52 protein-coding genes and 1 tRNA gene (1 of these 53 running past the window's edge) are annotated in these 56792 nt (G+C 67.2%); 33 read left to right on the plus strand and 20 right to left on the minus strand.

Annotated elements, in window-relative coordinates:
* The first annotated feature begins 319 nt into the window (after positions 1–319).
* From R2601_RS05435 to R2601_RS05485, 11 genes are all read left to right on the plus strand, one after another.
* Complete coding sequence (locus R2601_RS05435; RefSeq protein ID WP_040545169.1) at positions 320–817, plus strand: MarR family winged helix-turn-helix transcriptional regulator; 498 nt, start codon at positions 320–322, stop codon at positions 815–817.
* A 189-nt stretch (positions 818–1006) separates the two neighbouring features.
* The gene (locus R2601_RS05440) at positions 1007–1483 is read left to right on the plus strand and encodes a MarR family winged helix-turn-helix transcriptional regulator (RefSeq protein ID WP_007794771.1); all 477 of its coding nucleotides are present in this window, start codon (positions 1007–1009) and stop codon (positions 1481–1483) included.
* A 48-nt stretch (positions 1484–1531) separates the two neighbouring features.
* Positions 1532–2635: a C4-dicarboxylate TRAP transporter substrate-binding protein gene (locus tag R2601_RS05445; RefSeq protein ID WP_007794774.1), complete on the plus strand. Its 1104-nt coding sequence runs from the start codon at positions 1532–1534 to the stop codon at positions 2633–2635.
* A gap of 77 nt (positions 2636–2712) precedes the next feature.
* Positions 2713–3252: a TRAP transporter small permease gene (locus R2601_RS05450; protein WP_007794778.1), complete on the plus strand. Its 540-nt coding sequence runs from the start codon at positions 2713–2715 to the stop codon at positions 3250–3252.
* On the plus strand, positions 3252–4532 hold the full coding sequence (locus R2601_RS05455) for a TRAP transporter large permease (RefSeq protein ID WP_007794781.1): 1281 nt from the start codon (positions 3252–3254) through the stop codon (positions 4530–4532). The genes R2601_RS05450 and R2601_RS05455 overlap by 1 nt, the downstream gene beginning before the upstream one ends.
* Positions 4533–4543: 11 nt before the next feature.
* Entirely contained in the window at positions 4544–5311 is a 768-nt protein-coding gene (locus R2601_RS05460) for an SDR family NAD(P)-dependent oxidoreductase (RefSeq protein WP_007794785.1), read from the plus strand.
* 23 nt (positions 5312–5334) lie between these two features.
* Complete coding sequence (locus tag R2601_RS05465; RefSeq protein ID WP_007794788.1) at positions 5335–6102, plus strand: crotonase/enoyl-CoA hydratase family protein; 768 nt, start codon at positions 5335–5337, stop codon at positions 6100–6102.
* Positions 6103–6123: 21 nt separating this feature from the next.
* Positions 6124–7998 (plus strand): feruloyl-CoA synthase, encoded by a 1875-nt coding sequence (locus tag R2601_RS05470; protein WP_007794791.1) that lies wholly within the window; start codon positions 6124–6126, stop codon positions 7996–7998.
* Positions 7999–8010: 12 nt separating this feature from the next.
* Positions 8011–8883, plus strand: a complete 873-nt coding sequence (locus R2601_RS05475; protein ID WP_007794793.1) for a 4-hydroxyphenyl-beta-ketoacyl-CoA hydrolase — start codon at positions 8011–8013, stop codon at positions 8881–8883.
* Between the two features lies 1 nt (position 8884).
* A complete protein-coding gene (locus tag R2601_RS05480; RefSeq protein ID WP_007794794.1) occupies positions 8885–10456 on the plus strand; it encodes an acyl-CoA dehydrogenase family protein in 1572 nt (523 codons plus the stop codon).
* Positions 10457–10691: 235 nt separating this feature from the next.
* Positions 10692–11066, plus strand: a complete 375-nt coding sequence (locus tag R2601_RS05485) for a DUF983 domain-containing protein (RefSeq protein ID WP_007794796.1) — start codon at positions 10692–10694, stop codon at positions 11064–11066.
* 31 nt (positions 11067–11097) lie between these two features.
* Here R2601_RS05485 and R2601_RS05490 read toward each other — a convergent pair whose 3' ends face one another.
* Positions 11098–12465: an aminotransferase-like domain-containing protein gene (locus tag R2601_RS05490; protein ID WP_007794798.1), complete on the minus strand. Its 1368-nt coding sequence runs from the start codon at positions 12463–12465 to the stop codon at positions 11098–11100.
* Positions 12466–12779: 314 nt separating this feature from the next.
* Positions 12780–12863, minus strand: a tRNA-Leu gene (locus tag R2601_RS05495).
* Between the two features lie 135 nt (positions 12864–12998).
* Here R2601_RS05495 and R2601_RS05500 point away from each other — a divergent pair.
* A complete protein-coding gene (locus tag R2601_RS05500) occupies positions 12999–13508 on the plus strand; it encodes a Hint domain-containing protein (protein ID WP_007794800.1) in 510 nt (169 codons plus the stop codon).
* Between the two features lie 82 nt (positions 13509–13590).
* Here R2601_RS05500 and R2601_RS05505 read toward each other — a convergent pair whose 3' ends face one another.
* The 4 genes from R2601_RS05505 to R2601_RS05520 all read right to left on the minus strand — a co-directional run bounded on the left by R2601_RS05505 (position 13591) and on the right by R2601_RS05520 (position 16476).
* A complete protein-coding gene (locus tag R2601_RS05505) occupies positions 13591–14502 on the minus strand; it encodes a DMT family transporter (protein WP_007794801.1) in 912 nt (303 codons plus the stop codon).
* Positions 14503–14604: 102 nt separating this feature from the next.
* On the minus strand, positions 14605–14979 hold the full coding sequence (locus tag R2601_RS05510; RefSeq protein ID WP_007794803.1) for a hypothetical protein: 375 nt from the start codon (positions 14977–14979) through the stop codon (positions 14605–14607).
* A gap of 12 nt (positions 14980–14991) precedes the next feature.
* A complete protein-coding gene (locus tag R2601_RS05515) occupies positions 14992–15765 on the minus strand; it encodes a DUF6478 family protein (RefSeq protein WP_007794805.1) in 774 nt (257 codons plus the stop codon).
* 117 nt (positions 15766–15882) lie between these two features.
* On the minus strand, positions 15883–16476 hold the full coding sequence (locus tag R2601_RS05520) for a hypothetical protein (protein ID WP_040544386.1): 594 nt from the start codon (positions 16474–16476) through the stop codon (positions 15883–15885).
* 195 nt (positions 16477–16671) lie between these two features.
* On the opposite strand from R2601_RS05520, the gene R2601_RS05525 reads away from it, so the two are divergent.
* The 3 genes from R2601_RS05525 (at position 16672) to R2601_RS05535 (ending at position 19819) form a co-directional block, all read left to right on the plus strand.
* Positions 16672–17559 carry a CPBP family intramembrane glutamic endopeptidase gene (locus R2601_RS05525; RefSeq protein WP_007794807.1) on the plus strand — a complete coding sequence of 296 codons (888 nt, stop codon included), beginning with the start codon at positions 16672–16674 and terminating at the stop codon, positions 17557–17559.
* Between the two features lie 68 nt (positions 17560–17627).
* A complete protein-coding gene (gene accD / locus R2601_RS05530; protein ID WP_007794809.1) occupies positions 17628–18545 on the plus strand; it encodes an acetyl-CoA carboxylase, carboxyltransferase subunit beta in 918 nt (305 codons plus the stop codon).
* Positions 18542–19819, plus strand: a complete 1278-nt coding sequence (locus R2601_RS05535; RefSeq protein ID WP_007794810.1) for a bifunctional folylpolyglutamate synthase/dihydrofolate synthase — start codon at positions 18542–18544, stop codon at positions 19817–19819. Before accD ends, R2601_RS05535 begins: the two co-directional genes overlap by 4 nt.
* 606 nt (positions 19820–20425) lie before the next feature.
* Here the strand turns inward: R2601_RS05535 and zapE are convergent.
* Positions 20426–21502, minus strand: a complete 1077-nt coding sequence (gene zapE, locus R2601_RS05540; protein WP_007794811.1) for a cell division protein ZapE — start codon at positions 21500–21502, stop codon at positions 20426–20428.
* A 143-nt stretch (positions 21503–21645) separates the two neighbouring features.
* On the opposite strand from zapE, the gene R2601_RS05545 reads away from it, so the two are divergent.
* Both R2601_RS05545 and R2601_RS05550 read left to right on the plus strand, forming a co-directional pair.
* A complete protein-coding gene (locus R2601_RS05545; RefSeq protein WP_007794813.1) occupies positions 21646–22884 on the plus strand; it encodes an MFS transporter in 1239 nt (412 codons plus the stop codon).
* Positions 22885–23119: 235 nt separating this feature from the next.
* Positions 23120–23494 carry a rhodanese-like domain-containing protein gene (locus tag R2601_RS05550; protein WP_007794817.1) on the plus strand — a complete coding sequence of 125 codons (375 nt, stop codon included), beginning with the start codon at positions 23120–23122 and terminating at the stop codon, positions 23492–23494.
* A gap of 111 nt (positions 23495–23605) precedes the next feature.
* Here the strand turns inward: R2601_RS05550 and R2601_RS05555 are convergent, their stop codons facing one another.
* Together R2601_RS05555 and R2601_RS05560 are read right to left on the minus strand one after the other, a co-directional pair.
* Positions 23606–25006: an aspartate aminotransferase family protein gene (locus R2601_RS05555; protein ID WP_007794818.1), complete on the minus strand. Its 1401-nt coding sequence runs from the start codon at positions 25004–25006 to the stop codon at positions 23606–23608.
* A 263-nt stretch (positions 25007–25269) separates the two neighbouring features.
* Positions 25270–25929 carry a GntR family transcriptional regulator gene (locus R2601_RS05560; protein WP_007794821.1) on the minus strand — a complete coding sequence of 220 codons (660 nt, stop codon included), beginning with the start codon at positions 25927–25929 and terminating at the stop codon, positions 25270–25272.
* A 151-nt stretch (positions 25930–26080) separates the two neighbouring features.
* Here R2601_RS05560 and R2601_RS05565 point away from each other — a divergent pair, with 151 nt between their 5' ends.
* The 5 genes from R2601_RS05565 to R2601_RS05585 all read left to right on the plus strand — a co-directional run bounded on the left by R2601_RS05565 (position 26081) and on the right by R2601_RS05585 (position 31698).
* Positions 26081–27166, plus strand: a complete 1086-nt coding sequence (locus tag R2601_RS05565; protein ID WP_040545172.1) for a polyamine ABC transporter substrate-binding protein — start codon at positions 26081–26083, stop codon at positions 27164–27166.
* 67 nt (positions 27167–27233) lie between these two features.
* On the plus strand, positions 27234–28673 hold the full coding sequence (locus tag R2601_RS27750) for an ABC transporter ATP-binding protein (protein WP_007794825.1): 1440 nt from the start codon (positions 27234–27236) through the stop codon (positions 28671–28673).
* 3 nt (positions 28674–28676) lie between these two features.
* Positions 28677–29567 carry an ABC transporter permease subunit gene (locus R2601_RS05575; protein ID WP_007794830.1) on the plus strand — a complete coding sequence of 297 codons (891 nt, stop codon included), beginning with the start codon at positions 28677–28679 and terminating at the stop codon, positions 29565–29567.
* Positions 29564–30382 (plus strand): ABC transporter permease, encoded by an 819-nt coding sequence (locus R2601_RS05580; RefSeq protein ID WP_007794832.1) that lies wholly within the window; start codon positions 29564–29566, stop codon positions 30380–30382. Before R2601_RS05575 ends, R2601_RS05580 begins: the two co-directional genes overlap by 4 nt.
* Positions 30379–31698: an NAD(P)/FAD-dependent oxidoreductase gene (locus R2601_RS05585; RefSeq protein WP_007794835.1), complete on the plus strand. Its 1320-nt coding sequence runs from the start codon at positions 30379–30381 to the stop codon at positions 31696–31698. The genes R2601_RS05580 and R2601_RS05585 overlap by 4 nt, the downstream gene beginning before the upstream one ends.
* A 341-nt stretch (positions 31699–32039) precedes the next feature.
* Here R2601_RS05585 and R2601_RS05590 read toward each other — a convergent pair whose 3' ends face one another.
* Both R2601_RS05590 and ggt read right to left on the minus strand, forming a co-directional pair.
* Positions 32040–32774: an SDR family NAD(P)-dependent oxidoreductase gene (locus tag R2601_RS05590; RefSeq protein WP_007794836.1), complete on the minus strand. Its 735-nt coding sequence runs from the start codon at positions 32772–32774 to the stop codon at positions 32040–32042.
* A 32-nt stretch (positions 32775–32806) separates the two neighbouring features.
* Complete coding sequence (gene ggt, locus R2601_RS05595; RefSeq protein ID WP_007794839.1) at positions 32807–34474, minus strand: gamma-glutamyltransferase; 1668 nt, start codon at positions 34472–34474, stop codon at positions 32807–32809.
* A gap of 455 nt (positions 34475–34929) precedes the next feature.
* Here ggt and R2601_RS05600 point away from each other — a divergent pair, with 455 nt between their 5' ends.
* The 3 genes from R2601_RS05600 to R2601_RS05610 all read left to right on the plus strand — a co-directional run bounded on the left by R2601_RS05600 (position 34930) and on the right by R2601_RS05610 (position 37790).
* Entirely contained in the window at positions 34930–35931 is a 1002-nt protein-coding gene (locus tag R2601_RS05600) for a DctP family TRAP transporter solute-binding subunit (protein ID WP_007794842.1), read from the plus strand.
* A gap of 65 nt (positions 35932–35996) precedes the next feature.
* The gene (locus R2601_RS05605; protein ID WP_007794846.1) at positions 35997–36506 is read left to right on the plus strand and encodes a TRAP transporter small permease; all 510 of its coding nucleotides are present in this window, start codon (positions 35997–35999) and stop codon (positions 36504–36506) included.
* Between the two features lie 6 nt (positions 36507–36512).
* A complete protein-coding gene (locus R2601_RS05610; RefSeq protein ID WP_007794850.1) occupies positions 36513–37790 on the plus strand; it encodes a TRAP transporter large permease in 1278 nt (425 codons plus the stop codon).
* Between the two features lie 356 nt (positions 37791–38146).
* Here the strand turns inward: R2601_RS05610 and R2601_RS05615 are convergent, their stop codons facing one another.
* The 8 genes from R2601_RS05615 to R2601_RS05650 all read right to left on the minus strand — a co-directional run bounded on the left by R2601_RS05615 (position 38147) and on the right by R2601_RS05650 (position 47946).
* Positions 38147–39538 (minus strand): glycerol kinase, encoded by a 1392-nt coding sequence (locus R2601_RS05615; RefSeq protein WP_007794853.1) that lies wholly within the window; start codon positions 39536–39538, stop codon positions 38147–38149.
* A 3-nt stretch (positions 39539–39541) separates the two neighbouring features.
* Positions 39542–40759, minus strand: coding sequence for an NAD(P)/FAD-dependent oxidoreductase (locus tag R2601_RS05620; RefSeq protein WP_007794855.1), 1218 nt, complete (start codon positions 40757–40759; stop codon positions 39542–39544).
* Positions 40756–42150 (minus strand): NAD(P)/FAD-dependent oxidoreductase, encoded by a 1395-nt coding sequence (locus R2601_RS05625; protein ID WP_254656035.1) that lies wholly within the window; start codon positions 42148–42150, stop codon positions 40756–40758. Before R2601_RS05625 ends, R2601_RS05620 begins: the two co-directional genes overlap by 4 nt.
* Before the next feature lie 289 nt (positions 42151–42439).
* Positions 42440–43213 carry a DeoR/GlpR family DNA-binding transcription regulator gene (locus R2601_RS05630; protein WP_007794862.1) on the minus strand — a complete coding sequence of 258 codons (774 nt, stop codon included), beginning with the start codon at positions 43211–43213 and terminating at the stop codon, positions 42440–42442.
* Between the two features lie 157 nt (positions 43214–43370).
* Positions 43371–44165 (minus strand): ethanolamine ammonia-lyase subunit EutC, encoded by a 795-nt coding sequence (gene eutC, locus R2601_RS05635; RefSeq protein WP_007794864.1) that lies wholly within the window; start codon positions 44163–44165, stop codon positions 43371–43373.
* Positions 44162–45553 (minus strand): ethanolamine ammonia-lyase subunit EutB, encoded by a 1392-nt coding sequence (locus R2601_RS05640; RefSeq protein WP_007794865.1) that lies wholly within the window; start codon positions 45551–45553, stop codon positions 44162–44164. Before R2601_RS05640 ends, eutC begins: the two co-directional genes overlap by 4 nt.
* A gap of 216 nt (positions 45554–45769) precedes the next feature.
* A complete protein-coding gene (locus tag R2601_RS05645; RefSeq protein WP_007794868.1) occupies positions 45770–47212 on the minus strand; it encodes a sensor histidine kinase in 1443 nt (480 codons plus the stop codon).
* On the minus strand, positions 47209–47946 hold the full coding sequence (locus R2601_RS05650) for a response regulator transcription factor (RefSeq protein ID WP_040544390.1): 738 nt from the start codon (positions 47944–47946) through the stop codon (positions 47209–47211). The genes R2601_RS05645 and R2601_RS05650 overlap by 4 nt, the downstream gene beginning before the upstream one ends.
* A 211-nt stretch (positions 47947–48157) precedes the next feature.
* On the opposite strand from R2601_RS05650, the gene R2601_RS05655 reads away from it, so the two are divergent.
* The 4 genes from R2601_RS05655 (at position 48158) to R2601_RS05670 (ending at position 52361) form a co-directional block, all read left to right on the plus strand.
* Positions 48158–49402 (plus strand): ABC transporter substrate-binding protein, encoded by a 1245-nt coding sequence (locus R2601_RS05655; protein ID WP_007794874.1) that lies wholly within the window; start codon positions 48158–48160, stop codon positions 49400–49402.
* A 76-nt stretch (positions 49403–49478) separates the two neighbouring features.
* Complete coding sequence (locus R2601_RS05660) at positions 49479–50351, plus strand: carbohydrate ABC transporter permease (RefSeq protein ID WP_007794877.1); 873 nt, start codon at positions 49479–49481, stop codon at positions 50349–50351.
* Positions 50344–51258: a carbohydrate ABC transporter permease gene (locus R2601_RS05665; protein WP_007794878.1), complete on the plus strand. Its 915-nt coding sequence runs from the start codon at positions 50344–50346 to the stop codon at positions 51256–51258. The genes R2601_RS05660 and R2601_RS05665 overlap by 8 nt, the downstream gene beginning before the upstream one ends.
* A 5-nt stretch (positions 51259–51263) precedes the next feature.
* Complete coding sequence (locus tag R2601_RS05670) at positions 51264–52361, plus strand: ABC transporter ATP-binding protein (RefSeq protein ID WP_007794881.1); 1098 nt, start codon at positions 51264–51266, stop codon at positions 52359–52361.
* Between the two features lie 31 nt (positions 52362–52392).
* Here R2601_RS05670 and R2601_RS05675 read toward each other — a convergent pair whose 3' ends face one another.
* Positions 52393–53616: a Zn-dependent hydrolase gene (locus R2601_RS05675; protein ID WP_007794884.1), complete on the minus strand. Its 1224-nt coding sequence runs from the start codon at positions 53614–53616 to the stop codon at positions 52393–52395.
* A gap of 191 nt (positions 53617–53807) precedes the next feature.
* On the opposite strand from R2601_RS05675, the gene R2601_RS05680 reads away from it, so the two are divergent.
* The 4 genes from R2601_RS05680 to R2601_RS05695 form a co-directional block, all read left to right on the plus strand.
* Entirely contained in the window at positions 53808–54770 is a 963-nt protein-coding gene (locus R2601_RS05680; protein ID WP_007794887.1) for a phosphotransferase family protein, read from the plus strand.
* Positions 54767–55717, plus strand: a complete 951-nt coding sequence (locus R2601_RS05685; protein WP_007794890.1) for a choline/ethanolamine kinase family protein — start codon at positions 54767–54769, stop codon at positions 55715–55717. Before R2601_RS05680 ends, R2601_RS05685 begins: the two co-directional genes overlap by 4 nt.
* A 98-nt stretch (positions 55718–55815) precedes the next feature.
* Complete coding sequence (locus R2601_RS05690; RefSeq protein WP_007794892.1) at positions 55816–56655, plus strand: DeoR/GlpR family DNA-binding transcription regulator; 840 nt, start codon at positions 55816–55818, stop codon at positions 56653–56655.
* Positions 56656–56683: 28 nt separating this feature from the next.
* Positions 56684–56792: the 5' end (the start) of a helix-turn-helix domain-containing protein gene (locus R2601_RS05695; protein WP_007794895.1), read on the plus strand. Its footprint extends 758 nt past the window's final position; the window shows 109 of its 867 coding nt (coding positions 1–109); its start codon is at positions 56684–56686; the stop codon falls past the right edge of the window.

Consider the following 56792-nt stretch of genomic DNA (forward strand, 5'->3'; position numbering starts at 1 on the left):
CGGGGTGGTCGCCAGGAGGTGCAGGAAGGGCGGCTGGCCCGCCTGCCCTTTGACACCGCCATGTCGATCGGGCCGGTGGGGCTGGTCACCCGCCCCGAGACCACGCCGCCGCCCGCCGAAGAGATCTTCCGCCTCGCGGTAACTGCCGCCATCGAGACGCTCGGGATCTGAGCCCGCCCGGCACAGGCCCGCGCGCCGGAACGGCGACCTGTTGCGAGGCTGCTTCGGGCAAAAGGTAAGCATACTTATATCTTTACCCGCCTTGGCCTTGGGTGACATAGTGTCCAGACCCGTTCCGCAGCCGCTCCGGTGCCCCATGATGACAGACCTCTACGACCTGCCCGGCCACCTGATCCGCCGCATGCACCAGATCTCGGTCTCGGCCTTCGCCGCCGAGACCAAGGCCGCCGGCTTCGATCTGACACCGATGCAGTTCGCGGCGCTCTGCATGCTCGAGGAAAACCCCGGCATCGAACAGGCGACGCTGGCGGGGCTGGTTGCCATTGACCGCGCCACCATCGGCGGCGTCGTGGCGCGGCTGGAAGCCCGCGGGCTGCTCGAGCGCAGCGTCAGCCGCACCGACCGCCGGGCCCGGGTCCTGACCCTGACCGAGACCGGCGCGGCTCTTCTGCGCGATGTGCGCCCGGTGGTGCGCCGCGCCCAGGAGGTGATGCTGAAGCAGCTCGGCCCCGGCGAACGCGACACGCTGGTCACGTTGCTCTCGAAGGTCACCACCGCCGAGAACGATCTCAGCCGTGCCCCGCTACGCCCCGCCGAGGGCGCAGCCACGAGCGGAAAGCCCTCGCAGAACGGCTGAGCACAAGACCTGCGGAGGTCACATCGCCGCGCCGCGGCATCCCAGAATTCAGCTCGAAGTCAGAAGCTTGGCCTATTTCACGTAGGCCGGATCACGGTCGCTTTCTGCATCGCAGCTAGTTATGTTGAATAATAGTTATTGACCATAACTACTTTTGTTCGCATCCTTGCAAGCAAGAGGAGATTCGACATGCCGCCCAGCAAGCCCAGCACCACCAACGCCACGACAGCGCCTGTTGACGAAGGCGCGGTGCGCGGCCTGATGGGCTACAATGTCAAGCGCGCCTACATCGTGCTGCACTCCGCCGCGCAGCAGGCTGCGGCCGCGTTCGACCTGCGCATTCCCACTTTCAGCTGCCTGTCGGTGATCGTGCGAAACCCGGGCATCACCCCCTCGGCACTGGCCGAGCTTCTGAAGATCGAGCGCTCCAACCTCGTCGTCATGGTCGATGAGCTCGAGACCCGCGAGCTGGTCAGCCGCACCCAGATGAAGACCGATCGCCGCCGCTTCGAGCTGAAGGCGACGGTGCGCGGGCGCCGCCTTCACGACAAGGCCGCCGAGGCCATCGCCGCCGCCGAGGCCGCGTGCCTGACCGCATTGCAAGACGACGAACAGCAGCTGCTGCTGGCGCTGCTGAACCGCATCGAAGGTTCAATGGCCGACTAGGCCGGACATTCCGCCCGGAGGGATTGGGCGGATTCAAGGGAGGAAGACATGACCATCAGAATGACCGCACTGGCCGTTGCCGGTGCCCTCATGGCGAGCACCACGCTGGCGCAGGCCGACACCATCCGCGCCACCAGCGGCTTCGGCCCGGCGCACGTGCTGGCCACCGTGGTGTATCCCGAAATCGGCACCCGCCTCGAAGAGTTTACCGATGGCGGCTGGGACCTGCAGGACACCCCCTCGGGCCTCGTGGCGCCCAACGAGATGAGCTCGGGCCTGCGCGACGGCGTCACCGAGATGGGCACGCTCTTGATGCCCTATTTCCCGGCGGAGTTCCCCGACGCGGCACTGCCGTCGGAGCTGTCTATCCTCGGCTCCAACAACCTGGTGATCTCGTCTGCCGTGACCGAGTACATCGCCACCTGCGACGACTGCCAGGCCGAGTTCACCCAGAACGGCCAGGTCTATCTCGGCACCGACGCGACCCCGCCCTACAACCTGCTCACCACCTCGCCGGTGCGCAGCACCGAGGACCTGCAGGGCATGCGCATCCGTACCGGTGCGCCGCTCTATGCGGGGTTCGTGCAGGCGATGGGCGGCGAGCCGACCCAGCTGCCGTCGTCGGAGCTGTTCGAGGGCCTGAGCCAGGGCGTCATCGACGGCACCTTCAGCGCCAACCACGAGATCATCGCCAACCGTCTCGGCGACGTCATCAGCTACGTGACCGAGATCGAGGAAGGTGTGTTCAACGGCGCCGCAGCCGGCGGCGTGAGCGGCCTGCTCTGGATGCGGATGTCTGGAGAGGATCGCCAGGCGCTGGCCCGCGCGACCCAGTACGGCATCGCCAAGGGCCTCGTCGGCTTCCTCGAAGATGCCGAGAAGGCCCGCGCGGTCGAGGGCATCGAGTTCATCGCCCCCGATGATACCCTGCTCGCCGCCAAGGAAGCCTATAACGAAGAGCGCCTCGCCGCCGCCGCCGACATCCTGACCGAGCGCGGCGTCGAGGACGCGCAGGCCAAGATCGACCGCTACAAGGCGCTGATCGAAAAGTGGGAAGGGCTCGTTTCCACCGACATGAGCTACGAGGATCTCGCCGAGCTGCGCTACGAAGAGATCTTCTCCAAGATCGACCTCAACAACTACGGCTCCTGACCGGGCTGGCGCGCCCTGCCCCGAGGCCGGGCGCGCACCTCATCACTCCCCCCACACATATTCCGTCGGAGAGGGTCATGTACCTCATCGAGAAATGGATCGGCCGGATCAGCGCCGTACTGGCGTCGCTCGTCCTGCTGGCAATGATGCTGCAGATCGTCATCGACGTCTTCATGCGCACCTTCCTGGGCTCGGGCTTCCCGGCCACCGCCGATCTCGTCAGCCGCTACTACATGGTCGCGATCAGTTTCCTGCCGCTCGCCATGACCGAAATCCGCCGCCGCCATATCGAGGCGACGATCTTCACCGACAATCTTACCGGCCGGCCGCGCCAGGTCATCGCCTTCCTGGGCTTCGCCATCGCGCTCGCCGCCTTCGTGCCGATGACCTGGGGCACGGCGCAGAACGCGCTGCGCCAGACCGACCGGGGCGCCTATGTCGAGGTCGGCACCACGGTGTTCCAGACCTGGCCCACATACTGGATCCTGCCGATCTCGTTCGGGCTGATGTCGCTGGTGCTGGTGCTGCGCCTCATCGAGGTCGCCACCGGCAAGTTCGAACTGCGCGCCCATGATCCGCTCGATGAGCTGCAGGCCACGCATAAGGAGACAAACTGATGGATCCGATCACCGTCGGCCTTCTGGCCCTCGTCGGGCTGCTGGGTCTCATCGCGCTGCGCGTGCCGATCGGCGTCAGCCTGATCTTCGTGTCGTTCCTCGGCATCTGCGGCATCGCCGGCCTGCGCCCCGCCATGAGCATGCTGTCCAACATTCCCTACACCTCCTCGGCAAGCTGGACGCTGAGCTCAATCCCGATGTTCCTGCTGATGGGCTACATCGCCTACCACTCGGGCCTCACCAAGGGCCTGTTCGAGGCCGCTAGGGTCTGGTGGAGCTGGCTGCCCGGCGGGCTCGCCATCGCCTCGCTGGCCGGCGCCAGCGGCTTCGCCGCGGTCTCCGGCTCGTCCGTCGCTTGCTCCGCCGCCATCGGCCGCATCGCCATCCCCGAAATGAAGCGCAACAATTACGACCTGCGCGTCGCCACCGGCTCGGTCGCCGCAGGCGGGACCATCGGCGCGCTGATCCCGCCCTCGATCATCCTGATCCTGTTCGGCATCCAGTCCAACAGCTCGATCAACGCGCTGTTCATGGGCGGCATCTTCCTCGGCCTCGCCTCGCTGCTGTTCTACATCATGGCGGTGCTCTTCGTCTGGTGGCGCAAGCCCGAGCGGCTGCCCATGGTCGAGCCCTACACGATGGGCGACCGTTGGAAGAAGACACTCGAGATCTGGCCGGTGCTGCTGCTGATCTGCGCCGTGCTCGGCGGTCTCTTCGGCGGCATCTTCACCGCCACCGAGGCCGGGGCCTTCGGCGCCTTCATGGCCCTGGCGCTGGGACTTCTGCGCCGCTCGCTGAGCTGGGCCGATTTCAAGGAAAGCCTCGTCGACACCATCCTCGCTTCGGGCGCGCTGTTCATCATCGCCATCGGTGCAGGGCTCTTCACCCGCCTCGTGGCGATGTCGGGGCTCTCGCGGGAAGTGGGGATGCTGGTCGAGGCGATGGGCCTTGGCACCACCGGGCTGCTGCTGATCATCGTGCTGATCTACATCGCGCTCGGCATGTTCCTCGAGCCGATCGGCGCGTTGCTGCTGACCCTGCCGCTGTTCCTGCCCCTGACCACCGCGCATGGCATCGACACCATCTGGTTCGGCCTGCTGGTCGCCAAGCTGCTCGAGATCGGGATGATCACGCCACCGGTCGGGCTCAACGTCTTCGTCATCCACTCTGTGGCGCGGGACTACGTAAAGCTCGAGCAGATCTTCGCCGGCATCCTGCCGTTTCTCGCCGCCGACATCGCGCTTGTCGCAGCCATGCTGCTGACCCGCGGCCTGTTCTGAGGAGCCTCCCAATGGACATCAACAACACCATCGCGCTGGTCACCGGCGGCGGCAGCGGCCTCGGCGCCGCCACTGCCCGGCGGCTGGCAAAGGCGGGGGCCCGCGTCGCCGTCATGGACCTGAGCCTCGAGGCCTCCAAGGCCGTCGCGGCCGAGACCGGCGGCATCGGCATCGCAGCCGACGTCTCCGACGCGACCTCGGTCGAGGCCGGCTTCGCCCGCTGCAAGGACGAGCTGGGCAGCGCACCGCGCATCGTGGTGAGCTGCGCCGGGATCGGCACCGCGTCGCGCATCCTCCCGCGCGACGGGGCGCTGACCGTCGACCTGTTCGAGCGCACCCTCCGGGTGAACCTGCTGGGCACCTACACGGTGCTCAACATCGCCGCCCGCGAGATGGCTGCGCTCGAACCGGTCGACGATGACGGCGCTCGCGGCGTCATCGTCAACACTGCCTCGGTGGCCTATCAGGACGGCCAGATCGGCCAGGCCGCTTATGCCGCATCCAAGGGCGGTGTGGCTTCACTGACCCTGCCGGCCGCGCGCGAGCTGGCGCGCTTCGGCATCCGGGTGATGACCGTCGCCCCGGGCCTCTTCGAGACCGCCATGAGCGCCGGGCTGCCGCCCGAGGCCAAGACCTCGCTCGAGGCCGGCCTGCCCTTCCCGTCGCGGATGGGCAAACCCGAAGAATACGCGATGCTGGTGCAGCAGATCGTCGAGAACCCCCTTCTGAACGGCGAGGTCATCCGCATCGACAGCGCCGTCCGCCTTGCCCCCAAATGAACGCCCAAGTGAGGACTGACACCATGAAAGGCACCTATACCGAAGCCTCCTACAACGGGCAGATCGCCGAGCTCGAACTGATCCGCGAGGACAAGCGCAACGCCATGTCCGACGGGCTGCTGGCCGAGATCGAGGAGTTCTACAACACCCTGCCGAAAGAGGTCCGCGTGGTCGTGCTGCACGGTCGCGGCGGGCACTACTGCTCCGGGCTCGATCTGGCCGAGCACGTGTCGCGCAGCGCCGAGGACGGCGTCTACCACTCGCGCAACTGGCACCGTGTGCTCGACATGATCCAGTATGGCGGCGTCATCACCGTCAGCGCCATGACCGGCGCGGTGATCGGCGGCGGGCTCGAGATGGCCACCGCCACCCATGTGCGCATTGCCGAGCCGTCGGTGATCTTCCAGCTGCCGGAAGGCCGTCGCGGCATCTTCGTGGGCGGTGGCGCCACGGTGCGCGTGGGCCGCATCCTCGGCCCCGACCGGATGGTCGAGATGATGCTCACGGGGCGCAAGTACAACGCCGACGAGGGCCTGCAGCTCGGCCTCACCCATTACAGTGTCGGCGAGGGCGAGGCCCTGCCGATGGCGCGCAAGCTGGCCGCCAAGATCGCCGCCAACGCGCCGATGTCGAACTACTTCATGGTCAACGCCCTGACCCGCATCGGCGACATGTCGCGCTCGGACGGGCTCTTTACCGAGAGCCTCGCCGCGGCGCTGGTGCAGACCACGCCGGACGCCGAGGAGGGCCTGCGCGCCTTCCTCGAAAAGCGCAACCCGGTCTTCCGCTGAGAACGCGGGGAGGAGGAGCCAATGAACACCCACGTCATCGAACGCGCCCCCAAGGACCCGACAGCCCGGGCCGACTGGGCCCGCCGCCACACCCTGACCCGCTTTGTTCCGCACAAGGTGATCCGCGAGGACCGCGCCGACGGCAGCATCCTGCTGCGGTCGGGCTACGACCTGCCCAAGCCGGTCGCCAATACCGGCGTCTGGCTGCATGAATGGGCCGAGAAGGCACCCTACCGGGTCGCCGTCTCAGAGCGCCCCGTCGAGGGGCCGGGCTGGCGCAACATCACCTATCTCGAGCTGCTGCAGCAGGTCCGGGCCATCGCCTCGGCGCTGCTGGCCCGCGGCCTTGGCGAGGGCGACACCATCGCCATGATGTCGGGCAACGGGCTCGACCACCTGCTGCTGTCCCTCGCGGCGCAGTATATCGGCGTGCCGGTGGTGCCGCTGGCCGAGCAGTACTCGCTGATCACCGAGGCCCATGGCCGGCTGATCTACGTGCTCGACAAGGTGACCCCCAAGATGGCCTTCGTCGATGACGCCACCCGTTACGCCGCCGCGCTGGCGCTGCCGCAGCTTGCCGATGTGGAGATCGTCGCCGCGCGTGGCGAGGCCGGGCGCCCGGTCACCCCCATGTCCGCACTGGTGCATACCGAGGAGAGCCCCGAGCTCGACGCCGCCCATGCCAAGGTCGGCCCGGACACGCTGGCCAAGATCCTCTTCACCTCCGGCTCGAGCTCGGACCCCAAGGGCGTTCTCACCACGCACCGGATGATGTGCGTGAACCAGGTGCAGATGGAGGTGGCCCTGCCCTTCCTGAAGGACCACGCACCGCGCATCACCGACTGGCTGCCGTGGAACCACGTGTTCGGAGGCTCGCACAACGTCAACATGATGCTGAGCCACGGCGGCACGCTGACCATCGACAGCGGCAAGCCCACCGGGCGCGGCTTTGCCACCACGCTGAAGAACCGAACCGACCGCCCCGGCACGCTGGCCTTCAACGTGCCGGTGGGCTGGAACATGCTGGTCGACGCCATCAAGGACGATCCTGCCACGCAGGAGCACCTGTTCAAGGACCAGCAGCTGCTGTTCTACGCCGGCGCCTCGCTGCCGCAGGACGTCTGGGAGGCGCTCGAGCAGTTCTGCCTGCGCGCCCGTGGCGGCCTGCCGATGATGATTTCGAGCTGGGGCCTGACCGAGACCGCGCCGGCCTGCGTCATGGTGCACGAGCCCATCGGACGCTCGGGCGTCATCGGCGTGCCGCTGCCGGCGGTCGAACTCAAGCTGATCCCCGACGCCGACATGCGCTGCGAGATCCGGGTCAAGGGCCCCAACATCATGCCGGGCTATTACGGCGACCCCGAGAAGACCGCGCAAGCGTTCGACGAGGAGGGCTTCTTCATCACCGGCGACGCGGTGCGCTTCGTCGATCCCGAGGACGAGAACCGTGGCCTGGTCTTCGATGGCCGCGTGTCCGAGGACTTCAAGCTCGACACCGGCACCTGGGTGCAGGCGGGCAACCTGCGCATGACCGCGCTCAAGGAGCTGGCAGGGCTGGCGCAGGACGTGGTGATCTGCGGCCATGACCGCGGCGAGGTGGGGCTGTTCATCTTCCCCGCGCCCGGTGCGGCAGAGCCCGGAGAGGTCACCGAGGGCGCGGTCACCGACACCCATCTGATGACCCAGATCGAGGTCAAGCTGCGCGAGATGAACGCTCACGTCACCGGCTCGGCCAAGCGCATCACCCGAGCCATCGTTCTCGCCGAGCCGCCTTCGCTGGAGCACCACGAGATCACCGACAAGGGCTCTCTCAACATCAAGAAGATCCTGACCCGCCGGGCCGACCTGCTCGAGCGGCTCTACGACAACGAAGACCCGGCGCTGATCCGCGTCTGAGGAGGACTGACCATGATCGATTTCGAAAAGGTCCGCGCGATCGACTTCCACACCCATGCCGAGGAGGCCTGCGGCTGTCACACCGATGATGGCTACGACGAGCTTCAGTCGACGATGGCCAAGTATTTCGGCGCCCCCTGGGCGCATCCGCCGACCATCGACGAGACCGCCGCGCATTACCGCGAGAAGAACATCGCCGCGGTGATCTTCCCGGTCGATAGCGAACGCGAGACCGGCTACCGGCGCTACAACAACTACGAGGTCGCCGAGGCCTGCGCCAAGAACGCCGACATCCTGATCCCGTTTGCCTCGATCGACCCGGCCAAGGGCAAGCTCGGGGCCCGCGAGGCACGCGACCTGGTGGAAAACCACGGCATCAAGGGGTTCAAGTTCCACCCCACGATGCAGGGTTTCTACCCCAATGACCGCATGGCCTACCCGCTTTACGAGGCCATCGCCGAGGCCGGCGTGCCGGCGCTGTTCCACACCGGCCAGACCGGCGTCGGATCGGGGATGCGCGGCGGCAACGGCATGCGGCTCAAGTACTCGAACCCGATGTACATGGACGATCTCGCCGTCGACTTCCCCGACATGCCGATCATCCTCGCGCACCCCTCCTTCCCCTGGCAGGAAGAGGCGCTCTCGGTCGCGCAGCACAAGCCCAACGTCTATATCGACCTGAGCGGCTGGTCGCCGAAGTACTTCCCCAAGATCCTCGTGCAATACGCCAACACGATCCTGAAGAAGAAGATGCTCTTCGGCTCCGACTGGCCGATGATCGCGCCCGAGAAGTGGCTGAACGCCTTCGACAAGGCCGAGTTCCGCGACGAGGTCCGCCCGATGATCCTCAAGGACAACGCCATGCGGCTCCTGGGGGTGTCGTGACATGACCACGTTCCACGCCCCCACCGACGACATCCTGTTCTCGCTGCGCCACGTCGCCCGCGCCGACCGCCTGCCCGACTGGGACGACGAGCTGGCCAGCGAGATCACCGGCCATTTCGCCGCCTTCGCCGAGGGCCGCATCGCACCGCTCGACGCGCCCGGCGACGAACAGGGCTGCCGGCTCGAGAACGGCCGCGTCCGGATGCCCGACGGCTTTGCCGAGGTCTATGCCGAGCTCTCCGAGGGCGGCTGGCAGGGCATCGCGGCGCCCGAGGAGTTCGGCGGCATGGGGCTGGGCGGGCCGGTGCTGGCGGCGGTGAGCGAGATCTTCACCGGCGCCAACCATTCGCTGCAGATGGTCACCTCGCTGGCCCATGGCGCGATCTCGCTGCTGATGCGCTTCGGCTCCGAGGCGCAGAAAGAGGCGTATATCCCGAAACTCGCCTCGGGCGAGTGGCTCTCGACCATGTGCCTGACCGAGCCGGGCGCCGGCTCCGACCTGTCGGCGATCCGCACCAAGGCCACGCGCGACGGCGAGAGCTGGCGCATCGAGGGCGAGAAGATCTTCATCTCCGGCGGCGATCAGGACATGACCGACAACATCCTGCACCTCGTGCTCGCCCGCACCGGCGCGCCCGAGGACGGGATCCGCGGGCTCAGCCTCTTTGCCTGCCCGGCGATCCGCGAAGATGGGGTGCGCAACGCCGTCACCGTGACCCGGATCGAGGAAAAGCTCGGCCTGCACGCCTCGCCGACCTGCCAGCTCGCCTTCGACGGCGCGCAGGGGGAACTCGTTGGCGCCGAGGGCGCAGGGCTCAAGGCGATGTTCGCGATGATGAACCACGCCCGGCTCGACGTGGGCCTTCAGGGCGTCGCCCACGCCGCCCGCGCGGCGGACCTCGCCTTGCATTACGCCGCCGAGCGCAAGCAGGGCCGTGGCGCCGATGGGACCGTGGCGAGCATCGACCAGCACCCCGACGTGGCACGCATGATCGACGAATGCGACGCGCTGGCACTTGGTGGCCGGGCGCTCTGCCACATCACGCTGGTGGCGCAAGAGCTCGGCACCGAGCCCGATTTCGTCGAGTTCATGACCCCGGTGTGCAAGTATTTCTGCACCGAGGCCGGCAGCCGTGCCGCCGACCTCGCGATCCAGGTGATGGGCGGCTACGGCTACCTGCGCGAATATGGCGCCGAGCAGAACTGGCGCGACAACCGCATCTGCGCCATCTACGAAGGCACCAACGGCATCCACGCCCGCACCACCGCTACCCGCTCGCTGACGCTCAACGACGGGGCCGGGGCACGCGCCTTTGCCGCCTTCCTGCGCGACAGCGACCCCGCGCTCGAGGAGGGCGCAGGGCAGTGGGAGGCCGAAGCACAGCGCATCTCCGGCGGCGGCCATGCCGCACGCGATGCCCATCGCTTCATGGAACTGACCTGCGATCTCGCCTACCGCGCCGCATGGGGCCGGCTGAAGAGCGCTGCCGAGCAGGCCCCGGACAGCAGTCGGCTGCAGCGGCTTGCCGCAAGCGTCCTTGGCGAGCTCGGCGACCTGCGCGCTGCCGGCTGATCGTCGCGCCCAGAGCCCGGCCCACCCCGGCTCCGGGCGCGACTCAGGTCTTGGTCGGGTCAGTCGCGCGTCTCGGGGCGGATTGGCGCCGTGCACAGTACGCCTCGGTGCGCCATCTCGCACCGGCGATCGCGGATGTGCCGCTCTGATTGACTGCAATCAATTCAAGCATTGACGGCAGAATTGATTCCTGCGACCTGCTGTGCGGTCAAGTGGTCGAAATGGGACACAGGCAATGTGCGAGACGAAAGACACCAAGAGCGCCATGCTCAAGGGCGCGCGGTTGCGCTGCCCGCAATGCGGCGAGGGAAAGCTCTTCGACAGCTATCTCAAGGTCACCGCCTCCTGCAACGCCTGCGGCCTCGACCTTACGCCCCAGCGCGCCGATGACGGCCCGGCCTATATCGTGATCCTGCTGGTCTGCCACATCGTCGGCTTCGCCATGCACCTGATGTACAAGTCGTTCCTCGACGATCCGCTGATGCTTGCCCTGATCCTCGGCGGCGCGGCGCTCGCGCTGTCGCTCGCCCTTCTGCCGCCGGTCAAGGGCATGGTCGTCGCCATCCAATGGGCCAAGGGCATGCACGGCTTCGGCGCAAGGGCGGGCTGACCGAACCCGCTCAGCCCATGAACGAACCCGCTCAGCCCATGAAACTGTTCGGCGTGAGCGCGTTTGCGAGGGCATGCAGGTTCTCGCCCAGGGTCTCGCGCGTGGCGGGACCGCCGAGGCAGACGCGCAGCTGCTCGCCCGGGCGCCCCAGCACGGTGAACGCATCCGAGGGCATCAACCCGATCTGCCGCCGTGCCATCCGCGCAACGACATCGGCGCGCCCCACACCCTCAGGCAGGTCGAGCCAGATGTTAAAGGCGTTCTCCGCCCCGCGATAGCGCATATTGCTCAGCACTTCGCCCGCCAGCGCCTGCCGCGCCGCGCTTTCTGCGCGGACAAAGCGACGAATGCCGTCGGCGGTGCCGTCCTCGATCCATTGCGTGACAAGCGCCATCGACAGTGGCGAGGGCATCACCGAAAGCGCCCGGATCGCCTGCGCCAGATCATGCGCGCAGCGCGGTGTCGGCGCGATGGTGAAAGCCAGCCGCAGCCCGGCGCCGATGCATTTCGCCAACCCGCCGATATGCCAGGTCAGCTCCGGCGCCGAAAGCGCGATGGGCGGCGGCGTCCTGATCGGGATGAAGCCATAGGCGTCGTCCTCGATCAGCATCAACGCGTGCCGGCGCAGCACCGCCGCCACCTCGAGCCGCCGCGCCTCGGGCATGGTCAGCGTGGTCGGGTTCTGCAGCGTCGGATTGAGGTAGAGCGCCTTGGGCCCGTGTGCGCGGATCGCCGCCTCGAGCGCCTCGGGCAGGATGCCGTCCGCGTCCATCTCGATGCCGATGAGGTTGAGGCGGAACCTCCCCGCCACGTTGCGGATGCCGGGATAGGTGACCGCCTCGCAGAGCACCGTGTCGCCGGGCCGGGTGAGGATCGATAGGATCGCGGCCATCGTGGCGTGCGCCCCCGGCGTCACCGCGACGCACTCGAGCGCCGGCACCATGCCGCGCATGCTCAGCCAGCGCGAGGCGGCGAGCCGGTCGCGCTTGGAGCCGGTGGCGCCCTGGTAGCGCAGCAGGTCGATAAGGTTGGCCGAGACATGGCCCAGCCCCTCCTGCATCCGACGGCGCAGCTCGGGATCCTGCGGCTCGGGCGGCATGTTCATCGACAGGTCGGCCTCGGCGCCGCGCGAGGGATCGGGCCGGTCGGTCGCGACGCGCCCCTTCACGAAGGTGCCGCGCCCGACATGGCTCTCGACATGGCCACGCGCCTGCGCCTCGGCATAGGCCCGGCTGACGGTGGTGAAGTCGATGCCCAAGGCCGCTGCCAGCCGACGCTGGGGCGGCAAACGCATCCCGTCAGCAAGCCTGCCGCTGCGGATATCCCCGGCGATCGCATCGGCAATGGCCTGGTAGCGCGGCTTGCCGCTGTCGAGCGTATCGGGGGTCCAGTCGGTCATCTTGCCTGCTCTCGCGTTTCGGAAGGTCTACGCCGTCAGCGCGCAAGATTGAAGGGACAATTGTATGGCACGAGCGGAAACATTGACGGCATTTTCACCAGCAAGAACCGCCCTTCGAACAGCTCCGGGCACCGGAAGAAGGGCGCTCCGGGGCGACCATATGCGCGGGGCCCTGGATCGTCGGCCCCGGCCCGGCTTCCGCGTCGATCAAGGCCGACGCTCCTCGTCAAAGGCGGCGACAGCGTCACCGCACACGCGCCCGAAGGGCTGACATCCGGGGGCGGATCGCCCGACCCTAGTGTCTGAGGGTTGCGTGGTGCGGGTGAAGGGACTCGAACCCCCACGCCAAAGGCGCCAGAACCTAAATCTGGTGCGTCTACCAATTCCGCCACACCCGCTTAACGCCGCGCTGTCCTAGCAAAGCCACGCTTCCAAGGCGAGTGGAAAATGCGGCATTGAAAAGCCGCGACATTTACCGAATCTTGCCATACTCTCCCAGACAATAACGAGGCAGACACAGCAGGATTGCGCCCATGGAACCGAAAACGGTCCGGCGCGATGGCACGACCGGGGGCGCAACCGTCCCCGCCCGACATATCGTGACGTCGCAGACACTCAACGCACTGATTGCGGGCACCGTGGTGCTCACGCTCGAAGGCGCGATTCCGGTGGAATATCTCTCGCCCGGCGACCGGGTCATCACCCGGGACAGCGGCACCGCCACGCTTAGCGCGATCCACAGCCGCAAGCAGCGGATGAAGCTGGTGGCGATCCGCGCCGGTACGCTGGGCAACTCGCGCCCTGACAGTGACGCCGTGTTGCCGGCCACGCAGGAAATCCTTGTGCGCGACTGGCGGGCCAAGACCCTGTTTGGCGCAGAACGCGCGCTGGTCCCTGCGGAACGGCTCGCCGATGGTGAGTTCATTCGGGTGATCGGCACGCGCGAGGTTTCGGTGGTCGAGCTCTGCTTCGACGCGCCGCACATCCTCTACGCCGACGGGCTGGAGTTGGCCTCCGCCGTCGTGGAGCCGGTCACCGCCTGAAGCGACCGCCAGTCACCGCCCAACCGCCTCCCCCAACGCCCCCCTTAGGGAACCCGCACGCGACGCCAGCCGCCACCGGGTCTCAGCCCTGCGGGGTCATGTTCGGTCGGGCGCGGTTGCGCTGCAGCCCGAGGTAGCGCTCGCGCAGGATGATCGCCACCCCCGAGGAGATCACCACCGCCGAGCCAAGCAGCATCAGCGCCGTCGGCACTTCGGCAAAGACCACGTAGCCGATCAGGATCGCGAACAGGATCGAGGCATAGTCGAACGGTGCCAGCAGCCCCGCTTCTGCGCCACGATAGGCCGAAGTGATGCAGATCTGCGCCACACCCCCGATCAGCCCGGCTGCGATCAGCATCAGCGTCTCGGGTCCGCTCGGCATGACCCAGCCGAACGGGATGGTCAGCAGCGACAGCACCGTCGAGGTCATGGTGAAATAGAACACGATGGCCGAGGTCTGCTCGGTCTGCACCATGCGGCGGATGTGGATCTGCACCAATGCGCGCAGCACCGCCGAAGCCATCACGAAGCCGATGCCTAGCAGCACGGTGTCGTTCATTTCAGAGACGGTCAGCAGCGGCCACATCACCAGCCCGACACCGAAGATCCCCATCGCCACCGCCGAAAGGCGGAACAGGCGCACCTGCTCGCCAAGCAGGATGGCCCCGAAGATCACCGTCAGCAGCGGCGCGGCATAACCCAGCGCGGTGACCTCGGGCAAAGGCAGCAGGGTCAGCGCCGCGAAGTTGAACCCCATCGCCGAGACCCCGACGATGCCGCGCAGCACATGCAGGGAGGGTTTCTTCGCCCGCAGCCCGGTCGCCATATCCCCGCGCCAGAGCAGCCAGCCGATGATCACCGGCAGCGCAAAGAAGGACCGGAAGAAAACGGCCTCGCCGGTCGGGACGCTGTCCGCCGCCTTGATCAGGGACGACATGATCACGAACAGGATGACAGAGGTGATTTTCAGCGCAATGCCGCGCAGCGGGGTCATGAGGGCTCCGGGTGGTATACCATTGCCGCCACTGTGACCGCTCACACGCCCGTGTGCAATGCATCGCGGGTGCAATACCGCTATTCGTGTGCGAACGGTCGCCTACATGGTCTCGAGGCAATGGCGCCGGAAGGCGCGCTTGAGCATGTCGAGTTCGGCCCGCAACAGCGAGACCTCTGCACGCAGGTCATCGCCCAGCGCTTCGCCGGCGATCAGGGTGAAGCTGCCCAGCACCTCGTCGCTGGCGGCCTCGCGGATCGCGAAGGTCTGTACCCCGTCGCAGATCGCCTCCTGCGGCACCGGCACCTCGACCGCCCAGCGCCCCGGCTCGGTGGTTTCGGTCACCGTGACGCCGCGCACCGGGCGGCCATCGAAATCGACGGTGATCTCGGGCGTCGGCGCGCCGGAATCCGCGGCCAGAAGCCCCTCCCAGACCCCTTCCTTGAACCGTGTCTTGGTCAGCGAATAGGCGCTCATCGCGTGTCTCCGTTACATCTCGGCCCGCGGGCGGCGGCTGAAGGTGAGATCGCGCAGGATCACCTGGTTCATCTCGGGCCCCTCGAAGATCAGGTCGAGCCACATGCGGTCGACCCGCTTCTCGTTGAGCTTGGTGTAGGCAAGGTCGAACTCCACGCGGATCTCTTCCTCGTGCAGCGGCAGCTCGCGCACGATCTGCTCGGTGTTGGGTCCATGGCGGATATTGAGACGGGCGAAAATCTCGAGCGGCTTCTCCATCTCGACGATGGTGTCGATGCGGATCAGATGCTTGCGCTTGAGCCCGTCGCAGCTTGCCTCCGGCAGATCGATGGCGAGCGACAGGTACGAGCCGTCGAACTTGAACACGTCGAGCCTCAGGCCGTAGGCGGCGAGGTCGGCCTCGCGGGTGTTGCGCAGCTGGCGCAGGGTGATCTCGGAATGGGCGCAGTCGTGGAACAGCGTCACCTCGCGGCCGAGCCGCGATTGCGACTGCACCGACGACATGCCTGCCACCGCCAGCGGCCCGCACCAGAGCTCGGGGCGCCAGGCCCAATCGGCATCATGCGGGCGCGGAAAGGACTGGTTCCCGAGCACCGGCAAGGCCAGTCGCCCGTCCGCCACCTGGATCAAGCGGTCGAGCCGGTCCTTGAGGCGCCGCGCGACCGAGCGCTGGCGGCGTAGCTGGCGCAGGTCGGCGGTTTCGGCCATGCGCGCCGCCTCGCTCCAGCGCTTCAGCGCCAGCGCCGAGAACGCCCGGCTCATCCAACCATCGCCGATGCCCGCCATATACCTTGCCGTTGCCTCTCGTCTCCCGGCCACTCTCACCGCGGTGGCCCTTGCAACAGTTATGGCAAATCCTTTGCATCGAATAAACGGCCAAATCCCCGGCCGTGCCGGCCCGGCCTAGCTTGGCGCGGCAGCGCTGCTCGCCGATGCGAGCTCCGGGCTCAGTCGCATGATCTGCCGATGCACGCGGCTCAGCATCTCGGCACCATCCCTCCCGACAAGGCGACTGCCCTCCGGGGCGTAGAGTGCCAGCCCGATCAGATGGCCGTTCTCGACAAAGGCGCCGCGCCAGTAGCGCGGATCGCCGTCGTCAAGCACCTCGCCGCCACCGCCCGCCAGCAGCGCCGTGGTCAGGCCATCACGCGCGCTGCCCGAGACGAAGGGCTGCCCGGCCTCGGCGGCCAGCGCCTCGGGCGCGGGGATCGCCGGACTCTGCAAGCGCGGCCCCACGGTGATCGTCACCATCATCGGCTCGACAAAGATGCCCTCCTCGCCGCCCGACAGGATATTGCACGAGGCAAGCACCGCGAAACTGCGGCTGGTGCCGCGCGAGAGCGTCACCGGATCAATGCAGTAGCCCCTTGGCCCCGCCACCACGATCTCGCCTCCGGCGAGCGTGGCGCTCGGCAATGGCGCGCTGCCGGAGGTCGGCACGCAGCCCGCCAGCATCGCCAAGCCGGCGAGACCAACCAGAGCCCTGTTCCACGTCATGCGTTCTTGCTCCACTCCCGCCCCGACCCAATCGGGATAGCGAAGCGCCTGCGATGAAACAAGAAATGAATCCAGCCGCGCCTCATGTGCGGTCCAAGGGCCGGCCGAGGTGGTTGCCCGGCCCCGCCCTAGGCCCTATCTCAGCGTCATTCGAGGAGCGGCGCATTGCCCTCCCGCCGCGCCGGATCTGCCGCCATGTCCTACCGCCCGTTCCTGCTGATGACCGGCACCGCCCGCCGCACCGAGCTCTGGCGGTTGATCATCGGGCTGTGCCTGATCGTGCTGGTGGCCTTCGCGCTGCCGCAGGGGATCTTCGCGGTGATCTCGATCCTCGTCCCTGCCGAAACCTCGCGGGCCTTTCTGACCGGGCTGCAGCAGGGCGACACGCCCGCCACGCTTCTGGTGCTGCTTCTGGCGATGGGGACGCTCGGGATCGGCACCATCGCCGCCACGCAACTGATCCACCATCGCCGCGCCCGCAGCCTCTTCGGGCCCTTGCCGATGGCGGTGCGCCAGTTCGTGAGGGTATTCCTCGCGGTGGGGCTGCTTTACCTCGTGATCGGCGCCCTGCCGCCGTGGGACATCGTACAAGATCTGCGACCGGGTCTGACGCTCGGGCCTTGGCTGGCGCTGCTGCCGCTGACGCTGGCGGCGTTGCTGATCCAGACCGGCAGCGAAGAGCTGCTGTTTCGCGGCTACCTGCAATCCCAGCTCGCCGCCCGCCTGCCCCACCCGGCGGTCTGGCTCATCGCCCCCTCGGCGCTCTTCGCTCTCGGGCACTGGACGCCCGCAACCTATGGCGGCAATGCCTGGCTGGTGGTGGCCTGGGCCTTCGCCTTTGGCCTCGCCGCCGCCGACCTGACCGCGCGGTCAGGTACACTGGGGCCGGCCATTGCCCTGCACATGCTCAACAACCTCGTGGCCATCGCGCTGATCTCGCCGCAGGGCACGATGTCGGGGCTGGCGCTCTATCAGTTGCCCTTCGGCGCCGGCGACGAAGAGGCGATCCGCGCGCTGCTGCCGCTCGACCTGGCCTCGATCGGGCTGAGCTGGCTGGCGGCACGGATTGCCCTGCGCGCCTGAGCCGCGATTGCATTTCCGTCGAAGCAGGCATAAGTGAGCCGCGACACGAAGTCGCGAAGGGCGCAGCCATGAACTGGATCACCAATTACGTTCGTCCCCGGATCAACTCGATCTTCTCGCGCCGCGAGATGCCCGAGAACCTCTGGACGAAATGTGACAGCTGCGGAACCATGCTGTTCCACCGCGAGGTGACCGACAATCTCGGCGTCTGCACGAACTGCACCCACCACATGAACATCACGCCGCGGGCGCGCTTCACCGCGCTGTTCGACGGCGGCATCTTCTCGGAGATCGACGTCCCCGAGCCGACGCAGGATCCGCTGCATTTCCGCGACCAGAAGAAATACCCCGACCGGATGCGCGCAGCACAGCGCACGACCGGCGAGAAAGAGGCGATGCTTGTCGCTGCTGGCGAGATCGGACGCACCCCGGTGGTCTGCGCCGCGCAGGATTTCTCGTTCATGGGCGGATCCATGGGCATGTATGTTGGCAACGCGATCATCAAGGCCGCGCAGGAGGCCAAGCGCCTGAAGCGTCCGCTGATCCTGTTCTCGGCCGCAGGCGGCGCGCGGATGCAGGAAGGCATCCTGTCGCTGATGCAGATGCCGCGCACCACCGTGGCGATCCAGATGCTGCGCGAGGCCGGGCTGCCCTACATCGTGGTGCTCACCCATCCGACCACCGGCGGCGTCACCGCCTCCTACGCGATGCTGGGCGACGTGCAGATCGCCGAGCCCAACGCGCTGATCTGCTTCGCCGGTCCCCGCGTCATCGAGCAGACCATCCGCGAGAAGCTGCCCGAAGGGTTCCAGCGCGCCGAGTACCTGCTCGAGCACGGCATGCTCGACCGGGTCACCGACCGCCGCAAGATGCGCGAGGAGCTGACCACCATCGTGCGCATGCTCACCGGCATGCCGCCCGCGGTCGCGGGCGACCTGCCGCCGCCCGAGCCCCTGCCCGACACTGCCGTCGCTGACGACAAATGACCGCGCAGCACGGGTCCGACGCCATCCTGCAGCGGATGATGTCGCTGCATCCCAAGATCATCGACCTGACCCTCGACCGGGTCTGGCGTCTGCTCGCGGCACTCGACCATCCGGAGCGCAAGCTGCCGCCGGTGATCCATGCCGCCGGCACCAACGGCAAGGGCTCGACGCTGGCGATGATCCGCGCGGGCTACGAGGGCGCGGGCAAGCGCGTCCACGCCTATACCTCGCCGCACCTGGCCCGCTTCCACGAGCGCATCCGCCTCGCCGGAGAGCTGATCCCGGAGGCGGAGCTGTCGCAGGTGCTCGACGAGTGCTGGGACGCCAATGGCGGCGAGAGCATCACCTATTTCGAGATCACCACCTGCGCGGCCTTCCTCGCCTTCTCGCGCACGCAGGCCGACGTGACTCTGATGGAGACGGGCCTTGGCGGGCGGCTGGACGCCACCAACGTGTTCGAGCGTCCTGCGTTGACGGTGATCACGCCGATCTCGCTCGATCACCAGCAGTTCCTTGGCGAGACACTGGCAGAGATCGCCGGCGAGAAGGCCGGCATCCTGAAGCGCGGAGTTCCCTGTGTGGTCGGCCCGCAGCCCGAGGCGGCGATGGAGGTCATCGAGGCCCGCGCCGACCGGCTCGGGGCGCCGCTACTGGCCCATGGCCAGCACTGGCATGTCTGGGAAGAGCGCGGCCGGCTGGTGTTCCAGGACGAGACCGGGCTGCTCGACCTGCCGCTGCCGAACCTGCTCGGCGCACATCAGATCGAGAATGCCGGTGCCGCGCTGGCGGCGCTGCGCCACCTTGGCCTTGGCGCCGATGCCTGCGACGCCGCGGTGACCGAGGCGCAATGGCCGGCCCGGATGCAGCGCCTGCGCAGCGGCCCTCTGCTCGAGGCCGCGCCGGGTGTCGAGCTCTGGCTCGACGGCGGTCACAACCCGGCGGCGGGGATCGCGCTGGCGCGCCATCTCGGCACCCTGCCGAAGCGTCCAACGCACCTGATCTGCGGCATGCTCAACACCAAGGACATCAGCGGCTACCTGCGCCCGATGGCCGGCGCCGTCTCAAGACTCACCGCGGTCTCGATCCCGGGCGAGGCCAACACCCTGCCGGCAGACGAGACCGCGCGCATCGCGGCGTCCGTCGGGATGCAGGCCGGGACCGCAGGCTCGGTGGCTGAAGCGCTGGAAGGCATCGCCGCCAAGGACCCGCACGCCCGCGTGCTGATCTGCGGCTCGCTCTACCTCGCGGGGGCGGTGCTGCGCGAGAACGGCTGAGCGGCGCTCTTGCGTCACGCGCCCTGGCGCGTCGCCGCTTTCACTTGACTGGGTGATTCGCCCTCTCCTATATCTGGAACATCACCCGCGCGCCTCGAGCGCTAACGGTGTCGCTGCCAGTTCGCCCAAGCTTGGCGTGGCAAAATCGCCTCATTGATAAGCGTTTCCGGCCACAACCTCTTGGGGTTGTCCAATAACTCAAACATACTTCTTGGCCGCGACACAAAATGTTGACGGTTCTCCGTAAAATCACCTATGCTGATGAAACAAGCAGCGTGTGGCGCAAGATCACACGCAAGCCTGAGGGACAGGGACATGGGGACACAATTCGCCCCTGCGCGGCATCGCCTCGCAGACGGGACCGGAGTACAGTCATGCAATGGGCGCAGACGCCCGGCACCGGCGCGCTCCGTGGCGAATGCCCCGGCGAACTCAACCACTCACAGAACTTTCGGAAGCCAGCGTCGCGCAATTTCAGCGTCGATGTCAGCCACCGCGCCTGCCCTCCGAACCCATTACTAACAGGCAATAATAATCAATCGAGCAGCCTGAGAGGGTCCTTCGGGACCCTCTTTTTTATGGCGCGCGGCGGCAATGCCGGTGGCCTCAGTGGCCGTGGCCCCAATCGGCGGCCTGCATCTCGCGCAGGCGGCTGGCGGTGCGCTCGAACTCGAAGGCCCCCGGCCCTTCGATATAGAGGCTCTCGGGCTCGTCCACAGCCGAGACGATGAGCTTTACCTTGGCCTCGTAGAGCGCGTCGATCAGCGTCACGAAGCGCTTGGCCTCGTTGAAGTTCGTCCGTCCCAGCCGCGGCAGGTTCTCGAGCACCAGCAGGCGCAGCGCGTCTGCTATGGCGAGGTAGTCGCCCGGTCCAAGCATCTGGCCGCAGAGATCGTAGAACGAGGCCCGCGCCACGCCGTTGTGGTAGCGCGGCAGCTCGAGCTTGCGGCCCTTGATGGTGAGCACAAGCGCCTCTTCGTTGCCGTGGGTCAGATCCTGCCAGACCCGGTCGATCTCGGCCCGCGCCTCGCGGTCGATGGGGGTAAAATAGACCTTCGCCCCCTTCAGCCGGTCCTGCCGGTGATCGCGCTCCGAGGCCAGCTCGCGCACCACCAGGCGCTCCTTGATCAGGTCGATGAACGGCAGGAAGAGCTGCCGGTTGAGCCCATCCTTGTAGAGATCGTCGGGCACCCGGTTCGAGGTGGTGACCACCACCGTGCCGGCCTTGAACAGCTCTTCGAAAAGCCGTCCGACCAGCATCGCGTCGGCGATGTCGGTGATCTGCATCTCGTCGAAGGCCAGCACCTTGACGGCGTCCGACACGCCCTTGGCCATCGGCTTGACCGGATCGTCGACGCCTTCGCCGCGCAGACGGTGCAACTCGGCCTGCATCTCCTGCATGAAGGCGTGGAAATGCACCCGGCGCACCGGCACGTCGAGGCTCTCGACAAAGAGATCCATCAGCATCGACTTGCCACGCCCGACGCCACCCCAGAGATAGAGCCCCTTCGGCGGCTCGGGCACCTTGGCCTTGCGGAACAGCCCGCGCTTGGGCTTCTCCGGCGCCTCTGCCAGCTCGCGGCGGATGCGTTCGAACTCGGGAAGCGCCTCTTCCTGCGCGGGATCGCGCAGGATGTGCCCTTCGGCAACGCGTTCGTCGTAAAGGTCGGTCAGCGTGGTCATATCCCGCGCATAGCTTGCCCGGACAGGAAAGTGTAGATGCCTCAAGCATCAGCAAACATGATTGTATCGGTAACATTTCTTCGATTGACGCTTTCGGAGGCGCGGCTCAGGTTGACGCCGCACCGCCGCAAAGGAAGCGTCTCATGCCCAAGCAGCCCAGCATCTTCACCCCGGTCCTGATCGTCGGGTGCCTGATCATCCTCGTGTCCTTCGCGATCCGGGCGAGCTTTGGCGTGTTCCAGATCCCGATTGCCGAGGAGTTCAACTGGCCGCGCGCCGAGTTCAGCCTCGCCATCGCGCTGCAGAACCTGTTCTGGGGCATCGGCCAGCCGCTCTTCGGTGCCGTGGCCGAGCGCATCGGCGACCGCAAGGCCATCGTCATCGGCGCCATCGTCTACGCGGTGGGCCTCGTGCTGTCGGCCGGCGCCAACACGCCGCTTGGGATGCAGAGCGCCGAGGTTCTGGTGGGCTTCGGCATCGCCGGCACCGGCTTTGGCGTGATCCTCGCCGTCGTTGGCCGGGCCTCGTCGGACGACAACCGCTCGATGTCGCTGGCGATCACCACCGCCGCCGGCAGCGCCGGTCAGGTGATCGGCGCGCCGCTGGCCGAGGCGCTGCTCGGGCTCTACACGTGGCAGACGGTGTTCCTGATCTTTGCCGCTCTCATCCTCGCGATGCTCCTCACGCTGCCGCTGATGCGCGCGCCGGCGGCCAGCAAGGCCGAGATCGAGGAGAGCATGGGCACGATCCTCAAGCGCGCCGCGCGCGATCCATCGTTTGCGATGATCTTCATCGGCTTCTTTTCCTGCGGCTACCAGCTGGCCTTCATCACCGCGCATTTCCCGGCCTTCGTCGAGGAGATGTGTGGCCCGATACAGCCCGGGGGCGTGCTGCACTCGGTGGGCATCACCACGACCTCGGCGCTCGGCGCATGGGCCATCGCGGTGATCGGCATCGCCAATATCGCCGGCACGCTCGCCGCCGGCTGGGCCGGCAAGCGCTTCCCGCGGAAATACCTGCTGGCGCTGATCTATACCGGCCGCACCATCGCCGCGGCGCTGTTCATCATGTTTCCGATCACGCCGGCCACGGTGATCGTGTTCTCCGCCGTGATGGGCTCGCTCTGGCTTGCCACGGTGCCGCTGACCTCGGGCCTTGTCGCGCATCTCTACGGGCTGCGCTACATGGGCACGCTCTACGGCATCGTGTTCTTCTCGCACCAGCTTGGCGGCTTCCTCGGCGTCTGGCTCGGTGGTCGGATGTACGACGCCTATGGCGATTACACGCTGGTCTGGTGGATTGGCGTGGGCGTCGGCGCGCTTTCGGCGATCATCCACCTGCCGGTGAAGGAAAACCGCGCCCCGGTGCCGGCGGCCGGCTGAGCCCCCGGACCGACGTGCCCCGCGACGCGACCGAGCCCCGGGGCTCGGCTCCGGCCCAAGAAGCCCAGATCCCCCGGCTTTGCATCGCGTGATCCCGGCACCCACCACGGCGTCAGCAAAATGCTGCGGGTTTTTCCGTGCCACGACCAGTTCCGCCCCCATTGCCCTTGCCAGCGGCGCGATACATCCCAATTATCGAATGGAACCGTTCCCAACGTTCGAAAGGACACACGCCATGAAAACCGAACAGGTCGGCGACAGCATTCTGGAAACCTGGACCGTGGACGAGGTTCAGGAGGCCTTCGACAAGAACGAGATCGTGCTGATCGACGTGCGCACCCCGCAGGAATACATGTTCGAGCATATCGAGGGCGCGCTGCTGATGCCGCTGGCCTTCTTCAAGGCGGCGAAGCTGCCGGGGCAGACCGAAAAGCGCATCGTGTTCCATTGCGGATCGGGCGTGCGCTCGGAAAAGGTTGCGCGGGCCTCGATCGAGGCCGGCTTTGCCAAGATCGCCCACATGGAAGGCGGCTTCGGCGCGTGGAAAGGCGCCAAGAAGCCCTATATCGGCACCAACATGGCCACCGGCGCCCCGCATCAGGTGAGCTGAGCCACGGGACCGCCCCGATGCGGCCGTCAGGACATGAAAGAGCCCGGCGTCCCTCTCTTGGACGCCGGGCTCTTGTGTTTTCGCGTCGGGGGCGTGCCCCAGCCGTGAGGGTCAGTGTGTGCCGGCGACCATCAGCCCCTGCTTTTTCAGCTCGGCATGGCATTCGTCCAGCGAGCGGGTCGCGCGGTCGATCAGCGTGTCGATCTCATCCTTCGAGAGCACCAGCGGCGGCGAGATGATCATGCGGTCGCCCACGTGGCGCATCACCAGATTGTTGGCGAAGCAGCGCTCGCGGCAGATGTAGCCCACGGTGCCGGCATCGGCGGCGAAGGGCGCGCGGCTGGCCTTGTCCGGCGTCAGCGCCAAAGAGCCCATGAAGCCCGAGATCTTGGCCTCGCCCACCAGCGGGTGGTCGGCCAGCGCCTCGAATTTCTGTTTGAGATAGGGGCCGGTCTCCTCGCGGACGCGGGTGACGACGCCCTCCTCATCGAGGATGCGCAGGTTCTCGAGCGCCACGGCGGCGGCCACCGGGTGGCCGGAATAGGTGTAGCCGTGGTTGAACTCGGTCTTGCCGATGACGCCCGCGATCTCGTCATTGACGATCGAGCCGCCGATCGGCTGGTAGCCCGAGGACAGGCCCTTGGCGATGGTCATGATGTGCGGCTTGATGCCCATGGTCTCGGAGCCGAACCAGTTGCCGGTGCGCCCGAAGCCGCAGATCACCTCGTCCGCAATCAGGATGATGCCGTACTTGTCGACGATGCGCTGGATCTCGGGCCAGTAGGTCTCCGGCGGGATGATCACGCCACCGGCGCCCTGCACCGGCTCGGCGATGAAAGCGGCAACCTTCTCGGGGCCGATCTCCTCGATGGCCTGCTCAAGCTGGCGCGCGCGCTCGAGACCGAATTCCTCGGGCGTCATGTCGCCGCCCTCGGCCCACCAGTTGGGCTGGTCGATATGATGAATGTCGGGAATCGGCATGCCGCCCTGCGCGTGCATGCCCTTCATGCCGCCAAGGCTGCCCGAGCCAACCGACGAGCCGTGATAGGCGTTCCAGCGCGAGATGATGACCTTGCGCTCGGGCTGGCCCTTCTCTTCCCAATAGGTGCGCACGAGGCGGATGTTGGTATCGTTCGCCTCCGAGCCGGAGGAGGCGTAGAACACGTTGTTCAGGTCGCCCGGCGCCAGTTCCGCAAGCCGCGCCGACAACTGGATCGCCGGCACATGCGTGGTCTGGAAGAAGGTGTTGTAATAGGGCAGTTCTTCCATCTGGCGCGCCGCGGCGGCGGCCAGCTCCTTGCGACCGTAGCCCACGTTGACGCACCACAGGCCCGCCATGCCGTCGAGGATGCGCTCGCCCTCGCTGTCGGTGAGCCAGCAGCCCTCGGCGCGGGTGATCACCCGCGCGCCCTTGCGCGCAAGGTCGGCGCCGGTGGTGAACGGGTGCATGTGGTGAGCGGCGTCCAGCGCCTGAAGCTCGGCGGTGGGGGTGTTGGTGGAAATCAGCGTCATGGCCGCGCCTCCTTGGGAATACGGGTTTGGCCGCAGAATATGATCAAATTATTTCCTGTCAATCGAATCGCGGCTTTCACGACGTTGCCGAGGGCAGCACCGCCGCCGGATGCGCAGCGCCTCCACGTGACCGTGTCGCCGCGCTATCGTCATGCGAAGGGCCTGCCTTCGGCAAGACCCGCCCGAGCGGGCTGGCGATGGCACGACGACCTCGACCGGTTTCGCTGAGCCTGGACGTACGCGGGCCGCATTTGCGCCAGCCCCTACCCCTCCAGCGCTGCCGCGATCTGCTCCATCCCCTGCCGCACGTCCTGCTCCATCGCCTCTGCCGCAGCCTCGGCATCCCGGGCCTCGAGCGCATCAAGGATGGCCTTGTGCAAGTCAGGCAGGTTGCGGGTGCCGAACTGGCCGCAGACCACGCGCAGCGACGGACCGAAGCGCAGCCACAGCCCCTCGACCAGATCGGTGAGAATCGGTGCGCCCGCGATCTCGTTCAGCTCGGTGTGGAACTGGTGATTCTCGACGAGGTAGCCGGTGACGTCGCCCTTGCCGATCGCCGCATCGAGCCGCGCGTCCGTGGCACGTAGCCGCGCCACGCCGTCGGCACTGCAGCGCTGTGCCGCGCGCCGCGCCAGCTGCGGCTCGAGCGCCACGCGCGCCAGCGTCAGCTCCTCCACCGCCGCCGCATCAAGCACCGGCACGGTGATCCGCCGGTTGCCCTGGAACACCAGTGCGCCCTCAGCGATCAGCCGCCGCAGCGCCTCGCGCACCGGGGTCATGCCGACCTCGAGCCGCTCGACCAGCCCCTGGATCGTCACAGGCTGCCCGGGCGCGAGTTCGCCGAAGAGAATCATGTCCCGCAGGCGGCGGTAGACCACCTCGTGAGTCGGGAGCCCCGCGCTGTCTGCCCGCATATTCACCATCTGCCTCCTGCTTGACCAAACCGCCCGCCAAGCCATCTTGCACGGCATGTTGGGCCGTGGAAACATCTCTCATGTTGCCAACGGGTGCAACATTTGATCAAATTCAGGGGCCACGGGGCGGCAAGACCCCATGACCAACCGGGAGCACATGATGAAGACACCCTTTCTGACCCTCACCGCGACCCTCGCCCTGACCGCCGGACTGGCGCAGGCCGACGAGGTCCGGGTCTACAACTGGTCCGACTATATCGACGAGAGCCTGCTGGCCAAGTTCGAGGAAGAGACCGGCATCGACCTGATCTATGACGTGTTCGACAGCAACGAGGTGCTCGAGACCAAGATGCTCGCCGGCGGCTCGGGCTACGACGTGGTGGTGCCCACCGGCACCTTCCTGCAACGCCAGATCATGGCCGGCGCGTTCCAGCCGCTCGACAAGTCGAAGCTGCCCAACATCGACAACATGTGGGACGTGATCTCGGACCGGACCTCGAAATACGACCCCGGCAACGAATACGCCATCAACTACATGTGGGGCACCACCGGCCTCGGCGTGAACGAACCCAAGGTGCGCGAGATCCTCGGCGAAGACGCCCCCGTGACCTCGTGGGACCTCGTCTTCGATCCGGCGAACATGGAAAAGCTCGCCGAATGCGGCGTGATGTTCCTCGACGCCCCGGCCGAGATGATCCCGGCGGCACTGAACTACATCGGCGAGGATCCTGACAGCCACGATCCCGACGTGATCGCCAAGGCCGAAGACGTGTTCATGCCGATCCGCCCCTACATCCAGAAATTCCACAGCTCGGAATACATCAACGCGCTGGCCAATGGCGACGTCTGCGTGGCGGTCGGCTGGTCCGGCGATATCCTGCAGGCCCGCGACCGCGCCGCCGAGGCCGACAACGGCGTCGAGGTGTCCTACTATGCCCCCGACGAGGGTGCGCAGATGTGGTTCGACCAGATGGCGATTCCGGTCGACGCGCCGAACCCCGAGGCGGCGCACACCTTCCTGAACTTCATCATGGATGCCGAGAACATGGCGGCGGCGTCGAACTACGTCTACTACGCCAACGGCAACGAGGCCTCGCAGCAGTATCTCGAGGAGGACGTGATCGGCGATCCGGCGATCTACCCGACGCCGGAGGCGATGGAGAACACCTACACCACCACGCCCTACGAGCCCCGCGTGCAGCGCACCGTCACGCGCCTCTGGACCAAGATCAAGTCCGGCACCTGATCCGCGACTGACCGGCCCGCGCCTTTGCGAAGGCGCGGGCCTTTCTCTGACAGGACGTATCCCGCACATGGCCCAGACCGTCTTTGCCCCCTGGGAAGACCCAGAGCAGAAGCCTCTCATCGAGTTTCGCAATGTGACCAAGCGCTTCGGCGAGTTCACCGCGATCGACGATCTCTCGCTCAACATCTACGAGCGCGAGTTCTTCGCCCTGCTCGGCCCCTCGGGCTGCGGCAAGACGACGATGATGCGGATGCTCGCGGGCTTCGAGAGCGTCACCGAGGGCCATATCTGGCTGGGCGGGCAGGACATCATCAACGTGCCGCCGAACAAGCGCCCGGTGAACATGATGTTCCAGAGCTACGCGCTGTTCCCGCACCTGTCGATCTGGGACAACATCGCCTTCGGCCTGCGGCGCGAGAGCAAGGACAAGGCGATGATCGAGGAGCGCGTCGAGGAGATGCTGCGCCTCACCCGCCTGACCAAGTTCGCCAGGCGCAAGCCGCACCAGATCTCCGGCGGCCAGCGGCAGCGCGTGGCGCTGGCGCGCAGCCTCGCCAAGGCGCCGAAACTGCTGCTGCTCGACGAGCCGCTTGGCGCGCTCGACAAGAAGCTGCGTGAAGAAACGCAGTTCGAGCTGATGGACATTCAGGAAAAGACCGGCACCACTTTCGTGATCGTGACCCACGACCAGGAAGAGGCGATGACCGTGGCCTCCCGCATCGCGGTGATGGACGAGGGCCGGCTGGTGCAGGTCGACACGCCCGACGTGATCTACGAGGCGCCGAACTCGGTCTACGTGGCGGATTTCATCGGCGACGTGAACCTCATTCCCGGTACCGCCAAACCGCGCCCTGCCGAGCCGGAGGCGCCCGCCCCGGAGCCCGCTCCGGCCGCGGTCGAAGACGCCGCGCCCGCGGTGGAGGGGACTTCCCCCGAGGCCACCGCGCAGGCCAAGGTCCAGACCGACGCTCGCCTGCCCGCCCCCAACGCGCGCGGCGAGTGGCTGTACAAGAAGGTCTTCGCCCGCTTCATGGGCCAGCGCGACCTCGCAACGCCGCAACTGCCCCCGCCAAGCCCCGAAGAGCTCGCCGCGGCCCGCAAGGCCGAGGCCAAAGCCGCCGCAAAACCCGCGCCGGCTCCCGCCCCGGCGCCAAAGCCGGCGATCAAGCCCGGAGGCATCCTCATCGACTGGGCCGAAGGCCAGCCGCCGATCATCGCCGCAAATGGCGATCCGGCGCTCGACGGCAAGCCGGTGACCCTGTCGATCCGGCCCGAGAAGGTCACCATCGACCTCGAAAAGCCCGACCGGCCCAACGTGCTGCCCGGCAAGGTCATCGACATCGCCTATCTCGGCAACATCTCGACCTACCATGTCGAGCTGGCCAGCGGGCAGATGGTCAAGGCGCAGATGGTCAACGCCCGGCGTCTCTCGAACCGGCACATTACCTGGGAAGACGCGGTCTGGATCGGCTTTACCGAGACCGCCGGCGTCGTGCTCGAGGAGTAAGCCATGCGCCGCTTCGCCCTGATCGCCATCCCGTATTTCTGGCTGCTGATCCTGTTCCTCGTTCCCTTCGTGATCGTGCTCAAGATCTCGCTGTCGGACGTGGCGCTGGCCCGACCGCCCTACACGCCGCAACTCGACCTCAGCGCTGGCTGGGAGGGGCTGCGCGCCTTCTTCTCCGAGCTCGATTTCGAGAACTTCGTCTTCCTGACCACCGACGATCTCTATTGGAAGGCCTATGTCAGCTCGCTCAAGATCGCGCTGGTCTCGACCCTGCTGACCCTGCTGGTGGGCTATCCCATCGCCTACGGCATGGCGCGCGCCCCGAACGAATGGCGCCCGACCCTGCTGATGCTGGTGATCCTGCCGTTCTGGACCTCGTTCCTGATCCGTGTCTATTCGTGGATGGGAATCCTGTCGAACGAGGGCACGCTCAACACCGTGCTGCTCTGGCTCGGGGTGATCGACACGCCGCTGCAGATCATGAACACCAACACCGCGGTCTATATCGGCATCGTCTACACCTATCTGCCCTTCATGGTGCTGCCGATCTACTCGGCGCTCGAGAAGATGGACGAAAGCCTGATCGAGGCCGCCGAGGATCTCGGCTGCTCCAAGCTCGCCGCCTTCTGGCTGGTGACCTGGCCGCTCTCGCGCAACGGCATCATCGCCGGCTGCTTCCTGGTGTTCATCCCGGCCATCGGCGAATTCGTGATCCCCTCGCTGCTCGGCGGCTCCGGCACGCTGATGATCGGCAAGGTGCTGTTCGAGGAGTTCTTCTCCAACCGTGACTGGCCGGTGGCCTCGGCGGTGGCGGTGATCCTTCTGCTGATCCTGATCATCCCGATCATCCTGTTCCAGCGCAACGAGCAGAAGGCACGGGAGGCCGAAGGATGAGACGCTTTTCCTGGTTCAACGTCACGTCGCTGACGCTCGGCTTCGCCTTCCTCTATCTCCCGATGGTCCTGCTGGTGGTCTACAGCTTCAACGAGAGCCGCCTGGTCACCGTCTGGGCCGGCTTCTCGACCAAGTGGTACGGCGAGCTTCTGCGCAACGAAGAGTTCCTCGACGCCGCCTGGGTGACGCTCAAGGTCGCGGTGTTCTCCTCGACCATCGCCACGGTGCTTGGCACCATGGCGGCCTACGTGCTGGTGCGCGCCGGGCGCTTCCGGGGCCGCACGCTGTTCTCGGGGATGATCTATGCGCCGCTCGTCATGCCCGAGGTAATCACCGGCCTGTCGCTGCTGCTGCTCTTCATCGGCATCGGGCTCGATCGCGGCGTGCTGACCATCGTGCTGGCCCACACCACTTTCTCGATGTGCTACGTCTCGGTGGTGGTGTCGTCGCGGCTCACCAGCTTCGACCGCTCGCTCGAAGAGGCGGCGCTCGATCTTGGCTGCTCGCCCTTCGAGGCGTTCCGGCTGGTGACCCTGCCGATCATCGCACCCGCGGTGATCTCGGGCTGGCTGCTGGCCTTCACCCTGTCGCTCGACGACCTGGTGATCGCGAGCTTCACCACCGGCCCCTCGGCCACCACCCTGCCAATCAAGATCTTCTCGGCGGTGCGTCTCGGCGTCAGCCCCGAGATCAACGCGCTCTCGACCCTCCTGATCGGCATCGTCACCGTCGGCGTCATCACCGCCTCGATCGTGACCAAGCGGGCGGCGGTGGCGCAGGCGCGTGACGAACAGGCGGCCGAGCGCAACGAATGAAACGTATTTACGAGGCCCCGGCCTACGGGCCACAGGGCAAATGCTACTGGGCCGATACGGTCGAGGGCGACGACTGGCCGGCCCTGCCCGGCCCGCGCCACAGCGAGGTCGCGATCATCGGCGGCGGGTTCACCGGCCTTTCGGCGGCGCTTCACCTTGCACAGGACGGGGTCGAGGTCACCGTGCTCGAGGCCGGTCACGCGGGCTACGGGGCCTCGGGGCGCAATGGCGGGTTCTGCTGCCTCGGCGGGTCCAAGGGCTCGAGCGGCTACCTGCGCCGGCGTTACGGCGAGTCCGCCCTGCGCGGCTGGCGCGCCACCGAGAAGGCCGCCGTCGCCACCGCGCGCGGCCTGATTGACGCGCACGGCATCGAGGCTGACACCCATTCCGAGGGCGAGACCCTGATCGCCCACTCGCCGCGCGCCTTCGCCAAGCTGCGCGACGGGATCGAGGAGACCGAGCGCGAATACGGCGTCACCCCGCAGCTCATCGAGCTCGAGGAGATGGCGGCGCAAGGGCTTTCGGGGCCGTTTTTCGGCGCCATGACCACGCCCATCGGCATCGCGCTCAACCCGCGCAAGTACCATGCCGGGCTCGCCCGCGCCGCCCAGTCTGCCGGGGCCGTGCTGCACGGCCACAGCCCGGTCACCGCGCTGCGCAGGGGTGCGCGCTGGGAGCTCGAAACCCCGCACGGCACGGTCACTGCCGACCGCGTGATCCTCGCCACCAACGGCTATTCCTCGGAAGACCTGCCCGACTGGCTGCGCGCCCGCTACCTGCCGGTACAGTCCAGCGTCATCGTGACAGCCCCGCTGGAGCAGGAGCAAATCGACGCGCAGGGCTGGAGCTCGCACCAGATGGCCTATGACACGCGGGTGCTGCTGCATTACTTCCGCCTGATGCCGAACGGGCGGTTCCTGTTCGGGATGCGCGGCGGGCTGACCGCGACGCCGCGGGCGCGGGACTCGATCTCGCGCAAGATCCGTGCCGATTTCGCCCGCATGTTCCCGGCCTGGCAGGATGTCGAGATCACCCATGAATGGGACGGGCTGGTGTGCCTGATGGCGAGCCTGACGCCCTTCGCCGGCGCGGTACCGGATCATCCCGGGTTGTTTGCCGGCATGGGCTATCACGGCAACGGCGTCGCCATGGCGAGCCACACGGGCATGGTGCTGGCCGATCTGGTGCAGGGCAAACCGCCGCGCGGGCCCTACCCCGAGGTCATGCGTCATCCCCCGCGCCGCTTTCCGCTGGGCCGCTGGCGCCGGGCGCTGCTGGCCCCGGCCTACGCCACGGCGACGCTGTTCGATCTTTGAGAGGGTACGACCTTTCGGGATCAGGACGCCGCCGCGCATCGTCGGGCCGCGGATCGGCGATACCAGTGCAGAATCCCTCGATTTATCCCCGCCAAACCCGAAGGACCTCACAGCTCGGCACCCAGCCCGACCAAATCGCCGGTCCGGGGGCAGCCCGACAATGGCGCGCCTCTCGGCGTTTGCTTGCAAACGCCTGCCGGCAACACATCGCAGAACGCGATGTGTGAGAGGCAGCCTGCGGCCTTGATTCCGCGCTGGTCTCCGCTCGATTGCCCCAAGACGACAAGGCCCCCGGCGCAGAAAATTGCGGCGAGGGCCTCGCAACTCAAATCCCCAAATCCTCAGGCGTGCTGGCCGCCATTCACGTCGACCGAGGCGCCGTTGACGTAGGAGGCCTGCTCCGAGCACAGGAACAGCACCACCCGTGCCACCTCGTCGGGTTTGCCCAGCCGCCGCAGCGGGATGATCTCGGTCATCTCTTCCGTGCCCGGCGACAGGATCTCGGTCTCAATCTCGCCCGGCGTCACGAGGTTCACCCGCACGCCGCGGGGGCCAAGCTCGGCCGCCGCCTCGCGGGTCAGCGCGTCGAGCGCCGCCTTCGAGCAAGCATAAGCCGCGCCGGCATAGGGGTGCACCCGCTTGCCCACGATCGAGCCCACGTTGACCACCGCGCCGCGCGCCTGCTCGAGCTCCGGCAGAAGGTCGCGCATCAACGCCGCCGGCCCCAACAGGTTGACCGACAGCACCTGCTGCCAGACCTCGTCGCTGCTCTCGGCGATGCCGAGCCGCGCGCCGTCCTCGCCCTTGGGCGAAATCCCGGCATTGTTGACGATGGCGTGCAAGCCGCCCTCGCCCAGCGTCTCGCGCACCCGCGCCACAAGGTCGGCGCGCGCGTCCGCGTCGGCCAGATCGCCCTGGAAATGGTCGGTCGAGCCCGCGTGCCACGGGCAGCGCGAATCGAACGCGGTGCGCGACACGGTCAGCACCCGCCAGCCCGCTGCCTGGAACACCTTCACGGTGGCATGGCCGATGCCCCGGCTCGCGCCGGTCAGCAGCAGTGTCTTTTGTTCTGTCATGGCTTCGCCTTTCCGCCCGTGCGACTCACGGCCTAGATGTGGAACGCAATGCCGGCATCGGCAAGGCCGCCGCCAAGCGCCGAGACGGTTCCGTCTGCCCGCCAGCAGGCGGCGCCGGTCATTTCACCATTCGGCCCGAAGGCGATGGCGTTCATGCCGCCGCCGATATGCGGCACGATCTTCATCTCGTGCCCCATCGCCGCCAACGCCTCCTCGTGATGGGCATAGCCCGGCTCGAGTTCCACATGGGCGCCCTCGGTCCAGATCCGAGGTGCCTCGACCGCCTGTTGCGGGGTCATGTCGAAATCGATCAGGTTGACGATGGCCTGCATCGCCGAGGGGAAGATCCGCACCGCGCCCGGCAGCCCCAGAGCAAAGCTCGGCTTGCCGTCCTTCAGCACGATCATCGGCGCCATCGAGGTTGGCACCCGCTTGCCCGGCGCGATCGACAGCGCCTTTCCCGGGTGCGGGTCGAAATTGTACATGTAGTTGTTGGGGATCATGCCCGTGCCCGGCACCATGAAGCGCGCGCCGAAGAGCCCGTTGATGGTGTGGGTGGCCGAGACGATCATGCCGTCGCGATCCGCCACGGTGATGTGGGTGGTGTTGTTGCTCTCGTAGCCCGGCGGCACGTGTCCGGCGCCGCCCGCGGGGCGCATGCGGGCGCGGCAGGCCTCGGCGTAGTCCTTGGAGATCAGCTTTTCGACGGGGATGTCGACGAAATCCGGATCGCCCGAGGCAGCGCGGCGGTCCTCGAAGCCCACCCGGATCACCTCGGCCAGCAGGTGCAGCCGCTCCGGGTTGTCGAAGCCCATCGCCTTGAGGTCATAGGCCTCGAGCATGTTGAGCATCTGCGCCACGTGCACCCCCGAGGAGGCAGGCGGCGGCGGGCCGACGATGTCGTGGCCCCGATAGCTGCCGAAGATCGCGTCACGCACGCGCGCGGTGTAACCCTCGAGATCGGCCATCGAGACATGGCCGGCATCCTCGCCGCCGGTGGCCAGCGCCTCGACGAGCGCCGCCCCCAGCGCGCCGCCATGCAGCGCCTCGGCGCCTTCCGTGGCAACCAGTTTCAGGCTCTCGGCGTAGTCGGCCTGCACGAGGCGATGGCCCGGCTTGGCCGGGCTGCCATCGGGAAGAAAATGGCGTGAGATCTCGGGGTCCTTCGACATGTCCTCGGCGTGGCGCTCGATGTTCGACGACAGGTAGCTGGTCACCGGGAAGCCGCCTGCGGCGAGACGGATCGCTGGGGCAATCACGTCGGCGAAGGGCAGCGCGCCGTGGGCCGCGTGCATCTGGCACCAGCCGCGCAGGTTGCCGGGCACCGCCACCGAGGAGGCCCCGACGAGGTTCCGGCGGCCGGCGGTCTCCATGTAGTCGGGCAGCGCGTCAGAGACCGGGGTGAACATCTCGGGGGTCGCCGAGGCACCGGCCTGCGACAGGCAGTCATAGACCTTGTGGGTACCGTCGGGCAGACGCAGGTGCGAGACGCCACCGCCGACGATACCGACCATCATCGGCTCGACCACGGTCAGAGTGAGCAATGCCGCAACCGCCGCGTCGACGGCATTGCCGCCGAGCGCCATCATTTCGTGGCCGGCAGCAGAGCCCAGCGGGTGGTTGGTCACCACCACGCCCTGCGATCCGCTTGCGGGGGTCTTGCGACAAAGGAAGGGCAGCGGCGTGGGGTCGGTGGTCATCGGTCTTTGCTCTCTATTCCGGTACGGTCTGTCTTTAGCATCTCTGCGGCCTGGGCGCAGCAGAATGTGGTTTCGGTCAAAATACCCGCGCATTCATGATGTTGGCAAGGTTGCGCACGGCGAGGCCTTCAAAACCTCAGGAAAACCGCCCCTGAGGCGCATCGGATACGGCTTGTTCTTGCGCTGAAATGACCGTATCCGCCATCGCGACCGGCAGATCTCGTGAGATTTTCGCTCCCGACAGCGCGCAGATCCGCGCATTTCGCTCAAAAAACGGGCAATTATTTTGGATTTTCCGATAAATTCGGGCAAAATTCACCAAAATGGCCAAAAAAATGCCCGAACAGTCGATATTTTATGATTACTCAGTCATAAAGGCGTCACACGGACCAACACCGTTCACAACAGGGATTCGCCCGGACACGACGCTAACGGGCCACCGAAGGAGACACGACATGACCTTTTCCAAACCCCTCGGCACACTGGTCGCTGCTGCGGCACTGAGCGCAGCCATCGCCGCCCCCGCCGCAGCGCGCGACATCAAGATCGGCCATTTCGGCGCCCCGGGCACCCCGTTCGATCAGGGCGTGCAATACTTCGCAGAGCAGGTCGAGGCGCTGTCGGACGGTGAATACACCGTCACCAACTTCCCCTCGGGCCAGCTTGGCAACGAGGCGCAGCAGATCGGCGCACTGCAGGGCGGCCTGCAGGAGATGCTGATCACCTCCTCGACCAACCTGATCAAGTATAACGAGCTGTTCCAGCTCATCGACCTGCCCTTCGCCTTCGAAGACGACGCCGCCACCGACAAGGTGCTGCTCGGCGACGTCGGTGAGGAGATGCTGGCCGGGCTCGACGGCTCGGGCATGAAGGGCCTGACCTTCATCGACAACGGCTTCCGCGACCTGTCGAACTCCGAGCGCCCGATCGAGAGCCTCGCCGACTTCGACGGCCTGTCGTTCCGCGTCATCGGCGCACCGGTGTTCATCAACACCTTCTCGGCGCTCGGCACCAACCCGGTTCCGATGCCCTTTCCCGAGGTCTACACCGCGCTCGAGACCGGCACCGTCGACGGTCAGGACAACCCGCTGATCACCGTGCGTGACGTGAACTTCTTCGAGGTTCAGGACTACCTGACCACCTCCAAGCACGCCTACTCGGCGCTGGTGCTGCTGGTCAGCCAGCCGTTCTGGAACAGCCTCTCGGACGAAGACAAGGCGATGCTGCAGGACGCAGCCGACGCCGCCGCGCTTGAGAACCGCAAGATCATGCGCGCCGCCGTCGAGGACGCCAAGGCGTTTCTGTCGAGCGAAGAAGGCGGCATGACCATTTCCGAGTTCACCCCGGAAGCCCGCGCCGAGATCGTCGAAGCGGTGGCCCCGGTGACCGAGGAGCTGCTCACCGATGCGATCCGTCCCCTCTATGAGGAGATGCAGTCCACTCTGGCCGCGGACTGATCGTATCGCCAAGGGGTCGGTGCCGCTCCCAGCGCCGGCCCCTTTCTTATTCAAGGAGACCCTGAATGCCTGTACTGCGCCTCGCCGAGAAACTGCTCGAGGCTCTCGTCGCCGCCCTGCTTTTTGCACTCGTGGCGATGGTTTTCGTCAACGTCATGCTGCGCTTCTTCATGAATTCCGGCATCGTGGTGACGGAAGAGCTGTCGCGGATCGTGCTGTCGATCCTGATCCTCAGCGGCGCCGTGCTCGCGTTGATCCAGCAACGCCACATCGCCATGACGCTGGTGGTCGACCGCCTGCCGAAAGGGGCCAAGAAGGCCGTCGTCGCGCTGACCGGGGCAATCATGCTCTACGGCAACTACCTGCTCGCCAAGGGCGCGTGGATGCAGGCGACGCTGAACTTCTCCTCCTCCTATCCGATTTCCGGCCTGCCCATGGCGACGATCTACGTCGTGGCCACCCTTGCCGGCGCCGCACTGGCGCTGGTCGTCGCGGTGCGCATGGTGCTGATCCTCTCGGGTCGCATGGAGCCGGAAACCTTCTTCCAGGCCGCTTCGGCCGATATCGCGGAGTGATCCTGCGTGACCTTTGTCGTTTTCCTTTCCGTCCTGATCCTCGGCATCGTGCTCGGCCTGCCCATCGCCTGGGCGCTGATCGCCTGCGGCATCGCGCTGATGATGCATCTCGACTACTTCAATGCCCAGATCATCGCCCAGAACATGATCCTCGGCACCGACAACTTCATCCTTCTCGCGATCCCGTTCTTCATCCTCGCCGGTGAGCTGATGAACCGCGGCGGGCTCTCACGCCGCATCATCGAGGTCGCCATGGCCGCCTTCGGCCACGTCTCGGGCGGGCTCGGCTACGTGGCGATCTGCGCTTCGCTGATCATGGCCTCGCTATCGGGCTCGGCCATCGCCGACAGCGCCGCGCTGGCCGCGATCCTGATCCCGATGATGAAGCTCGGCAACTACCCCGAGGGCTCCTCGGGCGGCCTGCTCGCGGCAGGCGGCGTGATCGCCCCGGTGATCCCGCCCTCGATCGCGCTCGTGGTCTTCGGCGCCATCGCCAACGTCTCGATCAGCGGGCTGTTCATGGCCGCCATCGTGCCCGGCACCCTGATGGCCGTGTCGCTGATCATCGCCTGGCGCTTCGTGTCGCGCGGCGGCGGCTTCCAGACGCTCGAGCGTCAGCCCCGCGCCGAGGTCCTGCGCGCGCTCTGGCGTGCCCTGCCGGCGCTGGTGCTGCCCATCGTGGTGATCGGCGGTCTGCGGGTCGGCATCTTCACCCCGACCGAGGCCGCGGTGATCGCCGCCGTCTACGCCGCGCTCGTGGGGGCGTTCGTCTATGGCGAGCTGACCATCAAGAGCTTCTACGAAGGGCTCGTCGAGGCCGGCAAGACCTCGGCCGTGGTGATGTTCCTGATCGGCACCTCGATGGTCTCGGCCTGGCTGATCACCATTGCCAACCTGCCGACCCAGGTGATCGCCTTCCTGCAGCCCTTCATGGGCTCGCCGCAGCTTCTGGTTGGCATGATCGTGGTGCTGACGCTGCTGCTGGGCATGGTGCTCGACTTCACGCCGCTCAGCCTGATCCTGATGCCGATCGTGATCCCGCTCGCCAAGGCCGCCGGCATCGACCTGGTCTATTTCGGCGTGGTCTTCACCATCGCCGGTGCGCTCGGGATGCTGACACCGCCGGTGGGCAACGTGCTCAACGTGGTGGCCGGCGTCGGCAAGGTCCGGCTCGACAAGATCATGGTGGGCGTTCTGCCCTTCCTCTTCGCCGAGCTCGCGGTGCTGGGCCTGCTGGTCGCCTTCCCGGTGATCATCACCGGGCCGCTGGACCTGCTTCGCTAGGTCCCGCCAAGACACCGCTCGGACCGAGTCTCCCCTAGGTCCGGGCACAAGCGCCGCTCCGCCCACCGGAGCGGCGCTTTTTGTTTGCACGAAGGGACGGGCCTAGCGGTTGCGCCCCGGCCGCCTCGGGGCCGCGACGGACAGGGGTGATCCCCCGTCTTGTCTCGCTCACCTCCCAAAAATCTCGGAGCTGCGCACGAGCGCCGTGCCTCCGGGCCGGTCTTCAAAGCTCGCATCCGGCGCGTCTCGTTTCCGGCGCATCTCCCCCCGCCCCTGCCGACAGGCCACAAAAAACGCCGGGTGGGAAACCCACCCGGCGCAGTGTTCGCGCGTTGCTGTCGAAACAGGAGGAGAGGTCAGCTCCGCCAGCCACGCGCGCGGGAGACCGCATCAGAGAACCGCGCCAGGCGCGCAGCCCGGTCGCAAGGGCGCGGCGTGACCACCGCGCGGGGCGCGGGAGAGGGCAGCGTGCCGCCAAGCCCCAGAGCGGCAAGCTGCGCCGCCCCCAGAGCCGTCAGCTCTTCGGTGCCGGGCAGCACGATTTCGGCCCCGGTCACGTCGGCGAGGAACTGGCAGAGATAGGCCGAGCGTGTCAGCCCGCCATCCATCGACAACCGCGCCACCGGCCCCATCCGGGCGATGACCTCGGCGGCGCGCAGGGCGACGCCCTCGATCAGCGCCTGCGCCATATCTTGCCGCGTGGTGGCCCCGGTCATGCCGATGAACAGCCCCGCGGCGGAGCCGTCCCAATGCGGCGCCGCAAGCCCTGCGAGCGCCGGCACGAAAGCCAACCCGCGGTCGATCGCCGCCGGGGCCTCGAACGCGCCCAACGCCTCGGGTCCGTCAAGCAGGCCGATGCGCATGGCCCATTCCACCGCCGCACCGGCGGCATGCACGCCGCCATCCACCGCGAAGGTGGTGGTCTCACCGACCTGCCATGCCACCGTGGGCAGCAAACCGCTGTCATCCTCGGGAGGCCGTGTTTCGCCGGTTACCGCGAGCGCGAAGGCACCGGTGCCGAAGGTGATCTTGGCATCGCCCGGCGCCCGGCAGCCATGGCCGTAAAGCGCCGCCTGCTGGTCGACCACCGCCGCCGTCACCGGCACTTCGCCGATGCAGCCAAAGTCAGCCACGGTCGGGCGGATCTCGGGCAGGCACTCGATCGGCACGCCGAAGAGCTTGCAGAGCTCCGGGTCCCACTGGCCCGTCTCGAGCGACATCAGCGAGGTCCGCGACGCGGTCGTCACATCGGTGCGCGCCTCGCCAGTCAGATGCTGCAGAAAGAACGCATCCGTGGTCCCGAGCCTCAGGCGCCCGGCGCGATGCGCCTGCTGCACCCGGCGATTGTTGTCGCAGAGCCAACCCAGCTTGGCGGCCGAGAAATACGGATCGAGCGGCAGCCCGGTGCGGGCGCGCACCATCTCGGCCTGCCCTGCCACGCCGGCGAGCGTGGCCTCGGTGCGGCGGTCCTGCCAGACGATGACCGGAGACAGCGGCTCGCCGGTCATCGCGTCCCAGGCAAGACAGCTCTCGCCCTGGTTAGAAAGCGCGATGGCCTCAACCTCGCCCGCAGCCTCGATCACCGCGCGCAGGTTGGCGAGCAGCTCTTGGGGGTCGTGCTCGACCCGGTCGGCCTCCGGGAAATGCTGTTCGTGCCGGACCGCATGCACGATCTCGGCCCGGCCGTTCTCATCGGCGACCAGGCCGCGCGTCGAAGTCGTGCCCTGATCGAGCGCCAGAATTCGCATGTCTCAGTCTTTCCTGTCCAGCCGCAGGGTAAGATCACCCGCCAAGGCGGCGGAATCCAGAGCCGGCACGGACAGCCGCACCGGCTGCTCGGGATAGCTGCGCACCGAACGCGCCGCGAGCTCACGCCCGCTCGCATCGCTCAGCACCACACGGCCGCGCACCGCACCATCGGTGCGGATGTTGAGCGTCGCCGCCGATCCGGCGCCGAGCCGCTGTGGCACGACGTAGCGCAGGCCCGCGCCCGGCACGATGCGCGCACCGGCTCCGAGCTTCGGCGTCTTGCGCAGATCCCTGAAGATCGTCTGAGCCGCGCGGCGGCCCTCGGCCCAGCAATGGCCGGCGGTCTCGACCGGGTGCAGCACGTTGCCGGCAACGAACACCTGCGGGTCGGAGCTGCGCCCGTCCGCGTCGATCTCGGGCCCCAGCGTGCCGGCATCCAGCGCCAGGTCGCTCTGCCGCGCCACAGTCGCCTCGGGCGTGAACCGCCCCGAGAAAACGATGCCGTCGCAGTCGAGACGACGCTCTTCGCCCTTGTGGCGCAGGCGCAGCGCCTCGACGCGCGGCCTGCCCTCGATGGCCAGAATTTCGGCCCCGGCGAGCACCGGCACGCCCATCAGTCGCGCCAGCATCATGTCGATGCGGCGGGTCTGCGGACGGTCGCGGGTCTCGACCATGGCAACCGGCTTGATGCCATGACGGCGGCAGGTCAGCAGCGCCGAAAGCGCGACGATCTCGGTCCCCACGATCACCGGGCGCGAGAACGGGCGCTTGCCCTCGAGATAGACCATCGATTGCAGCGCGCCGGTGTTCATCACGCCGACCGGCCGCACGCCCGGGGCAAGCAGCTGCGCGCGGGTGCGCTCGCGGTTGCCGGTGGCGATGAGCACCCGGCGCGCGGTGAGCGTCTGCGCCCCTGCGGTGGTGGCAAGCTCAAGCACGCCGCCGGGACGGATCGCGGTCACGGTGGTGTCGGTGCGGATCTCGACGCCGGCATCCTCGGCCGCCTGCACGAGCCGCCTTGCATAGGCCGGGCCGCTCAGCACGCGCTTGAACTCGCGCATACCGAAGGGCGGGTGGCCACAATGGCGCGGAATGCCGCCGGCCTCACCGAAGCGCTCCAGCACCACCACGCGGCGCAGGCCCAGCTTGCTCAGCTCGAGCGCCGCGCCAAGCCCGGCGGGGCCGCCGCCGACGATGGCCACATCACAGGTCGTGTTCATGACGCGTCCTCCGGCAGGATCGGCGTGCGCAGCTTGCCCTCGGCGAGACTGGCGATGCGCCCGAGGCAGTTGAACCCCTGGCAGCGGCCCATGGCGCAGCGCGTGCGGCGGCGCAGTCCGCCGAAATCGCCCGGCGGCAGCTGGCTGTCGAAGGCGGCGCGGATTTCGCGCGCGGTGACCATCTCGCAATGGCAGACGATGCCGTCATGCCCCGGGATCTGGTAATCGCGCGGCAGGTGCTCGGCGAGGTTCGGCATCGAAGGCGCCATCGAATCGTTGGGCTTCGACCAGGCCAGAGAGTGGCTCTCGCTCCAGAGTGCGAAGACATGCCGGGCGATGCCCAGCGCCGCGGTGAGACCGGTCGACCGAATCCCGCCAGCGCAGTAATAGCCCAGATCGGCATCGGCATGGACGCGGTATTCCTTGCGCTCGGAGGCGGGGCGCAGACCGGCATAGACCGCCGTCACCGGCATATCCTGTAGCGCCGGCACCAGCTCCACGGCCTTGGAGATCAGCATCTCCAGCTCTGGCGTTGTCACGTCGGGGCGGTCGCGCGCCTCCTGCTCCTCGGCGGTTGGACCGACCAGCAGGTTGCCAAAGGCGGTGCGGGTCAGCACCACGCCCTTGGTGCGCTCATTCGGCACCGGCAGCAGGATGGTGCGCAGATGCTGCGATGCCGCCTTGTCGAACACCACGAACTGGCCCTTGCGCGGGCGGATCTCGAAGGACGGCGTACCGGTGAGGATCTCTTCCACCTTGTCACCGTAGAGCCCGGCGCAGTTGACCACGGTCTTGGCCATCAACGAGCCCGCGCCAGTCTCGAGCTGCCAGGTGTCGCCGTCACGGCGCGCCCCGGTGAGCGGCGCGTTGAACCGGAATTCGGCGCCAAGCGCCTTGGCCTGCGTGGCGTAGGCCAGCGGTGCCGACCACGGATCAATGACATGCTCACGCGGGACCAGCAGCGCGCCACGCACATGGCCCGCAAGCGCGGGCTCGCGGGCCAGCGCCTCATCGCGGCTGATGATCCGCGTGTCGGTCACCCCGTTGCCCTGGGCCTGCGCCAGCAGATCGGGCAGGCGCGCTTCCTCGTCCTCGGTCCAGGCCGCGACCATCGCGCCGGTCTCGAGCACCGGCAGGTTCATCGCCTCGCGGATCTCCATGTACTCGTCATAGGCGTCCTGCATGCAGCTGAGCTCGAGCGAGCCCGGCGGCGCGTCGAAGCCGGTGTGCAGGATCGCGCTGTTGGCCTTCGAAGCCCCAGAGAGGATGTCGGGCGCGGCCTCGAGCACGCAGACCCGCGCCCCTTCGAGCGCGAAACGGCGCGCCATGGCGCAACCGACCACCCCTGCACCGATGATCGCAACATCCATTTCGGCAGAAAAATCAGCCAAGCCTCGTCTCCGTCCTAGAATCGTACCGCCGAGCTCTCAGAGAGACGGGCAGCTTTTCCTGAACGTGCATAATTTTGACCGAATCCACAATATTGACTAGCGTAAAATCCTCAGTTTCCGCCAATTCGGTCAGAATCTGCGGCAATTTTCGGCAGACCAAGCTCACAGCCCGGGGAATTTCGGTGCATCACGACCCAGCTCGCCCGGCGTCCGACCAAAAGAAAACACCGGGCACGGCGACGTGGCCCGGTGTCGTTCGCTGCAGTCCGTGCGGACGGGAACCGCCGGCTCAGGCGATCACCACCTCGACGCCTGCCTCGGCCAGCGCTTCGGCCATCTCGGGCTCGGGCGCGCGATCGGTCACCAGCCGGTCGACCGCCGAGAGCGCCGCGACCTCGAACACCGCCGCCCGGTCGAGCTTCGTGTGATCGGCCAGTACCGTGAGCTTGGCGCTGCGCGCCACCATCGCGCGGGCCATCTCGGTTTCGCGTAGATCGTAATCCATGATCTCGCCACGCGTCATGCCGCCGATGGTGAGCACCACGTGCTCGGCCTTGAAGCGTCCGAGTTGCTCGATGGCGAGCGCTCCCAGCGTCTCGCGCCCCTCGGCGGCGATCTCGCCGCCGAGCAGGTAGAGCCGGTGATGGCCTTCGGGGCGTGCCAGCAGCCCGGCGATCTCGGGCGAGTTGGTGATCACCGTGAGCCCGCGCCGCCGCGCCAGCGCGCGGGCGAAGGCGATGGTGGTGGAGCCGGTATCGACGAAGATCACCGCGCCCTCGTCGAAGAGCTCGGCGGCACAGCGCCCGATGGCGGTCTTCTCCGCGGTCATCGTCACCATGCGGGCATCGAACGGCCCCTCGGTGAGGCCGCTGTCGGTGAAGCTCGCGGTCTTGCGCGCGCCACCGTGGAACTTGCGGATGCGCCCCGCGGTGTCGAGCTCGTTGAGATCCCGGCGGATGGTTTCACGTGACGTCTCGAATTGCTCGGAAAGGGCATCCACATGCACCTCTCCGCAGTCCTCGACAAGCTGTACGATCGCCTCGCGGCGGGCGGCCGGTTTCATGCGGCGTCCTTTCTGGTTGCGCATTTCACTCCGGCCAGAACCCTAGATCCGGTCACAGAGCGCTGCCTGTTCCCACGTTCTGACCCAAGGACGACGCGGCTGCAACGGGGTTCGCCCCGCGCCTGCCGCTTCGTAACCGACAGATCAGACGGCATTTTCATCCCTCGACCTGCGCCGAGGCATCGACCGTGACGGTGCGATCCTTCAGCCCGACGCCCGAGAGCTGCAGCTTGAAGGCCTCGCGGGTCAGCCACGCGGCGCGGTAGGCGGCATCCTCGTAGCTCTGCCCGCCGGGGCGGACGTTGGAGATACAGTTGCGGTCGGCATCGGTGCGCCCGACCTTTGGCGCCCATGTCAGGTAGAGACCGAGACTGTCCGCGGCCGACAGGCCCGGGCGCTCGCCGATCATCATCACCACCAGCTTCGCGCCGAGGATGGCGGCGATCTCGTCGCCGATGGCGACCCGGCCCTGCGTCGCAACCACCGGCGGCGCGACGCTCAGGCCGGCCTCGGCCAGCAGCGGCCTGAACGCCTTCAGGAAGCCCGGCGCCGATTGCTGTGTTGCCAGCGACGACAGCCCGTCGGCCAGCACCAGAGCCACGTCCGGCGCGGTGGCGGGGCGGATGGCCTCGACCCGCGCGACGGAAGAGGCGTCCAGTCTGCGCCCCCAGTCGGGGCGTTGCAGGTAGGCGGGGCGGTCGGGCGCGCGGCTCTCCACCCGCAGCAACGGCTCGCCGAGATCGGCCTCGAGCGCGTCGAGATCGAGCGGCGAGTGCACCGCGGTGCGGGCCTGCGCGTGGGCCATCTGGAACTCGAGATTGCGCGCGGTCGAGAGCGACACGCCGGTACGCCCCAGCGCGATCCGCGCCGAGGTGTGGCGGCGCAGCCCGGCCCAGGGATCTTCGCTGCGCTGAAGCGCGGCGGGATCGGTCAGATCGGTCGGTTTGGTCATTGTGCCTCCAGGAGCGACATGCGTTTCGACAGCGCCGCGGGCGGCTGGCGGGCCGGGCTGAAGGCGCCGTCGGAGGCCATCAGCCCCATCTTGTCGAGCCATTCCTCGAATTCCGGGGCGGGGCGCAGGCCCAGCACGCGGCGCGCATAGAGCGCATCGTGGAACGACGTGGTCTGGTAGCTCAGCATCACGTCATCCGAACCGGGGATGCCCATGATGTAGTTGATCCCCGCCGCGCCAAGCAGCGTGAGCAGCATGTCCATGTCGTTCTGATCGGCTTCGGCGTGGTTGGTGTAGCAGATGTCGCAGCCCATCGGCACGCCGAGCAGCTTGCCGCAGAAATGGTCCTCGAGTCCGGCACGGATGATCTGACGCCCGTCATAGAGGTATTCCGGCCCGATGAATCCCACCACGGTGTTGACCAGAAGCGGTTCGTACTTCCGCGCCACCGCGTAGGCCCGGGCCTCGAGCGTCTGCTGGTCGACGCCGTGATGCGCGTCGGCAGAGAGACACGAGCCCTGCCCGGTCTCGAAATACATGCAGTTCTGACCGACGGTGCCGCGCTTCAGGGACTGCGTCGCCTCGTGACCCTCGGTCAGGATGTCGAGATTGATGCCGAAGGACGTGTTGGCCGCCTCGGTGCCGGCGAGCGACTGGAAGGTCAGGTCGACCGGCGCGCCCTCCTCGATGGCGGCCATGGTGTTGGTGACATGGCTCAGCACGCAGGATTGCGTCGGGATAGCGTATTCCTGGATCACCTCGTCGAGCAGGTGCAGCAGCTCGACCGTGGCGTGCAGGTTGTCGGTCGCCGGGTTGATACCGATCACCGCGTCGCCGGAGCCATACATCAGCCCGTCGAAGGTCGAAGCGGCGATGCCGCGCAGGTCATCGGTGGGGTGGTTCGGCTGCAACCGGGTCGCGAGACGCTTCTCGAGGCCGAGCGTATTGCGGAACGTCGTCACCACGCGACACTTGGAGGCGATGAGGATCAGATCCTGCGCCCGGCAGAGCTTGGACACGGCGGCGGCCATCTCGGGGGTCAGCCCCGGGGCCAGCGCCGCCAGCGCGGCGCTGTCGGCGGCATCCGAGAGCAGCCAGTCGCGGAAATCGCCGACTGTCATGTGGCTTACCGGGGCGAAGGCGGCCTTGTCATGGGTGTCGATGATCAGCCGGGTCACCTCGTCCGCTTCGTAGGGGACGACCACCTCGCTCAGGAATGTCTTGAGCGGGACATCGGCCAGCGCGGCCTGCGCCGCCGCACGCTCGACATCGGTGGCCGCGGCGATCCCGGCCAGCTGATCGCCCGAGCGCAGCGGGGTGGCGCGCGCCATCAGGGTTCTGAGATCCGGGAACCGGAAAAGCTCGGCCCCGACTTGATGGCTGTACATGTCAGCCCTCCGTTCAAATTAAGCGATATGCGCCGAGGCGATGTGCGAAGGCGCGGTCTTCCCAGTGCCCGTTCGGGCAGATTAGCATGAATCAAGTGCCCGAACGGTCTTTTGTCGAGTGTTAGGCGAGGTTTCGCGCCCGGTCCATTGCGCGCGGCCCGCGAGAGCGGCACTGAAATGCAAAGCGACGCTTATTTGGGCAAAACGAGAGGCCCCTCAGGCACGGCGGATGGTAAATACCGCGCGCAACCCGTGCGGGGCGGTCTCGAAGCGCAGCTCGCCGCCATGCATCATGGCGATCGTCGAGACAATGCTGAGCCCGAGCCCGGTACCGTCGGTGAAGCGGGCGTTCTCGCCGCGGCGGAACGGCGCCATCAGCGCCTCGATCTCCTCCAGCGGGCGGCGACCGCCTTCGTCCTCGACCGAGATCGTCGCCATGTCGACCCCGGCCTCGAGCCGCACCACCGCGCGGCGTCCGTATTTCAGCGCGTTGTCGATCAGGTTCGACAGCGCCCGCTGGATCGAGACCGGCCGCGCGGTCACGATGATGCGGTGCTCCCCGGCGATCACCTGCGACGACCGCCGCGAGGAGAACAGCGAGCGCCCGCCCTGCACCGTCACCGGCGCGCCCTCGGCCAGGCTCACCGGGTGGCCCATGTCCTGGTAGTCGTCGACCAACGCCTCGACCAGCGCGCCGAGCGACAGCTCGCGCGGCTCCTCGACGTTGAGCTCGGCGCGGGTCAGCGTGAGCACGCTCTCGATGATGCCGGTCATCCGGTCGATGTCGGTCTCGAGCCGGGCGCGCAGCTCGGCATCCTCGATCAGAGCGCTGCGCAGCCGCAGGCGGGTGGCCGGTGTGCCAAGGTCGTGGCTCACCCCGGACAGCACCACCGCGCGCTCTTCGAGGCGCTGGCGCTCGGTCTCGAGATAGGTGTTCACCGCGTCGACGATGGCGCGCAGCTCTGCCGGGCCCTCGGCCTCGTAGCTCTCGGGACCACCGAGCTGACGGCGGGTGCCGAGCGCACGGGCGAAGCCCGCGAAGCGCGCCGCGGTATCACTGACCAGCGTGAAGATCACCGCCGCCGCGAACAGCCCCAGCGCGATGGCCGGCAGGCGCAGGTCGGTGGGCGCCGCCGCGCAGCCCCAGAGATCGCCGCCCTGCACCCGCAGCCACTGCCCGTTGCCCGGCTTGGCGAGGATCAGCGGCTGGCTGCAATAACGCGCCATCAACCTAGTCAGCTGGCCCAGTGTCTCCTCGGGGCGCTGCCGGGGATGGGTGACGAGATCCGCCACCCGGTATTGCAGATCGTCCGAGACCACCACGAGGCTCAGCCCGGCGCCGCCCGTGGCGTCGGGAAGGATCGGCGCGATGGTGAGATAGGCCGGGCGGGGCAGCCCGCTGATGCGCGAGAACTCCCCGGCCTCGGCCAGCGCCTGGTCCTGCGCCGCGAGCGGCGTGATGATGATGCCCTCAGGCGCGGTGGCGCCGCGCGACAGCGTGTTGTAGAGCAGCGTGCCGTTGCGCTCGGCCTGGGTGAGATAGCTGCTCCAGCGCGCCTGCGTCACGCCCCACATGGTCGCCACCAAGAGCCCCGCCGCCATCGCCGCGAACATCAGCAGCGCGCCGCTGTCGCGCAGGCTGAGGCCCCAACGACTCACGCGTCTTCCGAGGTCACGTCGGCGGCGAAGACATAGCCCACGCCGCGCTCGGTGCGCAGCATCTGCGGCTCCTTCGGCGCAGTCTCGATCTTCGAGCGCAGCCGGCCCACCAGCACGTCAATGGCGCGGCCATGCGCCTCGTCGTTGTGATCGCCGTCGCCGGTCACGTCGAGCGCGGCGGCGATCTCCTCGCGGGTCAGCGGGATATGCGGGTTGGCGAGGAAGGCCTGCAACAAGGCCGTCTCGCGGCGCGACAGCGCCACCTGGTAGCCGTCGGGCGAGAGCACCTCGTTGCGCTTGGCATCGTAGCGCCAGCCGTTGAAGCGGAAGGTCCTGGTGCGGCGCCTGTAGGCCAGCGAGGCCGAGCGCCCGGCCCGCGCCAGCACCGCGCGCACCCGCGCCAGAAGCAGGTCCGGATTGAAGGGCTTGGCGATGTAGTCGTCGGCGCCAACCTCGTAGCCCGCCATGCGCTGGTGATCCGCCGACAGCGCCGAGACCATGATGATCGGTACGTCCTGATCGCGGCGCAAGGCGGCACAGATCTCGAGCCCGCTCTCGCAGCCCAGCATCACGTCGAGCAGGATCAGGTCGATCCGCCCCGCCGACATCGCCGCCTCGATCTCGGCCAGCGAGGCCGCGCCCAGCGCCATAAAGCCGTGCTTGCGGAGATACTCGGTCATCATGTCGCGCATCTCGTCATCGTCATCGACAACCAGCAGTCTCGAGATGCTCACATGATCCTCCTTCACGTTCGCCCAGAAGCTGCGGCGTTCTATCACGCGCAAGGGAAATTCGCGAGCCTGTAACAGGTTGTAACAAGAACGCCCAAAATCTCATCCTTTGGGCGCAAACAGCCCGGGCAATACTCTTGCGCGAGTCAGGCACCGAGGCGCAAAATTGCGTCAGCGCTGCCGGACCGGCAGTCTAGTTTGGGAGGACTACACCATGAAATATACCACTCTGGCCGCGATTTCGTCGCTGGCCCTCTCCGTCGCGACCATCGGTCATGCCGAGCCTCAGGCCGAGGTGCTGCACTGGTGGACCTCGGGCGGCGAAGCCAAGGCGGTCGGCGTCCTGCAGGAAGAATTCGCCGAGAACGGCGGCAGCTGGACCGACATGCCGGTCGCAGGCGGCGGCGGCGACGCGGCGATGACCGCGCTGCGCGCCCGCGTGCTCTCGGGCAATGCGCCCACCGCCGTGCAGCTCAAGGGCCCGGCGATCCAGGAATGGTACGAGGAAGGCGTTCTGGCCGACATCTCGTCCGTCGCCGACGCCGAGGGCTGGGCCGACATCCTGCCCGCCTCGATCGCCGGGCACATGAAGTGCGAGGACACCTGGTGCGCCGCGCCGGTCAACGTGCACCGGGTCGACTGGATCTGGGCCAACGCCGACGTGCTCGAATCCAACGGCATCGAGATGCCGACCACCTGGGACGAGTTCAACGCCGCCGCCGAGAAGCTTCAGGAAGCCGGTGTGATCCCGCTCGCCCATGGCGGCCAGGCCTGGCAGGACGCCACCGTGTTCGAGACCGTGGTCCTTGGCCTCGGCGGGCCGGAGTTCTTCCAGAAGGCGCTGGTCGATCTCGACCCGGAAGCGCTGACCTCGGACACCATGAAGGCCTCGTTCGACCAGATGCGCACCCTGCGCGGCTATGTCGACGACAACTTCTCGGGCCGCGACTGGAACCTCGCCACCGCGATGGTGATGAACGGCGAAGCCGCGTTCCAGATCATGGGCGACTGGGCCAAGGGTGAATTCCTCGCCGCCGGCAAGGTGCCGGGCGAAGACTTCCTCTGCGCCTCCACTCCCGGTGACGGCTACCTCTACAACGTCGACAGCTTCGCGATGTTCAACGTCGATGGCGACGACAAGAAGGCCGGCCAGGACCTGCTTGCCAAGCTGATCGTCGGGCCGAACTTCCAGAAGGTGTTCAACATGAACAAGGGCTCGATCCCGGTGCGGACCGACGTCGCCCTCGACGAGTTCGACATGTGCGCGCAGAAATCGTCCGAGGACATGACGGCCGCATCCGACAGCGGCGCGCTTCTCCCCTCCTATGCCCATGGCATGGCGCTGCGCGGCGCTCAGGCCGGTGCGATCACCGACGTGGTGACGGCGCATTTCAACTCGGACATGTCCTCTGACGAGGCGGTCCAGATGCTTGCCGACGCGGTCGCCAACTCGATGTAATCCGGGCCCGGCCCGACACCAGACCAAGACCCGTCCCGCCCCGTATCCCGGGGCGGGGCATTCAGGGGAGGATATCATGGCCAAGTGGTTCGAAACCCATTTGCCAAAGATCGTGCTGGCGCCCAGCTTCATCGCGATCCTGATCTTCGTTTACGGCTTCATCGCATGGACCGCATGGGTCTCGCTGACCCGCTCGCGCCTGCTGCCGAGATACGAGATCGAAGGCTTCATCCAGTACGACCGCCTGTTCGCTTCGCCGCGTTGGGACACGGCGATGAACAACCTCTACATCTTCGGCGCGCTGTTCATCGGCGTGTCGATGATCCTCGGGCTGATCCTCGCGATCCTGCTCGACCAGCAGATCCGCGTCGAAGGGGCGATCCGCACCATCTATCTCTACCCGATGGCGCTCTCGATGATCGTCACCGGCACGGCGTGGAAATGGATCCTCAACCCGGGCCTCGGGCTCGAGGCGATGGTCAAGGGCTGGGGCTACGAGAATTTCACCTTCGACTGGCTGGTGAACCCGGACATGGCGATCTACACCGTCGTGCTGGCGGCGATCTGGCAGAGCTCGGGCTTCGTCATGGCGCTGTTCCTCGCCGGGCTGCGCTCGGTCGATACCGAGATCATCCGCGCGGCGCAGATCGACGGCATCCCCACCTGGCGCGTCTATGTCTCGATCATCATCCCCTCGATGGCGCCGATCTTCCTGTCGGCCTTCATCGTGCTCGCCCACCTCGCCATCAAGGCCTTTGACCTCGTCATCGCCCTGACCGGCGGCGGACCGGGCTACGCCACCGACCTTCCCGCCACCTACATGTACGCGATGGCCTTCTCGCGCGGTGACATCGGCCAGGCCGCGGCCTCGGCGATGATCATGATGCTCGTCGTCTTCGCCATCGTGGTTCCCTATCTTTATTCCGAACTGAGGGCGCGCAATGACTGACGTCTCCGCAACCCCCGCCCCCGCCGCCACCTCCGAGCGCCCTCGTGGCCGCTCCTTCGGCAAGATCGCCCTGCGCTGGCTGCTCTACATCGTGCTCGGCCTGTTTGCGCTCTACTACCTCATGCCACTCTTCGTGATGCTGACCACCTCACTCAAGAGCCTCGAGGAGATCCGCACCGGCGACCTGCTGTCGCTGCCGCGCGAGCTCACCTTCGACGCCTGGCGCACCGCCTGGTCGGAGGCCTGTACCGGCATCCAGTGCGAAGGCGTGAAGCCGTATTTCTGGAACTCGGTGATGCTCGCCGTTCCGGCGGTGCTGATCTCGACGCTCTTGGGCGCGATGAACGGCTACGTGATCGCGCAGTGGCGTTTCCCCGGTGCCAACATCATCTTCGCACTGATGCTGTTCGGCTGCTTCATCCCGTTCCAGGTGGTGCTGCTTCCGATGGCGCGGATGCTTGGCCTCATGGGCATCGCAGGCACCATCCCGGGGCTGATCTTCGTGCACGTGATCTACGGGCTCGGCTTCACCACGCTGTTTTTCCGCAACTACTACGTCACCATCCCGGTCGAACTGGTGAAGGCGGCCAAGGTGGATGGCGCGGGCTTCGTGCGGATCTTCTTCGCGATTTTCCTGCCGCTCAGCATCCCGATCATCGTGGTGAGCGTGATCTGGCAGTTCACCCAGATCTGGAACGACTTCCTGTTCGGCGTGTCGTTCAGCCAGGCCGGCACACAGCCGGTGACCGTCGCGCTCAACAATATCGTCAACTCGACCACCGGCGTGAAGGAATACAACGTCGACATGGCCGCCGCGATCATCGCCGCCCTGCCGACCCTCCTCGTCTACATCGTCGCCGGCAAGTACTTCATCCGCGGTCTGACCGCCGGCTCCGTCAAAGGATGACCCCCATGGCCCCGATCCTCGAAATCAACAATCTCTACAAGAACTACGGCGCGACCGAGGTGCTCAAGGACATCAACGTCTCGATCGACAAGGGCGAGTTCCTCGTGCTGGTCGGCCCCTCGGGCTGCGGCAAGTCCACGCTGCTGAACTGCATCGCAGGTCTCGAGCCGATCTCGGGCGGCACGCTCCGGATCGACGGGCACGACATGACCCATGTCTCGCCCAAGGACCGCGACATCGCCATGGTGTTCCAGTCCTACGCGCTCTACCCGACGATGAGCGTGGCCAAGAACATCACCTTCGGCATGAAGGTGCGCGGCGTCGATCCCGAGACCCAGAAGAGCAAGCTTGCCGAGGTCGCCCGACAGCTGCAGATCGAGCCCTTCCTGAACCGTCGTCCCGGCCAGCTCTCGGGCGGTCAGCGGCAGCGGGTCGCCATGGGCCGGGCGCTGGTGCGCGATCCCAAGCTGTTCCTCTTCGACGAGCCGCTGTCGAACCTCGACGCCAAGCTGCGGGTCGAGATGCGCACCGAAATCAAGACCCTGCACCACAAGCTCGGCGCCTCGATGGTCTACGTCACCCACGACCAGATCGAGGCGATGACGTTGGCAACCAAGATCGTCGTCATGAAGGGCGGCATCATCCAGCAGATCGGCTCGCCCTCTGAGATCTACAACCGCCCCGCCAACCTCTTCGTGGCGGATTTCATGGGTTCGCCGGCAATGAACCTGATCCCGGCCAAGACCCAGACTGGCAGCGGCGGCACGATGATCGAGATCCAGCGCCCGGATCTCGAGCCGATCCGGCTCACCGATCCGCGCGCCCGGGGCCTGCCCGAGGACATCATCCTCGGCCTGCGTCCCGAGGACATCTCGGAGCCTGGCTTCCGGGTGGGCGAGCTGGTGCAGGAAGCGCCCTGCAAGGTCGAGATCGTCGAGCCCGCGGGCGCCGACACCTACGTGCAGACCCGGCTCGGCGGCAAGCCCCTGACCGCGCGCCTGCATTCCGAGACCGAGGCGGCGCCGGGCACGGTGCACAACCTCGCCTTCGACCTCGCCAAGGTGTCGTATTTCGAGCCCGAAAGCGGCAAGCGCATCAACTGATCCCCGGGCGGGGCCGCCTGCGCGGCCCTGCTCACCCCTGTTCCGAGATCATCCTTTCCAGCAGCGCCTTCACCACCGCGCAGCCATTGGCGAGATCCTCGGGGTGGGTCAGCTCTGCCTCGTTGTGGCTAAGCCCGTTTACGCTCGGCACGAAGACAAGGTTGCTCGGCATCATCGCCGCCAGCGCCAGCGCATCATGGCCGGTGATCGTCATCATCGGCACCGCCCTCACGCCAAGCTCCGCACAGGCCTCGAGCGTCATCGCCACGCCCACCGGGTCGAGCGAGGTTCCCGGACGGGCCTCGTCGGTAAAGGTCTCGATACCGATGCCCATCGCCTCCACATGCGGCCGGATCGCCGCGAGGAAGCGGTCTCCGACCGCCGTGCAGATCTGCTGAGCCGGGTTGCGCATCTCGAAATAGACCGTGACGCGGGAGGCCACCACGTTGGGACTGTCGGGCTCGGCCACGATCTTGGCAGCCGACCAGTGCAGCTCGACATGCTCGGCCTCGGCCTCCATCAGCCGGTGAAACTCGGTGATTGCCCAGGCGGCAGCGCGCATGGCGTCGCGGCGCTGGTGCATCGCGGTCGGGCCGGTATGGCTCGGCTCCCCGACGAAGCTCAGCGTCAGCTTGCGCACCCCCCATGAGGCGGTGACCGCACCGATCTGCACGCCCGTCGCCTCGAGATGCCCGCCCTGCTCCACGTGGAGCTCGAGGTTGCGCACCGGCCGCAGCGGAAACGGCGCCTCGCCGAGGTAACCGATCAGGGCCAGCGCCTCCCCCATCGTCGTGCCGAGCCGGTCGGGCAGCCCCAGAGCGAAGCCCGCATCGTACTTGCCGTTGAAGACCGAGCTTCCGGTGAGGCTCGGCTGAAAGCGCGCCCCCTCCTCGTTGGTCCAGTTCACCACCGTCAGGTTATGCGCCGCCGGACCGCCCTCGGCATGGATCTCGGAGGCCGCGACCAGCGCAGACAGCACGCCGAGCGCGCCATCGAAGCGTCCGCCGGTGGGCTGGCTGTCGAGATGCGAGCCGGCGAGCACCGTGGCGTCCGAGCCCGGCGCGGTCGGGAAGGTAGCGAACATGTTGCCCACCGGGTCCACGTGCAGCCGAGCGCCGCGCGCCTCGGCAATCTCGGCGAACAGGCGCCGCGCGGCGCCGTCCTCGTCGCTGCCGGTCAGGCGGCGGACGCCGCCGCCGGGCGTGGCGCCGATCTCGGCGAAGCGGTCGAGCAGGGAAAGCAGGTCTTGGGACATGCGGGCGGTCCTTGGCAGTCGGGATCTGGTCCCGGCACCCTGCCCGCGGCAACCGCCCCGCGACAGGGGCAGGCGCCCGCCTGCGCCAGAGAGGCAAGAACCAGTGGACAGGCGGGCAAGCCGGCCCCGGTTCGGCGAGCGACAGCGCCCGGCGGCCTGTGTCACGATGCCCGCACAACCGCGGAGCAGACATGGACCAGACCTCAGACATACTCGCCCTTCTGCGCCGGCTGCCCGGCTGGGAGGACCGCCCGGTCGAGATCGAGCCGGCGATCGCCGTGCTCGCCTCGCCCTCGTGGCGCGGCGTCGATGGCGCCCCCTTCATCGCGCGCGACACCGAAACCGGCGACAGCGTCTTCGTGAAGCGCCTGCACGAGGACACGAGCTTCTACATAGACCCGGTTCAGGCCTTCGCCGCCGCCAAGCAGGCCGGCGATGTAGGCGTCGGGCCGCGGGTCCTGCTCAGCGATCCCGCCGCGCGCGTCCTGATCACCGAGCATCTTGGCAAGGGGTGGCGCGTGGCCGGGCTGGAGCATGCTGCCGACCCGGACTTTGTCGACCGCGTGCTCGAGACCCGCGCGCGCTTTTCGCAGGCCGCGTCGCTCGCCCCGCGCGCCGATGCATTCGCCGAGATCGAGAGCCTTCACACCCGGCTGGTCTCCGAGGGCGCGGCGACGCCTCCCAACATGGGCTGGCTCTGCGACACCCTGATGCTCGCCGCCGAGCGCGCCGCCGGCACGGACGAGGCTCCGGTAGCGATCCACGGTGACGGCAACATGTCGAACGTGCTGTTCCACAGCTCCGGCGAGATCCGGCTGGTGGATTTCGACCGCGCCGGCATGGCAAGCCCCTGCGAGGAAATCGGCACCGCCCTGGTCGAGATGTGCGCCTTCGAGGCCGGCGCCCGCGCCGCCTTTCTGCGCTGCGCCGCCAAGGCCTGGAACCTGCCGGCCGAAGATGAGGTTTTCGACCGCGTGCGGCTGTACGGCATTGCCGATGACCTGCGATGGGCAATGATCGCCATGCTGATGGCGCATCTCTCGCCGCGTCGGATCGAGCACGAGTTCTACAAGTTCGGCCTGTGGCGCCATGTCCGCGCCCGAGCCTCGCTCCGCGACCCCCGCTTCGGCGAGAAACTGAGGATCTGCGCATGATCGTGAAACGCCGCATGGGCGAGGCCCGCAGCAAGGATGAACAGAACGCCGAGACCGCCATTGCCATGGTGCCCGGCTGGCGCGGCCGCGAAGGCGAGATCAGCTACGGCATGATGGTCGGCGGCCTCAACAACCGCAACTGGCGCATCGAGGTCGCCAACGATGACCGCGACTACTTCCTCAAGATCCCCGGCGACGGCACCGAGATCTTCATCAACCGCGCCACCTCCTACGAGGCGGCGGTGCATGCGCACGGGTTGGGCATCGCGCCAGAAGTGATCTTTCACGACCCCACCACCGGCACCGAGGTGCACGAGTTCCTCGACAACCACGTGACCTGCACCACCGCGGACTTCGCCCGGCCCGAGGTGCGCGAGCAGGTCATCCGGCTGTTCCGAACCCTGCATTCCGGCCCGGTGCTGAGCCAGGTGAAGACGATTTTCGACCTGATCGACGAGCATCTCGAGCAGGCGCGCGAGCTTGGCTCCTCGATGCCCGAGGACCTGCCGTGGCTGCTGCACCACTATGAGAAGATCCGCGCCGCCTTCGAGGCCTCGGGGATGGATCTGGTGACCTGCTACAACGATCCGATGCCGGGCAATTTCCTGTTCGCCCCGGACGGAGCCCTGAAGCTCATCGACTACGAGTTCGCCTCGGCCAACGAGCGCAGCTACGACATCGGTGTCTTCGCCTGCGAGATGTTTCTCGAGGAGGACGAGACCGACGCGCTGATCGAGACCTATTTCGGTACCGTGACGCCGCAGATGCAGGCCCGCGTCTCGCTCTGCCGGGTTTTGGCAGACATGAAGTGGGGCAGCTGGGCGGTGGTCAACCGGATGCTCACCGACTGGGATTTCGACTTCCAGAAATACGGCCTTTGGAAATACATGCGCGGCCGCGCAATGATGCAGGACCCGCGCTTCGACACCTGGCTGCGGCAGGTCTGAGCTCCCTCCATGCACAGCATTTGAGCAGGCGCCTCCGGGCGCCTGTTCTATTCTCGACAGATTGCTTGAATTTTCAAACTTCGAATTGAAGAATTAATTTGTCGCTCCGCGCGGCACCGGATTTCAATCACGACCGCGAGATGCTCGAAAAACCGCCCCCTCCCACCTTGCGACGCGCGCGCGTCCACCGGCAGGACCGCATTCTGACCGAACTACAGGCCCAGCCGATGCTGCGCGCCTCGGAACTGGCGCAGATGCTCGACGTCTCGCACGAGACCATCCGCCGCGATCTTATCGATCTCGACCGCCGCGGCCTGCTGCGCCGCACCTATGGCGGCGCCGAACGGCCGCTGCGCTTCGAGGCGCCGGTGGCCGAGCGCCAGATCATGAATGTCGAGGCCCGCGACCGCATTGCCGCCGAAGCGGCCGCGATGATCGCGCCGAAACAGGTGGTGATGATCGGCAGCGGCTCCACCGTCTGGCACGCGGCGCGGCACATCGCCTCCGGCTGCCAGCACGTCACCGCGATCACCAACGACCATCATGTCGCCGCCGCGCTCTGCGACGGGCCGACCCTGCAGATCATCTCGCTCGGCGGGCGCCTGCATGCCACCGAACGCTACACGTGGGGCCCTCAGGCCATCGAGGAGCTGTCGCGCTACCGGGCCAACTGGGCGATCATCGGCGCCTCGGGTCTCGACGTGCTCGGCGTGCACGACATCGACGACCACGCCGCCGGGATCTACCGGCGCATGGTGCGCCAGTCGGTGCGGGTCGCCATCGTCGCCGACAGCACGAAATTCGACGTCCCGGCGCTGGCCCGCATCGCCAACTGGTCCGAGATCGACCTCCTCATCACCGACGCCGCCCCCAAGGGGCCGCTGGCCGCCGCGCTGGCCGCAAACGACGTCGACGTTGTCCACCCGCAGGCCTCCTGAGCGCCCGCCCCGTCCGAGGAACCCTCCCATGTCCATCCAGCAGACCGGCCTGTCCCTGCCGCCCGAGAGCCGCATGGCGCTCGGCCCGATCGAGATCCTGCGCCAGGGACAGGGGCTGTCGCGCCACATCAACGGCG

This window comes from Salipiger bermudensis HTCC2601 (assembly GCF_000153725.1).
Lineage (GTDB): Bacteria > Pseudomonadota > Alphaproteobacteria > Rhodobacterales > Rhodobacteraceae > Salipiger > Salipiger bermudensis.

Coding starts and splice junctions, on each gene's coding strand:
- R2601_RS05445 (WP_007794774.1), top strand. CDS start 1,532: ATGACCATCAGAATGACCGCACTGGCCGTTGCCGGTGCCCTCATGGCG.
- R2601_RS05600 (WP_007794842.1), top strand. CDS start 34,930: ATGACCTTTTCCAAACCCCTCGGCACACTGGTCGCTGCTGCGGCACTG.
- R2601_RS05550 (WP_007794817.1), top strand. CDS start 23,120: ATGAAAACCGAACAGGTCGGCGACAGCATTCTGGAAACCTGGACCGTG.
- R2601_RS05555 (WP_007794818.1), bottom strand. CDS start 25,006: ATGACGCTGATTTCCACCAACACCCCCACCGCCGAGCTTCAGGCGCTG.
- R2601_RS05490 (WP_007794798.1), bottom strand. CDS start 12,465: ATGACCGACTGGACCCCCGATACGCTCGACAGCGGCAAGCCGCGCTAC.
- R2601_RS05450 (WP_007794778.1), top strand. CDS start 2,713: ATGTACCTCATCGAGAAATGGATCGGCCGGATCAGCGCCGTACTGGCG.
- R2601_RS27750 (WP_007794825.1), top strand. CDS start 27,234: ATGGCCCAGACCGTCTTTGCCCCCTGGGAAGACCCAGAGCAGAAGCCT.
- R2601_RS05605 (WP_007794846.1), top strand. CDS start 35,997: ATGCCTGTACTGCGCCTCGCCGAGAAACTGCTCGAGGCTCTCGTCGCC.
- R2601_RS05525 (WP_007794807.1), top strand. CDS start 16,672: ATGTCCTACCGCCCGTTCCTGCTGATGACCGGCACCGCCCGCCGCACC.
- R2601_RS05670 (WP_007794881.1), top strand. CDS start 51,264: ATGGCCCCGATCCTCGAAATCAACAATCTCTACAAGAACTACGGCGCG.
- R2601_RS05560 (WP_007794821.1), bottom strand. CDS start 25,929: ATGGTGAATATGCGGGCAGACAGCGCGGGGCTCCCGACTCACGAGGTG.
- R2601_RS05510 (WP_007794803.1), bottom strand. CDS start 14,979: ATGAGCGCCTATTCGCTGACCAAGACACGGTTCAAGGAAGGGGTCTGG.
- R2601_RS05685 (WP_007794890.1), top strand. CDS start 54,767: ATGATCGTGAAACGCCGCATGGGCGAGGCCCGCAGCAAGGATGAACAG.
- R2601_RS05500 (WP_007794800.1), top strand. CDS start 12,999: ATGGAACCGAAAACGGTCCGGCGCGATGGCACGACCGGGGGCGCAACC.
- R2601_RS05505 (WP_007794801.1), bottom strand. CDS start 14,502: ATGACCCCGCTGCGCGGCATTGCGCTGAAAATCACCTCTGTCATCCTG.
- R2601_RS05475 (WP_007794793.1), top strand. CDS start 8,011: ATGATCGATTTCGAAAAGGTCCGCGCGATCGACTTCCACACCCATGCC.
- ggt (WP_007794839.1), bottom strand. CDS start 34,474: ATGACCACCGACCCCACGCCGCTGCCCTTCCTTTGTCGCAAGACCCCC.
- eutC (WP_007794864.1), bottom strand. CDS start 44,165: ATGACCAAACCGACCGATCTGACCGATCCCGCCGCGCTTCAGCGCAGC.
- R2601_RS05435 (WP_040545169.1), top strand. CDS start 320: ATGACAGACCTCTACGACCTGCCCGGCCACCTGATCCGCCGCATGCAC.
- R2601_RS05565 (WP_040545172.1), top strand. CDS start 26,081: ATGAAGACACCCTTTCTGACCCTCACCGCGACCCTCGCCCTGACCGCC.
- R2601_RS05515 (WP_007794805.1), bottom strand. CDS start 15,765: ATGGCGGGCATCGGCGATGGTTGGATGAGCCGGGCGTTCTCGGCGCTG.
- R2601_RS05640 (WP_007794865.1), bottom strand. CDS start 45,553: ATGTACAGCCATCAAGTCGGGGCCGAGCTTTTCCGGTTCCCGGATCTC.
- R2601_RS05630 (WP_007794862.1), bottom strand. CDS start 43,213: ATGAAACCGGCCGCCCGCCGCGAGGCGATCGTACAGCTTGTCGAGGAC.
- R2601_RS05465 (WP_007794788.1), top strand. CDS start 5,335: ATGAAAGGCACCTATACCGAAGCCTCCTACAACGGGCAGATCGCCGAG.
- R2601_RS05615 (WP_007794853.1), bottom strand. CDS start 39,538: ATGCGAATTCTGGCGCTCGATCAGGGCACGACTTCGACGCGCGGCCTG.
- R2601_RS05545 (WP_007794813.1), top strand. CDS start 21,646: ATGCCCAAGCAGCCCAGCATCTTCACCCCGGTCCTGATCGTCGGGTGC.
- R2601_RS05460 (WP_007794785.1), top strand. CDS start 4,544: ATGGACATCAACAACACCATCGCGCTGGTCACCGGCGGCGGCAGCGGC.
- R2601_RS05655 (WP_007794874.1), top strand. CDS start 48,158: ATGAAATATACCACTCTGGCCGCGATTTCGTCGCTGGCCCTCTCCGTC.
- R2601_RS05440 (WP_007794771.1), top strand. CDS start 1,007: ATGCCGCCCAGCAAGCCCAGCACCACCAACGCCACGACAGCGCCTGTT.
- R2601_RS05680 (WP_007794887.1), top strand. CDS start 53,808: ATGGACCAGACCTCAGACATACTCGCCCTTCTGCGCCGGCTGCCCGGC.
- accD (WP_007794809.1), top strand. CDS start 17,628: ATGAACTGGATCACCAATTACGTTCGTCCCCGGATCAACTCGATCTTC.
- R2601_RS05590 (WP_007794836.1), bottom strand. CDS start 32,774: ATGACAGAACAAAAGACACTGCTGCTGACCGGCGCGAGCCGGGGCATC.
- R2601_RS05620 (WP_007794855.1), bottom strand. CDS start 40,759: ATGAACACGACCTGTGATGTGGCCATCGTCGGCGGCGGCCCCGCCGGG.
- R2601_RS05455 (WP_007794781.1), top strand. CDS start 3,252: ATGGATCCGATCACCGTCGGCCTTCTGGCCCTCGTCGGGCTGCTGGGT.
- R2601_RS05675 (WP_007794884.1), bottom strand. CDS start 53,616: ATGTCCCAAGACCTGCTTTCCCTGCTCGACCGCTTCGCCGAGATCGGC.
- R2601_RS05485 (WP_007794796.1), top strand. CDS start 10,692: ATGTGCGAGACGAAAGACACCAAGAGCGCCATGCTCAAGGGCGCGCGG.
- R2601_RS05535 (WP_007794810.1), top strand. CDS start 18,542: ATGACCGCGCAGCACGGGTCCGACGCCATCCTGCAGCGGATGATGTCG.
- R2601_RS05660 (WP_007794877.1), top strand. CDS start 49,479: ATGGCCAAGTGGTTCGAAACCCATTTGCCAAAGATCGTGCTGGCGCCC.
- R2601_RS05580 (WP_007794832.1), top strand. CDS start 29,564: ATGAGACGCTTTTCCTGGTTCAACGTCACGTCGCTGACGCTCGGCTTC.
- R2601_RS05470 (WP_007794791.1), top strand. CDS start 6,124: ATGAACACCCACGTCATCGAACGCGCCCCCAAGGACCCGACAGCCCGG.
- zapE (WP_007794811.1), bottom strand. CDS start 21,502: ATGACCACGCTGACCGACCTTTACGACGAACGCGTTGCCGAAGGGCAC.
- R2601_RS05575 (WP_007794830.1), top strand. CDS start 28,677: ATGCGCCGCTTCGCCCTGATCGCCATCCCGTATTTCTGGCTGCTGATC.
- R2601_RS05665 (WP_007794878.1), top strand. CDS start 50,344: ATGACTGACGTCTCCGCAACCCCCGCCCCCGCCGCCACCTCCGAGCGC.
- R2601_RS05585 (WP_007794835.1), top strand. CDS start 30,379: ATGAAACGTATTTACGAGGCCCCGGCCTACGGGCCACAGGGCAAATGC.
- R2601_RS05480 (WP_007794794.1), top strand. CDS start 8,885: ATGACCACGTTCCACGCCCCCACCGACGACATCCTGTTCTCGCTGCGC.
- R2601_RS05520 (WP_040544386.1), bottom strand. CDS start 16,476: ATGACGTGGAACAGGGCTCTGGTTGGTCTCGCCGGCTTGGCGATGCTG.